The sequence below is a fragment of the Pantoea sp. ANP04 genome, from assembly GCF_041982285.1.
GTDB classification, from domain to species: domain Bacteria; phylum Pseudomonadota; class Gammaproteobacteria; order Enterobacterales; family Enterobacteriaceae; genus Pantoea; species Pantoea eucalypti.
Genome location: NZ_JAUTYS010000012.1, coordinates 111,074 through 159,096, shown reverse-complemented (window position 1 = coordinate 159,096; position 48,023 = coordinate 111,074). Strand labels below are relative to the sequence as shown.

Sequence of the window (48,023 nt, the reverse complement as noted above, 5' to 3'; positions counted from 1 at the left end):
CGTGCCAGCGCGACCCGGAGGGCGAGCCACAGGAACGTGGCGAGTGAATCGAACCTTCGATAACGCGGTTCGCTCTACAAACGCAAAAACCCGCCAGAGGCGGGTTCTTTGAATTTTGGTGCCCGAACCCGGACAAAAATGCCGGGAGCATTTTTGCATCGCGTGCCAGCGCGACCCGGAGGGCGAGCCACAGGAACGTGGCGAGTGAATCGAACCTTCGATAACGCGGTTCGCTCTATAAACGCAAAAACCCGCCAGAGGCGGGTTCTTTAAAGATGGTGCCCGAACCCGGAATCGAACCAGGGACACGGGGATTTTCAATCCCCTGCTCTACCGACTGAGCTATTCGGGCAACGGGCCGCATTAAACCAAAGCGGCCCGGCAGCGTCAAACGCTTTTCACCGAAACTCACTCGATTGACCGCTTTTCCATCAACTCAATGACTGGTTTTGAGCCGCCGCAAAAACCTCACGGCAAGCCGTATAAATTTCACTCAGCGGAGCGAGTTAAGGCTGCATTGTGCCGCGATTTTGCCGATATAGGATGCGAGACCAACACTAATAATAAGGATCGCTATGTTTTCCACCATTACATCAGGCATCGCTTCGCGCCATAGCTGGCAGAAGCGCTCACACTCAGTTGCCACGCTGAGCTCTCTCAACGGCTCCATCGCCATGATTGAGTTCTCTCCCGATGGCACCATTCTCAGCGCCAACGCGCTGTTTCTGGCGCGCATGGGCTACACGCTGGCTGAGATTGAAGGCCAGCACCACAGCCTGTTTTGCACTCCGGAACAGCTGCAGTCGCGGGAGTATCAGGATTTCTGGCTGCGACTGAACCGGGGCGAAAGCTTCAGCAATAAGTTTCTGCGTATGGCAAAAAACAGCCGCCCAATCTGGCTGGAAGCCAATTATGTGCCGGTACAGAACCGTCATGGCCGGGTGATCAAAATCGTCAAACTGGCGACCGACATCACCGGTCATATTAACGATGCGCATGAGCAGCGCGCCATCACCACCGCCATTGAACGGTCAATGGCAGTCATCGCCTTTAACCTTAAAGGTGAAGTGCTGAAAGCCAATGACAACTTCCTGAAAACCATGGGATACCGTCGTGAAGAGGTGGAAGGCATTCATCACAGTCGCTTCTGTTCGCAGGCCCTGCGTGAGAGCCGCGAATACAGTGAATTATGGCAGCAGCTGAACCGGGGAGAATTTGTCTCGGGTCAGTTTCCCCGCGTGAATAAACGCGGTGAAACGGTCTGGTTGCGCGCCACCTACAATCCGGTATTTGACGAACAGGGCAGGCTCTACAAGATCGTGAAATTCGCCACCGATGTCACCGCGCAGGTGGAAAAAAACCAGCAGGAGCATGACGCGGCACAGCGGGCTTATCACACTGCGCTGCAAACCGATCAGAGCACAAAGCTGGGGGCGGATGTTATCGCCAGCAGTGTGCAGACCATGAACGCCCTGGCCGGTGAACTGCAGGGGATCTCGGGTGATATCACTGGCCTGAGTGAATCCTCCGATCGTATCGGCGCGATTGTGGAAGGTATCCGCCGGATAGCCGATCAGACTAACCTGCTGGCGCTGAATGCCGCAATCGAAGCCGCGCGTGCCGGAGCTCATGGCCGCAGCTTTGCGGTGGTCGCTAACGAAGTCCGCACGCTGGCGGCGAACATCAATCGCGCCACCAGCGACATTGAAAATCGGGTACAGCAAAACCACCTGCTGGCGAACCGGGCGCTGAAAGGGATTGAATCGAACCTGAAACGCGCCGATCAAGGCGTGCAGCTGGCCCAGGAGGCGGGCGGCGTGATTGCGGAAATCCGTGAAGGCGCAACCGACGTCGTGCGCGCCATCAGTCAGGTGACTAAAACACTTAAAGCCTGACACGTTGAGGGGGCAATCGCCCCCTTTTTACGGTGCAGGCTGAGCAGGTGCTTCGGGTGCTGAAGGAATAAAGATGTGATCCAGAATCGCCCGCATTACGGGTGCCGCAACAATCCCTTCATTACCGCCATTCTCCAGAATCAACGCCACCGCCACTTTCGGGTCATTAAACGGCGCAAAAGCGGTGTAGAAGATATGGTCACGCAGCCGCACCGGGATCATCTTCGCGTTATAAGTCTGGTTCTGGCGCAGGCTGAACACCTGCGATGTCCCACTCTTTGCAGCGATGCCATAAGGTGCCGTATGGAAATATTTATAACCTGTGCCATTTGGCGCGTTAGCCATGCCAAACATCGCGTGTCGAACCAGCGACCAGTAGGGTGAATGCGGATCGCCAATCTGCGCCTCGCGCTGCGCGGGATGGTAGTTCTCAACCAGCGTGCCGCGCTGGGTTTTTTCCAGCAGATGCGGTGCAATGACCCGACCATTATTAATCAGCGCCACCATCGCCTTCACCATCTGAATCGGCGTCGCAACCCAGTAGCCCTGCCCGATACCCACAGACACCGTATCGCCCTGATACCAGGTCTTTTTATGGACCTTCTGCTTCCATTCACGGCTCGGCAGTAAGCCGCTGTACTCTTCATTGAGGTCGATGCCGGTCGACTTGCCATAGCCAAACTGGCTCAGCATGGTGTGAATCCGGTCGATGCCCATCATGAATGCCACCTGATAGAAGAAGGTATCGGCAGACTCTTCAATCGCCCGGGTAACATCCAGCATGCCGTGCCCGCTCTTTTTCCAGTCGCGATAGTGCCGGTCGGTGCCTGGCAGCGTCCAGGTCGGCGCGCCAAAGAACTGCGTTTGTGGCGTAATAACATGGGTCAGCAGCGCCGACATCGCCATATAGGGTTTCACCGTGGAGGCAGGCGGATAAAGGCCCTGCGTGACGCGGTTAATCAGCGGCAGGTCTTTATCCTGCAGCAGCTTTTTGTAGGCCTGATAGCTGATGCCTTTTACAAAGGGGTTGGGGTCGTAACTGGGGCTGGAAACCATCGCCAGCACTGAGCCGTCGTGCGGATCTTCAACCAGCAGCGCCGCACGCTGTCCCGCCAGCAGACTCTCTATATATTGTTGCAGATGCAGGTCCAGCGTCAGCGTCAGGTTTTTACCCGCCACTGGCGGCACCTCTTTCAGCACCCGCACAATGCGGCCGTGGTTATCCACCTCCACTTCCTGATAACCCGGCTTGCCGTGCAGCAGCGATTCGTAATAGCCCTCAATCCCCTGCTTACCAATATTGTGGTCAGCGGCATAGTTTTCGGCGATGCCTTCTGCGTTCAGCCGTTTGTAGTCGCTGTCGTTGATTTTCGACACATAACCGAGCACGTGTGCCAGATCGGCGCCATAGGGATACTGGCGATCCTGATAGGTTTCCAGACTGGCACCGGTAAAGCGAAACTGATTAACTGCAAAGCGCGCGACCTGCTCTTCATTCAGCTCCTCTTTCAGCACCACCGGCTTGTAACGACTGGTCTGTTTCAGGGCACGGCGGAACGTATCAATCTCATCGGGCGTCAGATTAATTAAAGGTGTCAGCGCCCGCAGTGTGGCGTCCATATCGGTGATTTTGTATGGGGTCAGCGTAATGGCGTACCAGCTGACGTTGCGCACCAGCGGAATACCGTTGCGGTCATAAATCAGCCCACGTGTCGGGGCGATGGGGATCATCTTGATGTCGTTCTGGTTGGATCGCGTCTGGTAGTAGCTATGATCGCGCACCTGCAGGCGATAAAGGTTTACGCCAAGAATGGTGAAACAGATACAGACCAGAGCAAAGGCTATTGCGGCACGACGGGCAAACAGCTTCTCTTCAGCATCAAAGTTACGAAAGTTCATCAGGAGGCATATCAGGCGATTAATTTTTATCTGTTATTGCGCACTATGATAAGGCCCGGATGCAGAGGTGCCAGCGCGAAGATGCACAAGCCTCAGCAAAAGTGTGTCATTTGATGTGAATGTTACCGGGACGGCGAGGCGGGAAAATCAGATCCTCCCGCAAAGGAGGATCTGAACAGGGGATCGGATAGCGGGCGGGAACGATTACCCGCCGCGCGGATTAATCACCCAGCAGGACAGACTCCAGCGCAATCTTAATCATGTCGTTGAAGGTGGTCTGACGCTCAGCAGCAGTGGTCTGCTCGCCGGAACGGATGTGGTCGGATACAGTACAGATGGTCAGCGCTTTTGCACCGAACTCAGCGGCCACACCATAGATACCTGCAGCTTCCATCTCTACGCCGAGGATGCCATATTTTTCCATCACGTCGAACATCTGCGGATCCGGGGTGTAGAAGAGATCGGCAGAGAAGATGTTACCCACGCGCGCTTCAACGCCCAGGTTTTTCGCCGCATCAACCGCGTTACGCACCATGTCGAAGTCAGCAATCGCAGCGAAGTCGTGATCTTTAAAACGCATACGGTTTACTTTGGAATCGGTGCAGGCACCCATACCAATCACGATATCACGCAGTTTTACGTCGGCACGTACGGCACCACAGGAGCCCACACGGATGATCTTTTTAACGCCGAAGTCCGTGATCAGCTCTTTGGTGTAGATGGAACAGGAAGGGATACCCATTCCGTGACCCATTACAGAGACTTTGCGGCCTTTGTAGGTGCCGGTGTAGCCCAGCATGCCGCGCACGTTGTTCACTTCAACCGCGTTTTCCAGGAAGGTCTCTGCGATGTGTTTTGCACGCAGCGGATCGCCAGGCATCAGTACGACGTCAGCGAAATCGCCCATTTCAGCATTAATATGTGGGGTTGCCATTGTTTAATCCTTATTAAAGTGCTGATTTACAGCATGTTCTTGCCATAGTCCATCTCGGACAGGCCAAAGTAGTGTGCAATTGTCTGACCAATATCGGCGAACGTTTCACGGTATCCCAGTGAACCCGGCTCCACTTTCGGTCCGTAGATCAGAATCGGAATGTGCTCACGCGTGTGTTCGGTGCCGTGCCAGGTCGGGTCACAGCCATGGTCAGCCGTCAGGATCAGAATGTCATCTTCGCCAACCAGCGCCATCAGCTCAGGCAGACGGCGGTCAAACAGCTCCAGACCACCTGCATAACCGGCTACATCGCGACGATGTCCCCAGGTTGAGTCGAAATCAACGAAGTTGGTGAAGACTATCGACTGATCCGGCGCGATTTTCATCTCCTGAATCGTCGCATCAAACAGCGCATCCAGACCGGTCGCTTTGACCTTTTTGGTGATGCCCTGCTCGGCATAGATATCCGCGATTTTACCCACGGAGATCACATGGCCGCCCTTCTCGTCCACCAGCTTTTTCAGCATAGTGGCAGATGGCGGCTCGACGGCCAGGTCGTGACGGTTGCCGGTACGCTCGAACTGACCCGCTTTGTCACCCACAAACGGACGGGCGATAACGCGGCCAATGTTGTAGCCACCTTCAGTCAGCTCTTCACGGGCAATTTCGCACAGCGCATAGAGACGATCCAGACCAAAGGTCTCTTCGTGACAGGCGATCTGGAACACCGAGTCGGCAGAAGTATAGAAAATCGGCTTGCCGGTTTTCATGTGCTCTTCGCCCAGCTGGTCGAGAATCACTGTACCGGAAGAGTGGCAGTTACCGAGATAGCCCGGCAGGTCTGCACGCTCAACCAGCTTATCCAGCAGGTCCTGCGGGAAGCTGTTCTCTTTGTCGCTGAAGTAGCCCCAGTCAAACAGCACGGGCACGCCAGCGATCTCCCAGTGGCCTGACGGTGTATCTTTACCTGACGAAAGCTCGCTGGCGTACGCGTACGCGCCAGTGATCTTCGCTTCAGGATCCAGGCCTGGCGGGAAGCGGCCGGTAGACAGCTCTGCGGCTTTGCCCAGACCCAGCGCGGTGAGATTAGGCAGATGCAATGGACCTTTACGCCCCTTGTCTGCTTCACCGTTAAAACAGGCTTCGGCGATATGACCTAAGGTATCTGAACCCACGTCACCGAATTTATCGGCATCTTTACTGGAGCCAATTCCAAAGGAATCGAGCACCATAATAAAAGCACGTTTCATGCAAGTCTCCTGCGCTATGGCGCGTGACAAGTCAAAAAAAAGCGATCAGATCAGTATACCCGAATGCATCACGGCTGGCACCGGTTACTGGTCAGTTAGCTGATATCGCTCACACGGCGATAGACAACCGGCGTCTCAGCTGGCGCGGAATCCCCGAGTACCAGTGCGGCTTTAACCGCAGCGGCAGCCTGCTGCCATTTGTCTTCGCTGCTGGCGTGAATCATCGCCAGCGGACGCTGCGCATCGGCACGCTCGCCCAGGGTGATCATCTCACTGAAGCCAACGCTGTAATCGATGCTGTCGCTGGCACGCTGACGTCCGCCGCCCATCGCCACAACCGCCAGGCCCAGCGCACGAGTATCCATGCTGCTGACGATGCCTGGCTGGTCGGCGTAGACCGGTTTACTCAGCATCGCCTGGGGCAGATAAGTGTCATAGCGTTCAATGAAATCAGTCGGTCCCTGCTGGGCAGCCACCATGCGCCCAAACACCTCGGCGGCTTTGCCGTTATCCAGCACCGTCATCAGCTTCTGACGTGCTTCGGCATCGCTGGCAGCCAGTTTGCCGGAGATCAGCATTTCACTGCAGAGCGCCAGCGTCACTTCCAGCAGGCGCGGATTGCGCTGCTCGCCGGTGAGGAAACGAACCGCTTCACGCACTTCAAGTGCGTTACCGGCTGAGGAGGCAAGAACCTGATTCATGTCTGTCAGCAGCGCGGTGGTCTGGCAGCCGGCACCATTGGCGACGCCCACAATCGACTGCGCCAGACTCTCTGATGCTTCATAGGTGGGCATAAACGCGCCGGAACCCACTTTGACATCCATCACCAGCGCATCCAGCCCTTCTGCCAGCTTCTTCGCCAGAATCGAAGCGGTGATCAGCGGAATGGAATCGACGGTAGCGGTGATGTCACGCGTGGCGTAGAAGCGCTTGTCCGCCGGTGCCAGCGAGCTGGTCTGGCCGATAATCGCCACACCGACCTGCTTAATGATTTCGCGGAAGCGGTCATCGCTGGGGAAGATATCGAAGCCCGGAATCGCTTCCAGTTTATCCAGCGTGCCGCCAGTATGGCCGAGGCCGCGACCGGAGATCATCGGCACATATCCGCCGCAGGCGGCGACCATCGGACCTAACATCAGCGACGTTACATCGCCGACGCCGCCGGTCGAGTGCTTATCCACCACTGGCCCGTTAAGGTTGAGTGATTTCCAGTTAAGCACCGTACCGGAATCACGCATTGCCATCGTCAGCGCGACCCGTTCTGGCAGCGTCATATCGTGGAAGTAGATGGTCATCGCCAGCGCGGCGATCTGACCTTCCGAGACGGTGTTATCACGCACGCCATTAATGAAGAAGCGAATCTCCTCTTCAGTCAGCGCATGGCCGTCACGTTTTTTGCGAATAATTTCTTGTGGCAGGAACAAGGTAGCCCCCTGGTCAGGGAAAACAGGATGGGGAACAGGCGGTCACCGACCGCCTGAGGGATCAGTAACCCGCTTTGCTGGTGTCGCTGTCGTGACCCAGCGTGTTAAGCAGGCTCGCCAGCAGGCTTGATGCACCAAAGCGGAAATGGCGCGCATCGGCCCAGTCGGCACCCAGCGTATCTTCTGCCATTTGCAGATAGATCGCGGCATCTTCAGCGGTACGTACGCCGCCCGCAGGTTTAAAGCCAACCTGCTTACTGACGCCTTTGTCACGGATCACATTCATCATGATCTGCGCCACTTCTGGCGTAGCGTTAACCGGCACTTTACCGGTGGAGGTTTTGATGAAATCAGCGCCGGCATCAATGGCAATTTCGGAGGCCTGACGGATCAGCGATTCCTGCTTCAGCTCACCGGTTTCGATGATCACTTTCAGCAGCACGTCCGCTTCAGCACAAGCGGTTTTACAGGCTTTCACCAGATCGAAACCGACCTGACTGTTACCGGCGATCAGTGCGCGGTACGGGAACACCACGTCCACTTCATCGGCACCGTAAGCGATAGCGGCGCGGGTTTCGGCCAGTGCAATGTCGATGTCGTCATTGCCGTGTGGGAAGTTGGTCACCGTGGCGATGCGGATCTCCGGGGTGCCCTGCTCGCGCAGCGTTTTACGCGCGATCGGAATAAAGCGCGGATAGATACAGATTGCCGCAGTGTTGCCTGCCGGGGATTTAGCCTGATGACACAGGGCGATCACTTTTGCATCGGTGTCGTCGTCATTCAGGGTGGTCAAATCCATCAGTTTCAGGGCGCGCAGGGCAAGGTGTTTGATATCGGTCATGAGGCTCTCCAAAGGATTGGGGTGCAACCCACCGGCTTGCCGGCGGAATGTTATAATAATAACACTCTGAAGCGGCCTGATATGTGCCAGCAGTCACATTGGAATAAGAAAATGGTGCAATCCTGCCACATGAAACGTGACTGAAATCGCAAATTACACTACCTGAGGACGATTATACGCCAGCAGGTACATTGTTACTATTATCACATTTTAGCGCAAGGGGTCGCGTTCAGGCGAAAGGCGGACAGTCAGTTACGCAGCGCCGGGAAAGCGGGATCGAGCTGAAACAGCTGCTGGCTGTTGTGCCACAGCGCATCGGCAATCTCTTCAGGTGACTCATTGCGCAGGCTGCAGAGCACTTGCCACACCTGACGCGCCCGTTCCGGACGGTTTGGCTGGCCCTGGAAACCCTGCAGCGGCATATCGGGTGCATCGGTTTCCAGCAAAAGCGAAGAGAGCGGCAGTTGCGCCACGGTCTGACGGGTCTTGCTGGCGCGTTCATAGGTAATGGTTCCGCCAACGCCAATCGCATAACCCAGCTTAATAAAGGCCTGCGCCTGTTGCAGGCTGCCAGCGAAACCGTGCACCACGCCACGGCGTGGCAGATCGTGACGACGCAGAATCTGTGCCAGCTTGTCATGGGTCCGGCGCGAATGCAGGATCACCGGCAACGCATAACGCTTTGCCAGCTTAAGCTGTGATTCAAGAAAGCGCTGCTGCTTATCAAACTGCGGATCGTCGCGATAGAGATCCAGCCCGATCTCACCGATCGCCACCAGTTTACGCGGCCGCTGTTGCAGTAAGGTTTCCAGCTGATCGAGATGGGCGTTCTGATGATGTTCGATGACAATCGGATGCAGGCCCAGCGCCGCGTACAGCGGCGGATGTGCTGCGGCCAGCGCACAGACCCGTTCAAAACGGCTGGCATCAATCGCCGGGATGATGATCTTCTCCACGCCCGCCTCAGCGGCGCGCGCCAGACTGGCGGCGATATCCCCTTCGAACGGTGGAAAGTCGAAGTGACAGTGCGTGTCGATAAACCTCATGCCAGCGATCCTTTGTCGTAATCCGCATCATTGTCCGCCAGCGGAGGTGTGATGATCAACCGGGTATCGGGCGCATTGGCGACCGGCGCAGGCGGCGTAACGACCCGCGCTGAGACCATCGGTTCTGCATCACTCAGCCACTGGCCCAGCGTAGCGAGGAAATAGCGACCACAGCGCCGTCCCAGATGGTAATCCTGATTCAGTGCCGCGATGCTGCTGCCCAGCGCACTGCTGGCCAGTACGTGGGGCGGGAAAATTTCAATGATGCGCAAATCATCGGGGGGATTCTCAATAAACTGCTGAATTTCCCGATAGCTCTGCTCATGCTTATTCAGGACGTTAATCATCGGCTGCAGCGCACCGGTGCTGAGCCAGCGCTCCATGCGCTTAAACCATTTCGGGGTATAGAACATCTGCGACGGCACGGTGCGGATCACCACAATCGTATCGGCCCCGCGTCGCGCAGCTTCACGCACCGGAATGGCATCGCTGATGCCGCCATCGTGATAACTGATCCCTTCCAGATTGACGCCCAGCCGGTAAAAACCGGGAATGGCGCTGGAGGCTTTAATCAGATCCAGCCAGTTATCCGCGGTAGGATTGAAATAACCGGGCGTATAGTCATCGCTGCGGCAGGCGCACATATAGAACTCGCGGCCGCTGGAGAACAACGGTTCCGCACTGCTCATCGCCAGCGGGAATTCACTGCGGGTGATATCGATCAGCCAGTCGAGATCGATCAGATTGCCCCCACGCACAAAGCGCAGCGGATCAAAAAAGAGTTTACTGGTTGTGTAGCGGGTAATGACACGACGGGCATAGCCATGCTGGCCACAGACAAACGCTGAGAGATTTTGCGCACCGGCAGAGGTACCGAGCATCAGATGAAAGGGATTAAATCGGGCGCGCTGGAATTCGTCTAAAACGCCTGCGGTGAAAATGCCGCGCTGACCGCCGCCTTCACACACCAACGCAATTTTCTGAGATTTAAAGGGTGTCAGGGCCAGAGGTTCAATGGTGCCGAGTGTAACAGGAATGCGTATACCCACTGTGCGAACCTCAAAAAGGGTTCCGGGTATGCTGGAGGATCGATCCGTTTATGACGGCAGCATGCCGGAGAACCAGTCAACTATTCCTTTAACCGGCAGGCCAGCGGTGCTGGCTTACCTTGCAGCGATGTGAAAGTGTCCCTCTCTTCACGTCAGTCGCTACAGATGACTGGTCTCCGCTCTATGCTTTGCGTTGCATTAGACTGCAGAACTCATCGGCTAAAGCTTTTTACGGCCGGTAAACAGGCTGATGAGGAACAGGATAATACCAACGACGAAGACAACTTTAGCTGCCCATGCTGCTGTGCCCGCTAAACCGCCAAAACCTAATGCTGCAGCGATCAGTGCGATCACCAGAAAAATAATGCCCCAACGAAACATAAGCCTCTCCTTACCCTATTTAAAAATCGAACTGCTTAGTTTATCCCCGGATGGGTATCTTTTATTCGTGTGGCCACCTGAGCGGCCACACGTTAGCTATTAAGATTTAACCGTCAGGTCATTCTTAACGCTTTTCACGCCTTCAATGGCTTTAGCGATGCTTTCTGCACGATCTGACTGTGCCTGATTAGCAACATGCCCTGAAAGCTGAACAACACCGTCGGTAGTCTCAACTTTTACGTTGCGCGACGGAACAATGTCATCTGCTAATAGCTTAGCTTTAATTTCGCTGGTCGTTGCGGCATCACCGGCATAACCTTTCACTGAAGATGATTTGCTGTCTCTGACGTGTAGTTTGTCGCTGACGGATTTAACACCTTCGATTTTCTGCACCACAGCGACCGCTTTTTCAGCCTGGTCCTGTGAGGTGACGAAACCGCTTAATGTCACGACGCCGCTATGCGTTTTTACCGAGATATCCGTGCTTTTAATTGCGTCGTCATCTACCAGCGCTGCTTTAGCTTTGGCAGTGATGCCGCTGTCATCCATATAACCATCGACTTTTTTCATAGAACTATCGATTTTCGAACCCGCGTTGTCGGCTGTCTGTGACGCTTTCTGCGACATTGATTCGTCAGCCAGTGCGCTGCCGCTGATCAGTGCTGAGCCAATCATGGCGGCCATCAGGGTTTTAGCAATCTTAGTCTTGTTCATCGATATCTTCCTTCTATCAGTTAACTCACCCAAAACTGTGGGCGAAACAGAGGCAACAAAGGCCGCTGCGTAACAGGACGTAAGGACAAGAGAAGTCTCTTCCGCCGTCCGATAGAGTAATCATAGACGGCATTTTGCAATTTGCCTGGCTAACTGGTTGATCACACGTCAAAACAGAAGAAAAACAGGGTTTTTAGGAGGAGTCTGGAAGGGTGAAAACAGGGCCATTCCCAGCTGGAATGGCCCGGAAACAGGCGATTAGTGCTCGCGCGTTTTGCGGAAACGGACGTCAGGATAACGTTCCTGAGTAATATTAAGATTAACCATGGTTGGTGCGATATAAGTCAAATTATCACCGCCATCAAGCGCCAGGTTAACTTCATTCTTACGCTGGAAATCATCAAACTTTTTAGCATCGTCGCATTCAACCCAGCGCGCCGTTGAGACGTTAATCGCTTCGTAAATGGCTTCAACGTTATATTCGCTTTTCAGACGTGCCACTACCACATCGAACTGCAGTACCCCGACCGCGCCAACGATCAGATCGTTGTTATGCACCGGACGGAAGACCTGCACGGCACCCTCTTCGGACAGCTGAACCAGCCCTTTCAGCAGCTGTTTCTGCTTCAGCGGATCGCGCAGACGAATACGACGGAACAGTTCTGGCGCGAAGTTCGGAATACCGGTGAACTTCATGTTCTCACCCTGCGTGAAGGTGTCGCCAATCTGAATCGTGCCGTGGTTGTGCAGACCAATGATATCGCCGGGATAGGCTTCCTCAACGTGTGAACGGTCGCCCGCCATAAAGGTCAGGGCGTCTGAGATCACCACATCTTTGCCGGTACGCACCTGACGCAGCTTCATCCCTTTTTCATATTTACCGGAGACCACACGCATAAAGGCCACACGGTCGCGGTGTTTCGGGTCCATATTGGCCTGGATCTTAAACACGAAGCCGCTGAACTTCTCTTCTTTCGCTTCTACCGTGCGGGTGTCGGTGTCACGCGGCATAGGACGTGGCGCCCACTCAACCAGTCCGTCCAGCATATGGTCAACGCCAAAGTTACCCAGCGCGGTGCCGAAGAAGACAGGTGAGAGTTTGCCGCTCAGGAAAGCTTCCTGCTCAAATTCGTGCGAGGCGCCCTGCACCAGCTCCAGCTCTTCACGCAGCTGTGCGGCCAGCTCTTCACCGACGGCAGTGTCGAGATCCGGATTATCCAGCCCCTTCACGATGCGGACATCCTGAATGGTGTGGCCTTTACCGGTCTGGTAGAGATAGGTCTCATCTTTGTAGAGGTGATAAACCCCTTTGAACAGCTTGCCGCAGCCGATAGGCCAGGTGATCGGTGCGCAGGCAATTTTCAGCTCGCTTTCCACCTCATCCAGCACTTCCATTGGATCGCGGATATCACGGTCAAGTTTGTTCATAAAGGTCAGGATCGGCGTATCGCGCAGACGGGTGACTTCCATCAGCTTACGGGTACGATCCTCGACGCCTTTCGCGGCATCAATCACCATCAGACAGCAGTCAACGGCGGTCAGCGTACGATAGGTATCTTCCGAGAAGTCTTCGTGACCTGGGGTATCCAGCAGGTTTACCAGGCTATCACGGTAAGGGAACTGCATCACCGAGGTGGTAATGGAGATACCACGCTGTTTCTCCATCTCCATCCAGTCCGACTTGGCGTGCTGGTTAGAGCCACGGCCTTTTACGGTACCGGCGGTCTGGATAGCCTGTCCGAACAGCAACACTTTTTCGGTAATGGTGGTTTTACCGGCATCCGGGTGCGAAATGATCGCGAAGGTGCGGCGGCGTGCCACCTCTTCTAAAAAGGGATTAGACATGGAATTCTTCTCAATAGGCAGCGCAACGTACTGGCGCTGCTGATAAATCACGGTGGCCGGCAGAACCTTACCGGCGGGTAAACGGTGCCAAAAACGATCTTTTATCGTTGGCGGGTCAGCGCGACGTTACATTGGCGTGAAGTCCGGTTACCTGGTCAGCTTTAAGGCGGCATAGCATACAATATTTTGCGCGCGGCGGCGAACAGCGGCGGAGGAAATTGTTGCCTGCCTGCGCGCAAAGGTCAAAACAGATGACAACCCGGCACACACTGTGCAGGATAAGGTTTTTCATTTTCAGGGAATCCCCCATGAGCGCCAAACCGGTCCCCCTCGAGGGCCGTATTCGACAATACTGGGATGAGCTTTCCCTTCACGAACAACGGCTGGCGGAGGTGCTGCTCGCGGCTCCCGGCCAGCTGGCGATGAATACAGCCACAGAACTGGCGCAGAGCGCAGGTGTCTCCAAAGCCACCGCTACCCGTTTTTTTCGTCATCTCGGCTATGAAAGCTACGAGGCGGCGCGTCGTCAGGCGCGCGAGATGCAGAACAGCGGATCGCCACTTTATCTGCACTCCGGCGTCAGCGCTTCCCCACTCGACAGCCTGATGCAGCAGCATCTTGAAAAAGAGATTGCCAATCTGGTCAATACCTTCCGCTCGCTGGATGGGGAAACACTACAGGCGTGCGTTGAGGCGATAGCGCAGGCGCGCCGCATCGTGGTGCTGGGCTGGCGTCACAGTCAGACTATTGCTGCCCTGATTTATCGCAATCTGCTGCACGTTCATCCCGGCGTTACGCTACTACCACGCGCGGGCGATTCTCTGGCCGAACAGCTTGCGACGCTCGGCCCGCAGGATATGGCAATCTGCGTCGGTCTCCGCCGCCGTATGCCCGCGCTGGATACGGCAATGGCAGCACTCAGCGTGCAGCAGGTTCCCATGCTCTATCTCTCCGATGCGCTGGCGGGAAAACCTGCACGCCACGCGCGCTGGACACTGCGCTGCCATACCGATAGCACTCTGATTTTCGACAGCACGGTGGCGCTCTCCGGCGTCTGTAATCTGCTTTGCTCGCTGGTAGCACGCCATTCAGGTAAGGCCGGTAGCGAACGCCTTGCCGCAATTGAGGTGTTGCACCAGCAACTCGACGAGCTGGAATAGTGCGCTACGCTGACGCATTTTTGTTCATCTGACGCCCTGTAAAGGTGCGCCGCTGTCCGGCGTGCCAGCCCTCTTAACCTCCTCACAGAAACAAAAGAAAAATAAATATCATTATATGAAACTCATGTTTCTCACTGATTCTGTTTACAAAAGCAGGTAGCGCATCAGCCATCTGCTTCATCACTGTTACAACGTGGCACAAAAACTGCTCAGGTACAGGTGACCTTCACCCATACCAGGGACCACCATAATGAAAAAAATCGCACTGCTCATCGCCGCACTGCTTGCCGTCAGTGCGGCGCAGGCTGATACGCTAACGGACATTAAAAGTGCCGGCAAAATCACGGTCGGCATCGACCCGACCTTCCCGCCCTATGAATACACCAGTGATAATGGCGAGGTCACCGGTTACAGCGTGGCCATCATGCGATCGTTTGCCGACGATCTCGGCGTGAAACTGGTGTTTCAGAAAACCGCCTTCAGCGGCATTCTTCCCGGTCTGATCTCAGGATCTTTTAACGCGGAAGGATCATCACTCAACGTCACCGCAGAGCGCGCGAAGAAAGTGCTGTTTACCGTGCCCTACAGCAAAACCGTTAACGGTGTCCTGATGCGTAAAAGCGACGCCGAAAAGATCAGCAAATCCGGACTCTCTCCTGAGCGCCTGTCAGGACTGCGTGGCGCAGTGAAGAGCGCCAGCGTGCCGGAGCAGTTGCTGAAAAGCTTCAATGAGGCGCTGAAGAAAGCAGGTAAACCGCCCATTACCATCATCAGTGTCGATACCCTGGATCAAACCGTCAGTACGCTGATGACAAAACGCGCTGACTTTGTGCTGGATGATATTGCGGTGCTGGCACCGATCGTGAAGAAGTATCCCGACAAATTAGTACAGGCCGGAGAAGTAGGCCCTTCGCAGTGGATGGCCTGGGCCACGCGTAAAGAGGATCTCAGCCTGAACAAGGCAATCAGTGATCATATTCTGGCCATGCAGCAGAGCGGTAAACTTGCCGCACTGCAGAAGCACTATCTCGGCACCACTTTTACCGTGCCCGCCACCAACTTCATTCCCGCGGAGTAAGCGATGAGCCCTCTCTCTTTCACCATACCCGCCGGGCACGGCCGCACTTTTCTGGTTCGTAAAGGCCAGCTGATTACCATCATCGACAGCGAGGGCCAGCAGGCTGCCGATTTCGTTGCGGTGAATGCAGCGAATCATGATGAGAAACTCTCGCCGGTGCATACCCGCCAGCATCTTCGCTCGCTTTTCTTCAGACCGGGGGATTCACTCTGGTCCAGCGAAAATCGGCCGCTGCTGCGCATCGTCTCCGACACCATTGGTATTCACGATGCCAACGTCCCAGCCTGCGATCGCACCCGTTTTAGTGTCGATTTCGGTGTGGAAGGCCATCGCAACTGCGTCGATAACCTGCTGGAAGGGATGAAGGCGCACGGCATCACCTATTACGCCTTGCCGGAACCCTTCAACCTGTTTCAGAACGGCCCGGTGACGGCCGATGGCCGCATGGAAGTTACCGATCCCCACAGTCAGGCCGGTGACAGGATCGTCTTCGAGGCGCTGTGCGATCTCATCTGCGCCGTCTCATCCTGTCCTCAGGACATCATTCCCGGTAATGGCCTGCAGGTCACGCCGATCGCCATTGAGATCCATGACAGCGAACCTGCGGAGGTCACCCATGCTGCTTATGCGTGAAGGTTTTACAGAAGATGCACCGCGTTCGGTTGCCGCCCCGCTCACCGTCGCGGCGGGCAGTGTGGGTTCGATTCAGGTTCTGCGGGGCCAGCTGCTGCGCATCAGCGCGCTGGCACCGGGCGCTGTGGCATCGCTGTTCGGGTTCAGCCTTGTGGATCCGGCGGTATGGCTCTCTGTTCATCACACCCGCGTATTCAGCAACAGTTATCTGCTCGGCTCCGGCATGCGCCTGGTAAACAATCGCCGCCGCCCGATGATGGTGCTGGGCAAAGATAGCGTAAAGCGCCATGACCTGCTGCTGCCCGCCTCAACGCGCGACTTCCTGGCCTCGCGGGGGTATCAGGATGAGGGGTGTGTGGAGGCAGTCAGTCGCGAGCTGTCGCGTCTCGGCATCCGGGCACCGAAGCTGCCAGACCCCATCAATCTCTTCATGCACGTCAGACTAACGCAGGCGGGAGAGATACTGCCCGAACCCAACCTGACCCGGGCTGGCGACGCGATTACCTGCCGCGTCACCATGGATATGCAGTTTGTCGTTTCTGCCTGCAATACCGGTATTGAGGGTAATGACCAGCCTGCGCCGCTTCGCCTTGCCGTTGCGGAAAATCTTTTCGATTTTAACGAGGATTAGTGGGTTATGGGGCTGAATGAACAGGTGGTCAGCGCCCTGCCCGAACTGGGACATGGTCTGCTGATGACGCTCTCACTCACGCTGCTGGCGGCGCTGCTTAGCCTTGTGATGGGCCAGCTTGGCTGTTTTCTTCAGCTGCGCCGCTTCTGGTTGTGGCGCTGCGCAGGCCGCCTCTATATCAGCCTGATGCGCGGCACTCCCGCCATCGTGCAGCTGTTTGTGGTCTTTTTTACCCTGCCACGTCTTGGTCTTGGTGGACATCCCATGCTGGCGGCGGTGATCGCCATTGGATTCAATAGTGGCGCTTACGTGGCAGAGATTCTGCGCGTGAATCAGAGCCTGGTGACGCGCGGTCAGCGCGAAGCGGCACGCACACTGGGACTGAGCCGGTGGCTGACCTGGTGGTATGTAATCAACCCGCAGGTCGTGCGATCAAGCCTGCCGATGCTGGTGAGCGAATTTACTATTCTGCTCAAGACCACGCCACTGGCGTCGGTAGTGGCGCTTACCGAACTGACCTACGCCGGACAGATTGTGATCGCACGTACCTATGAGGCAACCCAGGTATTACTGCTGGTCGCGGCGGGCTATCTGTTAATCGCGCTGCCGCTGATGCGCATTGCCCGCCGGCTGGAACTCAGAGGGAAACGCCTATGATGGACTGGCAGGCGATTCTTACAGCACTGCCCTCACTGGGCGAGGGGATGGCGGTGACGCTGCAACTCTGCGCCGTCGCTGCATTATGCTCGTTATTGTGGGGCATCATTATGGCGATCGGTATGCTGCGCGCTCCCCATTTCTGGCGAAAGCTGTTGCGTTTATACAGTGCGCTAACCCAGGCGCTGCCGTTGCTGGTGGTGATCTATCTGCTCTATTTCGTGTTGCCAGACTATAACATCACCCTCAGCTCGCCGCAGGCAGGCGTGCTGGCGCTGACGCTCTACTACGCCCCTTACGTTGCCCAGGTTATACGCAGTGCGATTGAGACGCTGCCGCGCGGTCAGTGGGAGGCGTGTCGCGTGCTCGGGCTGAGCCGGATGGAGCAGTTGCGTGATGTGGCACTTCCGCAGACGCTGCCACAGATGCTCTCCCCGCTGGTCGGGTTGCTCATCGGTCTGATCAAGGATTCCGCGCTGCTCTCCATCGTCTCAGTACAGGAGTTTATGTACGCAGCTAAGGAAGCGATCTCCGAGACCTATGCTCCGCTGGAGATCTACCTCACCGTAGCGCTCAGCTACTGGACACTCAATAGCCTGCTCGACGGGCTGATCCGCCGCATTGAATTTCGCATGACGCGCTACCGGCGCACCTTGCCACATTAGTCAGGAGAATCTTATGTCAGCTGAATATCCGCAGCGCGATACGCTGCTTATTCCCGCGCGTTACGGTAAAGCCGTTTTACTGCGCAAAGGCGAAGCGGTGCAGGTCATTAATCTGCACGGCACACAGGTCGTGGATTGCTGGGCGTATAACGCAAACGACCTGACTGAATATATGTCGATGGAGGCGACACGCGTCTGGAACCAACGCCTCAATCCTCACGTTGGTGACAGTTTTATCACCAGCCAGCGCCATCCTATCCTGACGCTGGTTGCGGATACCTCGCCGGGCGTACACGACACCTTTATGGCAGCATGCGATGCACGCCGTTATGAGCTTCTGGGGTGTACCGAACCGCACCGAAACTGCCATGACAATCTGTTTGAGAGTATGGCGGCGCTGGGCGTAAAGCTGCCGCACGGCAATCTGGCGTCGTTTAATATCTTTATGAATATTCAGGTGCAGTCAGACGGCATGACGCTAAAAACGCTGCCGGTTGTGACGCGTCCGGGGGACTACATCATCCTTCGCGCCGAGATGGATTGCTATGTCGCCTTTTCCGCCTGCCCGCAGGATATCGTCAGCATTCAGGGGGCGGGCGACAATACCCCACGTGATGCGGAACTGCGTATTCTCACAGGAGGATTTCCGCAACCCCAACTGGCCGGACCGTGGGTGCCAGCCTGACAGAATGATGTTGCCCGCCGCAAGGAGACGGGCAACGTTAATCTCTATCCCAGCACCTTTCTGACACAGGCTTTAAAGATCTGCACGCCAATTTCCAGTGAGCTGAGATCAAAACGCATATCAGGATGATGCAGTCCTGGCGTCAGGTTGGTACCCAGCCCCCAGAAGCCCGCTTTCACACCCGGACGCTTCACCGGATAGTAGAAAAAGTCCTCGCTGCCCGGCGTGGTGCGGGTCGACAATGCGCCCTCTTCGCCCAGCACCTCGACGATGGCGGCGCGGATCACCGCCGTCGCCTCATCATCAATCTCGGCGGCGGGCATCTCTTTCAGCACGCGGACCTCCGCGGTGGCACCCAGTGCCGCCACGCTGTGAGTGATGGCACGCGTAACCTGCTCTTTCAGCAGCGTCATCGGCCCGTTCTCCTGCGAACGCAGATCCCAGACTACGCGCGCTTCATCCGGCACCGAGTTGGTGACACCCGCATCGCACAGGAAGCGAGTCGCTTTGACGCTCCAGGTCAGGCCGGGCGAAAGATGGATAGCGTTAACCGCCTGCACTGCCTGTACGGCCGCATCCAGCGCATTCACACCCAGATGCGGACGCGCCGCATGGGCGGGCTGGCCTTTGATGGTGGCTTCGAGCGTGCTGCAGGCGGAGTACAGTACCGCAGGCACCGCCTGGCCGACGACACACTCCTCCAGCGGACGCAGGTGGAAGCCAAGAATCATCTCCACATCATCCAGAGCGCCACCTTCGATCATTGCCAGCGCCCCGGCACCCAGCTCCTCGGCGGGCTGGAACAGGATCTTCAGCCGGCCACGTTTCACCGTGCCCTCCTGCAGCAGCGCCGTCGCCGCCGTCAGCACGACCGATGAGTGACCGTCGTGACCGCAGGTGTGACGCGCGCACGGCACGCCATCAATGATGTGACCCAGTGCATCCATATCCGCGCGCAGTGCCAGCACCGGACCCGGAACACCGCTGTCGATCTCCGCCACAATACCGGTGGTGTTATTGATGTTACGCGTTACCTTCAGGCCCGCTTTCTCCAGCTGGTCCGCGATATAAGCCGAGGTTTTCACCTCCTGAAAACCCAGCTCCGGAATTTCATGCAAATAGTGGTAATGCTCTAAAACCTCAGACACAGCGTTACTCCTGAATAAACAGACGCATAACAGACATTGCGATCAGCGCGTTAATGATGCTCACCAGCATCAGCAGCGGCCAGTATTTTTTGGGCACATCAGCCACGCCCAGCAGCCGCCCCATATATTGCAGCTGCGATCCCATCAGGAAAATTGCCGGGGCCAGAATCGTAATATCCGCACCGGTCAGCAGCCCTTTGGTCAGCAGGCTGACCGCGACACCCGTGCCTGCCGACGATGAGAGCCACGCGGTGAGCAGCACAGTAATCGCCTCACCCGGCAGACCAAACAGCCCCATCACCGGCGCAAAAACATGCCCGAGAAACTGCATGATGCCGAGCAGATTCAGCACCTCAGCCAGCACATACGCCATCACCACATTCGGCATGAGATTATGAATGGCGATGTGAAAGCCTTTACGCGCGCCGGTTACAAACACATCAAAGGGATTACTGCTGGTTGCGATTTTATTTTCCATCAGCGAAATCCTTTTTATAAACACTGTTTAACACAGCGCGCGTTATCGCCGCACCGACAAATTTAAGAACAAACATTAATAACAGCGGAATAATAATCGGCAGTGTCATGGAGGCGAACAGCGCTGAACCGATGGCGAAGTAATTATTGATTAACCCGGCACCGGAATATTGCCAGGCACTCATGACGACCACCTCTTTTTTGCTGATCTGCTTTTGATCAGCCATCTCTTTGGTTAATGCCGCGCCCGCATCAGTGCTTTGCAGGTCGGTGATTAACGCCAGACCGCAATGGCCAGGTAATCCCATCAGCGGTTTAAGCAAAGGTGTCAGCAACCGGTGCGCTGCGCGAATCGCGCCATAGTGGGTGAAGATTTCCAGCACGCCCAGCGCCAGCATCACCGTGGGCGTCAGCGACAGCGCAAACAGGAAACCCGCTTTGGCGCTGAGTCCGCCTGCGCCCAGAAAGGTGTTACTGGCGGGATCTTTCATGGTACCAAAGCTGCCGCCCAGAGTGGTGAAGTCGAACGCACCTAACCATGAAAGGCCCTCGACGTGATAAAACAGCCCTGAAAAAAACAGAATGGCAAAAATTAACGACACATAACTGCCTTTGGTCGCCGTCAGTTTCACCGGATTAACCACACTCTCGTCTGACATTTCTTTCTCCTGATAACTGCCTTGCCGCAAATTCCCTGGCATTGCAAATTTCAACGTTGGGAAGTGAGTTTCAAGCAGGATTTATGCCAGAGCAGTTGTAAACATGATTATTACTGTCTCGTCTGTCGCGATGGGACGTTTTATTCATGCCGGCTATATACTTTTCTCCGGAATAACGTTGCCATACCGCAACGTTATATTTTCGGGTCGTCATCAGAATGCGGTTATTTGACCTGTCGCTGCAGCGCCTGCACCAGCATGAACACCCCCGGTCGCACTATCATGGTGCTGATTACCCTGAATTAATTGGCCGGCAAAGTATGATGCAGGATGAGAATTGGTCGCATTCAATTTCCGAAATAATTCTATTTAAATCAATCAGATAAAATAGCTTATTTTGCCGAAAAGGCTTCACATTACGCACATGTTTGATGCATAATTCACCGACTTTACATCTGTATTTAACATCTTCTTAAAAGGACTCGGCCATGCTGACTGCTGAAATGACTGGGCGTTTAAACGACCAGCTGAACCTGGAATTTTTCTCTGCCAATCTTTATCTGCAAATGAGCGCCTGGTGCAGCGACAAAGGCTTTGAGGGTGCCGCTTCCTTCCTGAAGATGCATTCACGCGAAGAGATGCAGCACATGCAGCGTCTGTTTGACTACCTGAGCGATACTGGCGGCATGCCGGTGCTGGGCACCATTGCCGCACCACCCGTCGCCTTTACCTCGCTGAATGAAATTCTGCAGCAGGCGCTGGAGCATGAGCAGCTGATCACCAGCAAAATCAATGAGCTGGCCCACGCTGCTATGACTTCACAGGACTACTCTACTTTCAATTTCCTGCAGTGGTATGTGGCTGAGCAGCACGAAGAAGAGAAGCTGTTCAAAACTGTGCTGGATAAACTGGCGCTGGTCAGCAACAGCGGCAACGGTCTGTTCCTGGTCGATAAAGATCTGGGCCGCATGAGCACCGAGAATCACGCAGAATAATATTTATCGGCCCCTTTTCGGGGCCGATCTTATTTCCGTCTTGCTGACACTACTGCACCGCTATTCCAGCCGGTAACTTGCCGCTTTATCGCCATTCACCCACAGCTCACGATGTTCGCCTTCAGGCAATAACAGCGCGATCTCGCGCCAGGCGGGCTGGTAATCGCCACGTTTTTCCACCGTCAGGTCGATTCGGCTAGCGCTGCTGCACAATGTCCAGCTCAGCCACAGTGCATTGCCCTGCTGCCAGCCATGGCTCTCGCCATCATCATCAAACATTTCGCCCTGAGTCGTTATGCCTTCTGGTGCTGGCCACAGTTGCCACTGCCGTACCGTGTCGCGGCGGGCATCCGTCGTGGTTTCACATTCGCCCAGTGGGATGATCGCACCAGCCCGCACCAGCAATGGCAGCCGATCCAGCGGTGCATCCAGCGTGATGGTTTCGCCGCCCGCAAACACTTTACCGCTGTGCCAGTCATACCAGCCCCCACGGTTACGCGGCAAATAGACATCGCGGCTGCGCGCGCCCTGCTCTACGACGCTGGCAACCAGCAGATCGCGACCCAGCATAAAGTCATCACACTCCTGATAAGTCTGCGGGTCCTGTTCATGATCGAGGAAGGTCGGACGCAGCATTGGCTCATCTTCTTCGCTCGCCTGCCACGCCAGATTGTAAAGGTAAGGCATCAGCCGATAGCGCAGGCGGATCGCCTCGCGGATCATCGGTGTCACTTCCGGATACATCCACGGCTCGTTCACCGTGTGATCGTCATTCCATGAATGGATGGTAAAACGCGGATGCATCACGCCATTCTGAACCCAGCGCACAAACAGCTCGGCATCAGGCTTATCGCCAGAGAAGCCGCCGACATCGTGTCCGACGTTAAACAGCCCGGACAGGCTCATGCCCAGCCCCATGCGGATGTTGTAGCGCAAAGTCTGCCAGCTGGTGCGATTATCGCCGCTCCAGGTCTGCACATAGCGTTGCATTCCGGCACAGCCGGAACGGGAGATCAGATAAGGGCGTTTGTCTGGCGCAAACTGCTGCTGGGCTTCCATCGAGGCGCGCATCATCAGCAGCGGCATTACCGGACGGATATGCTTGATAGCAATCGGCTGACCGAAACCGTGACAACGCGCTTCGCCATCCCACACCTCATATTCGTTGTTGTCGTTCCAGGTGGAATCGATGCCCTTTTCCAGCAGCTGTTGAGTCACATTCTCCTGCCACCAGCGCACCGCCTGCGGATGGGTGAAATCAAGGTGCGATCCCTCGTCATCCCAGAACACCGATCGCTCCGGGCGATCCTGCTCAGAGTCACGAATAAACAGCCCCTGTGATGCGACTTCCTGATAGCGAGGATGATCCTGCAGCAGACAGGGCTTGATGTTGGCCGCCAGCTTCATGCCGGCACGATGAAACGCGTCGCTCAGCGCATTGGGATTCGGGACTTTGTCGTAGTTCCAGTTGAAGACGTAGCGCTTGTTATTAATCGAGGTATAACCGGATGAGAGCTGGAACGAGTCGCAGGGAATCTCATGCTCGCGACACAGACGGATAAAGGATTGCAGCTGCTGCTGTGCGTCCGGCGCGTCGGTGTAATGCATGGTAGAACCGCTGTAACCCAGGCTCCACTTCGGCTGAAACAGCGTGCGTCCGGTGAGACGCACAAAAGCTTTGGTCACGTCGAGCAGCGTCGGGCCGAGCATCATGTAGTAATCGAGATCACCTGCCTCGGCGCGGTAACGGCGATAAGGCAGATGGTAGTTATCCAGCTCATTCCCCAGATCGAGCCAGCTGCTGCTGAGGTTGTCATAGAACAGGCCGAAGCTGACGCCATCGCGCTGCGTCAGGGTAAACGGAATATGTTTGTAGAGCGGGTCGGTGCTGGCGGCGTTGTAGCCCATGGCGTCGAGATTACGCATCTCAAAACGACGGTTAACGCGGTTCAGGTCGCCACTCTTCTCACCCAGACCATACACCCGATCCTGCGGCTGACGACGCTGATAGTGCTCGACACCGTCGCCGTGCGCATTCAACAGATAGGCACCGGTGTGGCGATCGGCGGTCAGCGGCTGCCAGCTCTCCCCATCAAACTGCTCCCAGCTCAGGCAGAGCGGCTGATGCACGGTGACGCGCAACTGTTGCGTGCTGAGACGCAGTTGCTGCGCATCGTGCTCCACCTGAAACGTTGGTAACGTAAAACCATCCAGCGCCTCGCGGTCACGTCCCTCCCAGGGCACATCCTGACCGGGCGCAATACTCCAGGTGCGGTTCAGCGCCAGCTCACCGTCGCGTTTCAGCAGCACGCGCATCAGCTTTTCTTCCAGCACATAAAGCCGCAGGAAATGACGTTGTTCGACCTTGAGCTCAACAAAGTGATCGGCCTGCTGATGCAGCGTCCAGTTCTTCAGGGTTTTCATCGCGATATCCTTATGGGTTAGCAGGGCGCTGGCGGCGTTCGGCGATCAGCATCACCAGGAAAACGGCACCAATCAGGTCAAAAAAGCCCATCGCCACAAACAGCGGATTGAAGCCGATGGTATCGGCGGTGACACCGATAATCAGCGAGAAGATAAAGCTGGCGATCCAGGCGCAGGAGCCGCGCATGCCGTTGACAGTGGCCATCTGGCGGCGATCGAAACGCTCGACCACCAGCGCACTCAGCATGCAGGAGATCACCTGATGGCCAAAGCCACCAACGGAAATCAGGGCAATTGCCAGCCAGGGATCTTTCACCAGCGTCATCAGCGCCAGCGAGACCATCAGCAGGGCGCCGGTCACCGAACTGGCGACGATCGAGTTGACGCGGGTCATGCCAAACCAGCGCACATAGATTTTGGTCAGATAACCGCTGGCGACGCTGCCGAGGTCGGCAGCCAGGAATGGCAGCCAGGCGAACATCACGATCTGCTTGAGATCCATGCCGCGCTCATTGGCCAGATAGAGTGGCACCCAGAAGCTCAGCACCGCCCAGGCCGGTTCGGCCAGAAACGCAGGAATCGCAATGCCGTAGAATTTCTTCTCTTTACCAATCACTTTCAGCGCGGTGAAGAACGGCAGTTTTTCACCGATGGCTTCATTATCCTGATTAATGAAGGCACGTTCCTCATCTGAAAGACGAGGATGGCTCTCCGGCGAGTGATAGCCCCACCACCAGAGTCCCACCCACAGCAGGCCCAGGCCGCCGGTCAGCAGAAATGCGCCCTGCCAGCCAAAAGTAATATGGGCGACATAGATAATCGGGGGAGCCAGCATGGCACCAATCGAAAAGCCGACGCCCGCCCAGCCCGCCGCAACCGGACGCTCCTTTTTGGGAAACCAGTCACCAATCGCTTTGGCATTAGCCGGTGTGGCCGCCGCTTCCGACGCACCCATGACGAAACGCAGCAGCGCCAGATGCAGCCAGCTTCCCGCACCGGCGTGCAGCAGACAGGTCACCGACCAGATAAGCGCACAAATCAGGAACCCCATCTTCAGTCCGATCACATCGATCAGCCAGCCGCAAACAGGCTGAAACAGGGTGTAAGCCAGCTGAAACGCAGCGACCACCCAGGAGTACTGCTCGGTACTCATATGCAGACTGTTTTTCAGTTCCGGTGCCAGAATGCCGAGCGAGTTGCGGGTGATGTAGTTGACGGTCACACCCAGCAGGAACATTCCCAGCATCCACCAGCGTAAATTTTTAATCACGCGCACCGTGCGTGACGCACTGATGGGTTTCGTTGTTGATTCGAGGCTCATTGTGCCACTCCTGATTACCATTGATGACGCACACCGCCAGCTGGCGTACCGCGTGTCCTTTTCACGAACTTAGAAAAGTGCGAAACGTGGGTACAGCCACTTTTTTGCAACGATTTTCATGGCAGGCTTTAACCCGACAGAAATGGGCACTGAAACGCTTATCTGACGCGATTCAGCAGACTATGAAAAATTTTTCATTAGCAGATTTGAAGGCGATCACAGAATGAAACAAAGGCTGAAAGTGGGTGAAATTGCGGCACTGAGCGGCGTCTCGATCAGCACGGTGTCGCGCGTACTGGCGGGTAAAGCCAATACCCGGCCCGCCACCCGCGATAAAGTGCTGGCCGTGGCGCAGCAGCAGGGCGTGCTGACCAATCTGCATAGCGGTCGCCTGCTGCTGAATAACCTGATGGTCTTTGCCCCGCCCCGCGCCTTCGATGTACGCAGTGATATTTTTTATTACAAGGTCATTCAGGGGATCAGTCAGGCGGTGGAGCCGCATGAAGTGCGGCTGCGCTACTGCCCCCTGGAAGAGGTGGAAAGTGATGCGGCATTGTTTATCGATAAGATGCAGCAGACCGAAGCGGCGCTGCTGATTGGCATTGATGATGAGCATATTCATCAGCTGGCGGCAGAGATGAACAAACCCTGCGTGCTGATTAACGCCCGAGATCGTCGTATGCGCCTGCCCTCGGTCTCGCCGCATCATCAGCTGATCGGAGAGTTTTCAGCGCGTTATCTGTTTGAGCAGGGACACCGGCAAATTCTCTCGCTGCACTGCCTGCGCCGCTACACCATGGAGCAGCGACTTCAGGGCGTCCGGGACGCCTGGCACGCCATGAACCTGCGCTTTGACAGTCGTCAGCATCTGCTGACCCTCAACAGTTTCAGCAGCAATGAGGCAGCGGAACGGCTGGGTGAATATCTGCGCCATTGCCCTGATGCGCTGCGCCCTACGGCGATTCTCGCCAGCGGCGATTACATTGCAGCAGGTGCCGTCACGGCCCTGGAGCAGGCTGGTTTACGGGTACCGCAGGATATTTCGGTGATGAGCATGGATGGGTTTAACCTGGCCGCTATCCACGATATTCCGCTGACCTCGGTGCAGGTGCCGCGTGATGAGCTGGGTGCGGCGGCAGTGAGAATGCTGCAGGAGATGCGGCTGAATCCCGGAACGCCGACCGGCAGTCTGCTACTGAATGGCAGGCTGGTGGTGCGTGAGTCGGTGCGACGCATCCGCGATAATCTCAGCCATGCGCCGGTCCAGCAGCATGGCCTTTATGATTGATCCAGCATTGATTATCCCAGCGTCGACTCATTCCGCGCGGGTTAACCCAGCGTTTTCAGCCGCAGTTCCGATGGCTGAGGCCGTCCAAACAGGAAGCCCTGGAACAGCGTACAGCCTTCGTCGCGCAGCTTAGCAAACTGCTCATCGCTCTCTACCCCTTCGGCGGTGATCTGGATATCCAGACTGCGGCTCATGCCGGTGATGGCGCGGATAATCGCCAGCGCCTCGCGGCTGTCGCCCATATCGTTGATAAACGATTTGTCGATTTTAATTTTGTCGAACGGGAAAGAGCGCAGATAGCTCAGCGACGAATAGCCGGTGCCGAAATCATCCAGTGCAATCTGTACGCCCAGCGCTTTGAGATTTTGCAGCGTCCGGATGTTTCCCAGTGAGTCATCCAGCAGCACCGATTCGGTAATCTCGACTTCCAGCCGCGCCGGATCAAGACCCGACTCCTTCAGCGCACCTTCCACCACCGGCACCAGCGAGCTGTTTTTAAACTGCAGCGGAGAGAGGTTGACCGAAACCGACTGCTCCCCTTCCCAGCTCGCCGCTTCACGACAGGCTTCATAGAGTGCAAACGCCCCCAGCATATGAATCAGGCCGGTCTCTTCCGCAATCGGGATGAAGTCATTAGGCATGATCAAGCCACGAATCGGATGATGCCAGCGCATCAGCGCCTCGTAGCCAATAATGGTGTGATGATCGCCGTTGGTGATGGGCTGATAGTAGAGCCGAAGGTGTCCGCCGCTGATCGCATCACGCAGATCGTTTTCAATCAGGCGCCGACTGCGCGCCACATCATCCATCTCCAGCGTAAAGTGTTCATAACGATTGCGGCCATTGCGCTTGGCTTCATACAGCGCCATGTCAGCACAGCGCAGCAGCTGCTCCGGCGTATTAGTGATGGTGGTGCTAAGCGCAATGCCCACGCTCAGCCCCACCGACAGATTATGGCCTTCAATGTTAACCGGTGGACGAATCGCCTCGATCAGGCGCTGAGCTACTGCGCTCGCCTCATCATTACCGGCGACGTGAGGCAGCACGATGGCGAACTCATCGCCACCAATACGCGCCAGCGTATCCTGATCACGCAGCGCGTTGCGCAGACGCTTAGCCACGCTGCGCAACAGCTCATCGCCAATCTGGTGACCCAGCGCATCGTTCACATTTTTAAAGTTATCAAGGTCAAGGCAGAGCGCAGCAGTCTGGCGTTGCATCTGTCCAGCGGTGCGTAAGGCTTCGCTCAGACGCTGGCGGAACAAAATGCGGTTAGGCAGGCTGGTCAGGTTGTCATGATGCGCCATATGGTGAATTCGGGCATCGGCTGCGCGCTGGTCGGTGACATCTTCCACTAGCAGCATTAAGTAGTTACGACGTGCATCCTGACCATTAATCGCGGTCGCGCGGGTATGCAGGATACGCTCGCCGCTGGCGGTCATCAGCAGTTGCTCACGCTCATGCATGCCCTCACTGCGCAGCGCAACATCGGCCAGATTATTGAAGTAGTCACTGAGTTCAGGGGACATGCATTCGTGCGGGCGCTTGTTGACGATCAGTGATTTCGACAGGCCGAACAGCTGCTGAGTGCGGTCGTTAACCAGCAGAATTTCACGTGTGATCGCATCTTCCACAATCACGCAGGAGGGAATGTTCGCGATGATGTTATCGAGAAATTTGGACAGCGCGGTTTTCTGAGTGCTCTGAGCTTCAGCCAGATCGCGGGCGCGCAGAATCTGCTGCTCCTGCTCACGGCGTTCGGTGCGATCACGCGTGATTTTGGCGAAACCGACCAGCTTACCGTCATCATCGTGGATGGCGTCGATCACCACATGCGCCCAGAAAGCGCTGCCATCTTTGCGGTAACGCCAGCCCTCATCTTCAAAGCGGCCAGTTTTGAGCGCGATACCGAGGTTAGCTTCCGGCGTCCGGTTCAGCCGCTCATGGGAACTGTAGAACAGTGAGAAGTGCTGACCGACCACTTCTTCTGCCTTATATCCTTTGGCGCGCTCGGCACCGGCATTCCAGTTCACCACCACGCCGTCGACGTCGAGCATATAGATGGCGTAATCAGTGACGCCCTCTACCAGCAGACGGAAACGCTGCTCCTGCTCCCGCTGCTCACTGCGAATGCGCTGCTGTTCGGTGCAGTCACGGGTGATTTTGGCGTAGCCCAGCAATTGGCCCTGATCGCCGCGGATCGTGTCGATCACGACATGCGCCCAGAAGGCGCTGCCATCTTTGCGATAACGCCAGCCCTCATCTTCAAAACGGCCGGTGCGATACGCGGTTTGCAGGTTCTGCTCCGGGACATGGTTCAGCCGATCCTGCGCGCTGTAAAAGCGGGAGAAATGCTGACCGACGATCTCTTCTGCCACATAGCCTTTGGCCCGCTGTGCACCCGCGTTCCAGTTCACCACGTTGCCGTCATGATCGAGCATGTAGATGGCGTAATCGGTGACGCCTTCCACCAGCAGACGGAAGCGCGACTCCTGCTCCCGCTCTTTGTGTTGCTGCTCCTGCTGCCGGGTACAGTCACGGCAGATAGCGGCGAATCCGACCAGCCGGGCCACTTCATTGCGGATCGGATAGATCACCACATGCGCCCAGAAGGTGCTGCCATCTTTACGACAGCGCCAGCCTTCGGTTTCAAACCGTCCGGCGTTCGCCGCAATATCGAGTTCACGCTGCAGCTGACCGCGACGACGATCCTCTTCGTTGTAAAACAGGGTGGCGTGCTGACCAATAATTTCGTCTGGCCTGTAACCCAGGACGTGCAGGCCTCCGCCGTTCCAGCTGGCGACGGTTCCGTCCGGTTTAAGCATGGTGATCGCATAATCGATCACGCTTTGTACCAGCATGCGATAGATGACATCAGAGTTATTATCCATTGTTATTTGCCTGCTGCTCGATAGCCGGGTAGTGGCTTAGGAATGTTCTTAATAAACTGGCCGAGACTAAAGCGGAAAAGGTCTGCAAACACAAGCGCATTAAGAAGAATAACTAATATTAGCAGGTGATATATCGGCAGCGGCGGACAAATATTCAATGGAATGACAACAGGATTAGGCCCATGGCATTAACGTTTAAAAGAGATTTCAGGCCAGAAAAGCAAAGCGCGAGCCGTGCTCGCGCTTAACCATTTCACGACGGACGCAGGTCTCTACAGGTCCATCTGTTGCTGTAAATGCATGGCGGCAATCGGCTGCCAGATCTCCGTCAATGCGCCCTCTTTACCGGTGAAAGGGTCCTGCGTCGGCAGTGGCACTTTTTTTACCTGTTCCTGGGCCATTTTCAGCTTAGCCGGTTCATCACGCAGCGTCTCCGGCGACATGCCGTGCGGATAGGCACCAATCACCATGAAGTCGTCGCTGGCGCTGACCTGACGATGGCCGACGCCTGCCGGAATCAGCACCGCATCACCGGCGCGCAGCGTCACCATCCGGCCACTGTCGCCGCCAAACAGTACTTCTGCCCAGCCCTCCGCCACGCCCAGCAATTCATGGGTGTTGGGATGAAAGTGGGTGTAGGGAAAAATCGGATAGCGCCAGGCGGGTGGCCAGCCGTTCTCTTCAAACGTTTTCTCAAACCACGTCGCGATTTCCTCATCTTCCGGCACCACGCGCGGCCAGATAATCAGAGGTAACGGGTTATTCGGGACGCCACCCGACGGGATGCCAAGCATAAGATGCTGAGGATTATCAGAAGCCCCGGCCGAGAAAGTGCCTGCGGCAAAGGACATCATTAACATCAGGCTGGAGGATGAGGCACACATACAGGTTCTCCGGTTTTTTATTAAGTGTGGCAAACCCGCGGCACAATGCAATGTGCGCCAGACAACACATTTTGGATAATTGACTGATATTGCTGCCTAAAGCCAAATGTATCGTTAACAATAGGGCAAGAGTGTGCATGGGTGGCAGAGGGTAGCGGTTTTTACTGCGGCAAAGTGTTGCAAAATGTCAGGTGGGAGGATGGCCAACAACTGTTTTATCAACTGTTATATAAAAAATGCACGAATCTGTTTCTGATATGCTTGACTGTTATCTGTTGTAATAGCTAACAGATGACAGTGAGGTAACAAATGGACGCTATTAAACAAATCCTGATTGACGAGATCGCTACGCTTAATCGCGAAGAACGTCGCGACAATTTGCCGCGCTTTAGCCTCTCGTTTCTGAAAAAACACCCCGGCCTCTGGGCAGTCATGTATCTCTGCTACGGCCTGTGCGTGGCGCTGATTTTCTCTACCGAGATGCTCGGCTGGCCCGCCTTCTGGTTTGCCACCGCATTTGTGCTGGTCATGAGTGTTCTGATGCTGCTGGATATCAATCCGAAATATCGCTTTGAAGATATTGATGCACTCGATCTGCGCGTCTGCTACAACGGCGAGTGGTATTACATTCAGCCCGTGCGCGAGCAGGCTATCTCTCGCATTCTGTCGCTGCCTGAAGCACCGGAACGGGTGAAGACAGGCATCCAGCGTCTGCTGACGCAAAAAGGGGAAGTGGACTTCTATGATGTCTACTACCTGACCTGGGGTCACCAGGAAGCGGCGCAGGTTTAATCTGCCAGCGGCTTCGCCATCAACTGACCCAGCGTTTCTATTGCCGCCTCGGCCCGGCTATCCCACGGCCAGGCGGTATTCAGCCGAAAACAGTGGCTGAACTGCTCTCCTGCCGAAAATAACTGCCCCGGTGCAATGCTGATCCCCTTCGCCAGCGCCTGCTGATAGAGCCGGGTCGTATTAATATGGTCCGGCAGTGTCACCCAAAGAAAATAGCCCCCGCGCCCTTCACTGACCGTTGACTGCGGTGGCAGTACTTTCAGTAATGCCTGGCGCACCATTTGCTGTCGTTTCGCCAGAATCTGTCGCAGCCGCTTAAGATGGGTGTCGTAACGCCGCGTAGCGAGGAAATCGGCCAGCGCCAGCTGCATTGGCGCGCTGGTAGAAAGCGTGCTCATCAGCTGAAGCCGCTGAATGCGCTGCGCATGTTGCCCTGCCGCAACCCAGCCAACGCGAAATCCTGCCACCAGCGACTTTGAAAACGAGCCGCAATGCAGCACGTTCCCCTGACGATCCCAGGCTTTAGCCGGCAGCGGCGCAACATCACCCGCCCAGAGTTCGGCATAGACATCATCTTCAATCATCGGCACCTGATAACGCGCCAGTAGTTCGACCAGCTCTTGTTTACGCTCCGGGGTTAAGGTCACGCTCAGCGGATTTTGTAGCGTCGTCATCAGCCAGCAGGCTTTCACCGGCCAGCGCTGCAGGGCCTCCTCCAACTGGGCAAGGTCGATGCCCTGCTTTGCATCGACCGGAATTGCCAGCGCCTTGAGTTTGAGCCGTTCAATCGCCTGCAGCGCACCATAAAAACCCGGATGCTCAATTATCACGTAATCGCCCGGCTCGGTCAGGGACTGCAGGCTGAGATTGAGTGCCTCCAGTGCCCCGCTGGTGATGACAATTTCATCCGGCGACAGCGTAATGCCCTGGCGCGCATAGCGCTGGGCCAGCAGCTGTCGCAGCGTGGCGTTGCCAGGCGGCAGATTGTGCAGCGCATCCGTTGGGGTGAGATGATGAGAGACGTTTGCCAGCGAGCGCATGAGCTGGCGCTGCGGAAACAGAGCGGGATCAGGGAAAGCAGAACCAAACGGCACGATGGCGGGATCGCGCGTGGCCTGCAATACATCAAACACAAAGTCGTTGATATCAACCTGTTCGCTGATCGCCACGCTCAGCGGTGCGGGCGCCAGGGCACGCGGTGCCACGTAGTAACCTGACTGAGGACGAGAAACGATCCAGCCCTGGCTTTCCAGCAACTCATAGGCATGCAACACGGTCATCAGGCTGACACCCTGCTGCGCAACCTGCTGACGCAACGAAGGTAAACGGGTGCCTGGCAGCCAGATGCCGGCCTCTATTTGCTGCTGAATCTCATCCATCAATCGCTGGTATTTCGCCACGGGTCGCCTCTCCCTGTTTTACCGTGAATAATCTGGCCGCGAGACTTTACCACGGCAGGCGATCAATGACAGGCGGTGCGAATCGCTTATCGTCTCAATTCACGCGGATGCTACGCTGTGTCAGGTGTGTCAGATCGCAGCAACCTGCGGTGTCAGCAGCGGTTCAGCTTCACTCATCTGGCGGATATCCGTAACGACCTCTTCGTCTTCTGCTACCACAAAGTTAGCCAGCTCCGGCACCTGTTCCGCGGGAACCGGCCTGCCCAGCAGGAAGCCCTGCAGCGTATTGCAACCCAGGCCGGTCAGAAAGGCCTGCTGTTCAGCGGTTTCAACGCCCTCGGCCACCACTTTCAATTGCAGTGACTGCGCCAGTGCCACAATCGCCGACACGATGGTGGCATCTTCCGGCTGATGCTGGAGTTCATTCACAAAGGCCCGATCGATCTTAAGTTCGCTGGCCGGTAGCCTTTTCAGGTAGAGCAGGCTGGAGTAGCCGGTGCCAAAGTCATCAATCGAGGCTTTCACCCCAAGCTGAGTCAGCTGGGTGAGAATACGCACACTCTCATCGGGATCGCGCATCGCAGTGGTTTCCGTCACCTCCAGCGTCAACAGTTCGGCCGGAATCTGATGTTTTGCCAGCGCATCTACCACTGTCTCTACCAGATTCGATTGCTCAAACTGCAGCGCCGACAGGTTCACCGCCACTGACCAGTCCGTATGGCCCTGCAAATGCCACTGGCGCAACTGGCGACACGCTTCATTAATCACCCAATTGCCGATGTTGACAATCATCCCGGTTTTTTCCGCCATTGGCAGAAATTTGTCAGGCGATAACAGACCCCGCTTTGGATGTTCCCAGCGCAGCAGCGCTTCGAAACCAAGAAGCGGGCCGCGTGGCGCGCAATATTTTGGCTGATAGAACAGGCGCAGCTCATTGTTATCCAGCGCCTGCCAGAGATCATTGTTCAGCTGAAGCTGGCTCTGCGCCTGAATGTTCATTGAGGGCTGAAAAAAGGTGTAACCATTGCGGCCATTATTTTTGGTGTGATACATCGCCGCATCGGCGTTGAACATCAGTTCACGCTCATCCTCGCCATCGCCAGGATAGACAGCGATGCCGAGGCTCAGCGAGACCACCAGCTCATAGCGTGAGATATCAAACGGACGGTCCACCGCTTTCACCAGTTTATCGGCAATGGCCGCCGCATCGTTGGGATCGTCGATCTCCACCAGCAGTACAAACTCATCACCGCCGAGTCGCGCCAGCGTGTAATAGCCAGCCATCTGCTGGCTCATCCGCTCGGTCACACCCACCAGCAGACGGTCGCCAATGTGATGCCCGAACGCGTCGTTAACCGCCTTAAATCCGTCCAGATCCATAAACATCAGGGCAAACAGCGTCTGCTCACGATTGGCTTTGTTGATCGCCTGTTCCAGTCGATCTTCCAGCAGAATGCGGTTTGGCAGGCGAGTCAGATTGTCGTGCAGCGCCAGCTGTGCCAGCTCGCGGTTCGCTTCAGCCAGTGAGCTGGCGAGAATGGAGGTGCGCGCCTGCATCCGCGCATCCAGCATCGAGACCAGCAGAGTAATCCCCAGGATTGAGATAGTGACTACCGTGACCAGAATCGCCAGCCAGTTACTGTTAACGCCCTGCCCCATCGAATGGCTGTGAGCGGGAAACTCTGCCGCCATCATGCCGGTGTAGTGCATGCCCGCAATCGCACAGCCCATCACTACGGATGCGCCAATACGCAGCAGGGTCACCCGGCCAGTCTGACCTTCACGCAGGTTAAATGCCAGCCACAGCGCTGCGCCAGAAGCGGCGAGCGCGATCACCACCGAAAGGCCTATCCAGCCCCACCGCCAGACAATACCCGGCGAGAACATCAGGGCTGCCATCCCGGTATAGTGCATCGCCACGACGCCGCTGCCGAGAATCAGTGCGCCGCCCGCCAGGCGCGGCAGGGGCAAATCGCCACTGCAGACCAGCCACAGGGCAAATATCGATGCGCAGACCGCGATGGCAGCGGAGAAGGCGGTCAGCCCGGCGTTGTAGCTCATCACCATCTCCATGTTCATCGACAACATGCCAATGAAGTGCATCGCCCAGATGCCGATGCCCATGGAGAAACCGCCGCCAAACAGCCAGACCAGCGCGACTTTGCCCGTGGAGTGCACCACCCGTCCCGCCATATCTAAGGCGGTAAACGAAGCCAGCATCGCGACAAGAACGGAGACGATGACGATAAAAGAGTCGTATGAGGTTGCTAACATAGTGCGTTCCCGCGGAAAGCCGTGCTTGTGTTTAGGTAAGGGATTTTTAAAACTTCTTTTCTTAATTATCGGCACTGCCCGGCGGTTAATGAGCCGCGAACCCTGCATCTTTCCACTCACTCTGAGTGCTGAAATCTATCGTCAGTGTCAGCGTCAGCTTCAGCGTCAGACGGATGCTGATGCCAGAGGCGGTCGCAGTCCGGGAAAACGAAACGCCTCTATGCGATCCGCTGGCGTCGGCTTGCCCAGCAGATACCCCTGCAGCGCATCAAAACCCAGGCTGGTGAGCAGGTGCTGCTGCTCTTCTGTCTCAACCCCTTCCGCCACCATGCGCAGGTTAAGACTCTGCGCCAGGGTCAGCATGGCGCTGACCACGGTCGCATCTTCACTGCCGGGTCGCAGGCAGTTAATAAAGCTGCGATCGATTTTGAGTTCGCTGGCATCCAGATCTTTCAGATGCAACAGGTTGGCATAGCCGATGCCAAAATTATCAATGGCCACACTGACGCCCGCCTGCTGCAGTTCACGAATACGTTGCTGGCTGAAGAGGGGATCACGCATGGCAATCGCTTCCGTGATTTCCAGCATCAGTGCGCTGCCTGACAACTGGTAACGAGCCAGCGTCTGCATCAGCGTGTGGAGTAAATCACGCTGGTGAAACTGCAACGCGGAGAGATTGACCGAGACCGTCCAGTCGCTGTTGCCCTGGTTATGCCAGATTTTCAGCTGACGGCAGGCCTCATCAATCACCCAGTTGCCCAGTGCAACGATCTGGCCGGTTTTTTCGGCGCGCGGCAGAAACAGCTCAGGCGTCAGCAACCCGCGTTGCGGATGCTGCCAGCGCAGCAGTGCTTCAAATCCCATTAGCCGTGTGCCGCCGGAACGGAATTTGGGCTGATAAAAGAGTCGCATCTGTTGCCGATCGATCGCCTCCCACAGATCGTTTGCCAGCGCCAGCTGATGCTGCGTTGCATCACTCATCGCCGGTTCAAACAGGCACCAGCCGTTACGTCCGCTGTGTTTGGTGTGGTACATCGCCGAGTCGGCGTTGAATAACAGCTCCTGCCGGTTACGACCGTGCAGCGGGAATATCGCAATGCCCGCACTGAGGGAAACGTGTAACACATAGCGATCCAGTTCAAACGGCGTACTGATCACTTTGACCAGTTTTTGCGCCAGCTGACGGGCTGGAGTGACATCACATGTCTCCGCCATCAGCACAAATTCATCACCTCCCAGACGCACCAGCAGCATCGTGTTGCTGAGCTGGCTACGCAGCCGTTCCGACACGGCCACCAGCAACCGATCACCGACGTGGTGTCCCCAGGTGTCATTGACCGCTTTGAACCCATCAAGATCCATGTAGATCACGGCAAAGCGATTTTCGTTGAGCATAGCCTGTTTAATCGCCAGATCGAGCTGCTGCTCCAGCATGGCCCGATTGGGTAGCGCGGTCAGATTGTCATGCATCGCCAGCTGACGCAGTTCCTGGTTAGCGTGTCTGAGTCGGGTCGCCAGTCGCGCGGCACGCAGTTGGGCATCCAGCATGGAACTCAGCAGCGTAATGCCCAGAATAATCAGCGTAATGAGCGTTACCCAAACCGCCAGTCCTGAATTGCTCACCCCCCCCGGCTGCATCATACTGCTCTCGCTGAATCGGGCTGCCGACATGCCGACATAATGCATACCAGCAATGGCCATCCCCATCACCAGTGAGGCCAGTCCCCGCATCAGCAGCAGATGATGGTCGCCCTGGCGCAGATGAAACGCCAGCCACAGCGCCACGCCCGAAGCAACAAACGCAATGATCACGGAGAGCGCCACCCGCAGCACATTCCACTCAGGTCGCGGCTCAATCAGCAGCGCATACATGCCGAGGTAGTGCATCACGACAATCCCTGAACTCAGGATCAGTGTGCCGCGCAGTAACCGATAACGGGTGAGATGCAGGCCGCCTACTGTCTGGCCAAAAGCAAACATTGACGCCATGATCGCCACCAGCAGCGAGAGTATCGTCAGCCGCGTGTCATAGCGCATCGTCATCGGCATCATCATCGCCAGCATACCAATGAAATGCATTGCCCAGACGCCAATCCCCATCGCAGTACCGCCTGCCAGCAACCAGAATCGGGCGCTCCAGCCACGGGATACCGCCACCCTTCCGGCAGTATCCAGCGCTGTAAATGAGGCAATAAACGCGACGATCAGCGAAACGCAGATCAAAACGCTATCCCAGGTGACAAGCAACATGTGCAGCTCCTCACCACCCGCTGAGAAACGGGTGCTGTGTAAAGTCAGAAAGTGATTCAAAAAACACCCGTTGGGTGAAAGTCATTAAATTTCGGTTTTTTGTTATCCCGGAGGCCCGGTAAAGCGCGCCCCCAGACGCAGGGCATTTTAAACCTGCATCTTATTTCCCGCCTGCTGAGACAGCCGGTAAATCGTTATTATGTCTGATTGGTAAAGGAACATATCACCGAAGCGGAAAGCATGCCAGAGACCGAAAAAACAAAGAGTTTTCTTTTTCTTTCTTGCTTTTATGGCTTGCTGTTACTGGGTTATCGGCCACTTAGGCCATTTGATTAATGAAAAATAACTGGCAGGGCTTCGCGTAACGCTTTAACTGATCTATAGTAAGTAAAACTAATATAAATCATCATTCTTAAGTCTAAGATTTTCCTCAGGACAGTGGCACTAACCGCCTTGTAATTTTTATTTCATCATTTTGAGTTGAATCGTTAATAAACACCGGGTGAAAAAGCACTGACTCTCGATAATCCGTAAGGAAATATTATGAAACTCAAGCTTTTTCTGTGTGCCGCTGCAGGATTAACTGTCGCAATGACACCCTTAACCCAGGCGGCAACGACCTCGGGAACCATCAATGCCACGTTAACGCTGACCACGGGTTGCCTGGTTAACGGTCAGTCAGCTACGGCGGGCGTTAACTTCGGTACCCTGAATTTTGGTAGCAGTGCAGCGACCTTCGACACCCTGAACGCCACGCTGGTCGGTGCGGCGGGTAACGGTATTTTTGTCCGCTGTACCACGGGTCAGGACTATAACGTGGTGGTGACCAGCAGCAATACTGCGCCAGCGACCATTTATGGCACCGCCTCTGCATCACCACGTTATCTGGTTCTGGGATCGGATAATGCACAGGGCATCGCCTATACCCTCTACAGTGACGCCTCTTTTACCACGGCTATCGCCAACAATACGCCAATCGCCGCCAGTGGAACCACGGACCCAACACTGGGCACCAACTACGCCATTTATGGCCGGGTTATTGGCGGCGGTTTTAATCCCCTGATTCCTGCCGGAACTTATACCGATACGATTAACGTTGCCGTGAACTATTAACGACTGTCGCAGGTAGATAAGGGTGGTTCTCTGGCGATCCAGCCTGATGATCGCATGCGGTCTGCCTCTGCTGATAAGGTGTTTCAGCGCCTGGGGCCTGCCCACCAGCACCTTTCAGGTCACGGCTTCTGTCGTGGCAGGCTGCGTAATATCCGGAACCAATACCGGTGTTTTCGGCACACTTAACTTTGGCACACAGTCTGGCGTGGCGGCCACTCCCGCCAGCGCCAGCTTTGTGCAGAGTACCTCGATAAATCTTGCCTGCACGCCGGGCACCACGCTGAGCATGAGCATTAATCAGGGCGCCAATTTCACGACCACCCGCAACCTGAAACTGCCCAACTTCAGCAATACCGTTCCCTATACGCTCTTTAGTAATGCCAGCCGCACCACGGTGATCCCGGTCAATCAGGCGGTGCCGCTGAGCTATAGCAATGCCAATAACATTACGCTGCCGATCTATGGCCAGCTGCAACTGCCCGGCACTGCGCGCGCCGGCGTTTATACCGATACGCTGACCGTCACCCTGAGCTGGTGAGGTGATAGAAAACAAGGATACGATCATGAAGCCACTGCGCGCCCTGCTGTTGCTGTTAAGTTCTCCCCTATTCCATGCAGCCTTTGCTGCTAACTCTGTGATGATATGGCCTATCGATCCCGCCATTAATCCTGAAGAGAAAGCCAGCGAACTCTGGCTGGAGAATCGCGGTAACACGACCACGATGATGCAGATCCGTGTTTTCAGCTGGCAGCAAATCAATGGACAGGAACAGTACCAGACCCAGCAGCGGGTGGTCGCCAGCCCGCCAATGGTGCGAATGGAGCCAGGACAAAAACAGCTGGTCAGACTGATTAAACAGACGCCGCCTGCGGCCGGTAAAGAGCAGGCTTATCGGGTGGTGCTGGATGAGATTCCCACGCCGCGCAATCCTGGCGAGAATCAGGCCGGACTGACCTTTCAGATGCGCTACTCAGTGCCGTTGTTCGTGTATGGCACCGGGCTCTCCACCGACAGTGCCCGTCCGGCTCTGCGCTGGCAACAGATTAGCGAGGGAGGCAAGCGCTGGCTGCAGCTGACCAACAGCGGCAATGGCCATGCCCGACTGAGCAATGTGACTATCGGCGGTCGCAAACTGGGCGACGGTTTATATGGCTATGTGCTCGCGGACAGCACATATCGCTGGCCACTCACCACGCCGGTCAGCGGCGAACTCACTGCAGAGGTCAACAAGAGCCCGTGGCGCAGCGCTGCCCAGAAATAAGCGCTGAATGAGACCTTTTTCCCTGCATCCCTGCGCGCTGACGGTAGCCAGCGTCATTTACGCCTTAACGCCGGATCCTGTGCTGGCGGAGACCTATTCATCCCTGCCTCCACCGCACAGCCTGCAGACCAGCAGCAGCGGTCAGCAATATATGCTGGAGCTGGTGATTAACCAGCAGGAAAACGGCAACATTGTGCCAGTCGAGCAGCGCAACGACCATTTCTGGCTGCGTAGCGGCGATCTGCAGCGTGCCGGTCTGCCACTGGATAAGCTGGGTGAGCAGGCGCAGATCGATGTCAGCAGCCTGCAATCCGTCAGTGTGGAATATGACGCCGCCCGTCAGCGGCTGCTGCTCACCGTACCACCGGAATGGCTTCCCGGTCAGGTGATTGGCGAGGCGAAGAACGGACCGCGCTATCCGGGGCGCACCAGCGCCGGCGCGCTGATTAACTACGATCTCTACGCCAGCCGTACCGATACCACCGGCACCCGGCTTTCTGCCTGGAACGAACTGCGCCTGTTCGGTGATGCCGGACACGTCTCTACCAACGGCGTCTGGCAGCAGCAGCTGGAAGGCAGCCCCGGTTATCAGGACAACGGTTATATCCGTTACGACAGCTGGTGGAGCAATGAAGATGAGAACGCGGTGATGAGCTGGCGGGTCGGGGATCTGGTGACTGACTCGCTTGCCTGGAGCAGCAGCATCCGACTCGGCGGCATCAGTGTGGGTCGCGACTTCAGCGTCCGTCCTGACCTGGTGACCTATCCGCTACCCGCCTTCTCTGGCCAGGCTGCAGTCCCCTCCACCGTCGATCTCTTTATCAATGGCTATCGCTCCGGTCAGGCAAATGTGCAGCCTGGCCCCTGGTCATTAACCAATGTGCCATTCGTCAATGGTGCGGGTGACGCGGTGATCACCACCACAGATGCGGTCGGCCGACGCGTCACCACCACCATGCCGTTTTATGTCTCCAGCAATCTGCTGAAATCGGGGCTGGCTGACTACGCTATCTCCGCCGGGGCGATTCGCGAAAATTACGGCATTAAAAACTTCGATTACGGTGCGGCTGCCGCCAGTGGCTCATATCGCTACGGCATGACCGACTGGCTGACGCTGGAGAGTCACGCCGAGGGCAGCGAAAATCTGGCGATGGGCGGGCTGGGAGGTCAGCTTCGGGTTGGCAGCTGGGGCGTGGTTAACGGCGCGGTGGCACAAAGTCATCTTGATGGCGACAGCGGCAGGCAATATAGCTGGGGCTATCAGTACAACAATCGCTGGTTCAACATCGGCACGCAGCAGACCCAGCGCAGCAGCGACTTTGGCAATCTGGCCCTGGTCGGCAGCCGTGCCGGTAGTCAGGCGGATAGCCGTTACACGCTATCGCGCCGCACTGCCCAATACAGCGCCAGCATCTCACTGAGCCGCTTTGGCAGCGTCGGCGCCGCCTTCATCGATATCACCGACGGCCAGGGCGATCGCACCCGCCTGTGGAACCTCTCATGGAGTAAGAATCTGTGGGGAAACAGCAGCCTCTATGTCTCCGCCAGCCGCGATCAGGAGGAGAAGAGCTGGACCGGTGCTCTCTCGCTGGTGATCCCGTTTGGCGAGCAGGGCAGCGCGGCGATCAGCACCGAGCGCGATCAACGCGGTCGCGATAGCCAGCGTCTCTATGCCTCCAGTGCCATGCCCAGCGACGGTGGATTCGCCTGGGATGCCTCATGGGCGAATCAGAGTGGCGACAGTGGCGACTACCGGCAGGGCAGTCTGCGCTACCGCAATAACCATATCGACACCTCGGGGGGCTTCTACGGTGATAATGACAATCTGACTCAGTGGGCCGATGTCGCCGGTGCACTGGTATTAATGGACAACAGCGTCTTTGCCGCCAACGCCATCAACGACGCTTTTGTGCTGGTGAAAACGGGCTATCCCGACGTTAATGTTCGCTATGAAAATCAGTCGATGGGACGCACTAACCAACAGGGCTATCTGCTGGTCCCCGCCATCAGCAGCTACTACCCGGCCAAATATGATATCGACACCCTCGACCTGCCCGCCGATATGACCACGCCCCATGTTGAGCAGCGTTTTGCGGTGAAACGTCAGAGCGGCTACCTGCTTAACTTCCCGGTGGAAAAACTGCGCTCTGCCAGCGTGATCCTGGTTGATGCACAGGGCCAGCCGCTGCCGGTCTCAAGCCTGGTACAGCGTGCGGATCATGCCACTGAGTATGTCGGCTGGGATGGCATCGTCTGGATGGAAAATCTCACTGCCAGAAACCCGATGGAGGTGGTGACGCCCGATGGCCGCCGCTGTGAAACCGAACTGCGCATCGCCAGCGGTCAGCCGCAGGCGCTGAAAACCTATGGCCCTCTGACCTGCGCGCTGCCCGCGCCCGCCGCAGGCAGCGCCGCCTCTCCCGCTGAATCTTTCACGTCCGGAACCCAACCATGATCAAATCTCTGTTATTGGCTGCCCTGCTGCTGACACTGCCGTCGCTGAGCTACGCCGCCTGCGGTCTGCCCGCGTCGACCGCCAGCTTCGGCTCGGTCACGACGTTTGTGGCGAATACCACCGTCAGCTCGGTGACCACTAACGCCAACGTCAACTGTGGCGCAGGCTCGGCGTTGTCACTGCTTGGCAATAACCAGATAACGTTTCAGCTGACCGGCGCGACCAATATCAGCGGCACACGGGGCGTCCTGAAACGCAGTGGTGACACCGGCAGCGATAATGTGCCAGTACGGCTCTGCACCGACAGCGCCTGCGCCAGCGAACTGACGATTGGCAGCACGCCGTTTGTTTACAGCTCACAAACCCTGATAAATCTGGCAGGTTTGCTGGGCAGTCTTAACTTTGCCCTTCCCGTCTATCTGCGCACTGTTCCCGGTCAGGTGGTTGCAGCGGGAACCTATTCCGTTACGCTAAATATGGCTGTGACTTACCGCATCTGCACCAGTATTGGCGTGGGTAATCTCTGTTTAAGCGAGCAGCAAGGCAGCGGCGTGATTCCGATTAACGTTACCGCTGTCCTCACCAACGATTGCACGACGATCACCGCACCCAACATCAGCTTTGGCAGTGCGCCGCTGGTGAGTAGCTTCTCCGCTGTATCGCAGACCATTAACGTGCTGTGCAGTAAAGGCAGTACCTATACCGTCGGGCTGAACAATGGCAGTTATCCGGCGGGCAGCGTCAGGAACATGGCGAGCGGAGCGAACCGTCTGAGTTATGAGATTTATAAAAGTGCCACCAGCAATCGCTGGGGAGCGGCAGGCACTGAACGCTGGAGCAGTACCACCTCGACAGCGGTATCAGCGGATGGACTGACGCGCGGCTTTAACTACACCGCGCGCATCCTGACCACTCAGAACACGCCGCCTGCGGGAAATTACAGCGACAGCGTGGTCGTCGATTTATCGTTTTAAAGTGACGCGCTGACCGTCGTTGTGGCGCTGTGACGCCGCTGATACTGCTTCACCATCCGGCCAATCAACAGCGTACCGATCAGCCCGCAGACCGCCGCAAAGGTGAGCCAGACGCCAGGCATCGCTTTGTCACCGGTGGCGTGAATCAGATAGCTGGAGATGGCAGGTGTAAAGCCGCCAAATAGCGCCGTTGCCAGACTGTAAGCCATGGAGAAACCGGCAGCGCGCACTTCAGCAGGCATAATTTCTGCCAGATAAACCACCATCGCACCGTTATAGCTGGCATAGAGAAACGACAGCCACAGCTCAGCTTCCAGCAGGTGAGCGAAGCTGGCCGATCCCACCATCCAGTGAAGCACCGGCCAGGTGGTGGCAATCATCAGCAGGGTAAAAATAATCAGCAGCGGACGTCGTCCCACGCGGTCCGACAGCGTACCCATCAGCGGGAGCCAGAAGAGGTTGGAAACACCCACACAGAGCGTCACCAGAAACGCCTGCTTGTCGCTCATCATCAATACAGTTTTGCCAAAGGTCGGTGTAAAAGCGGTGATCATGTAGAACATCACCGTGGTGGTGACCACCATCAGCATGCCCGCCAGCACCAGCGCCCAGTTGCTGGCGACCGACCGCATGATTTCCGTCATGCTCGGGTGATGTTTACGTTTACTGAACGCTTCAGTCTCTTCCAGCATCCGGCGGATATAGAACAGGAACGGCACAATCAGACAGCCAACCACAAACGGGATACGCCAGCCCCACTCCGTTACCGCTTCTTTCGCCAGCAGATGATTCAGCATCAGGCCCAGCAGGGCAGCAAAGATCACCGCAATCTGCTGACTGCCCGACTGCCAGCTCACGAAGAAGCCTTTGCGTCCTTTGGGTGCAACTTCGGCCAGATAGACCGATACGCCACCCAGCTCAACCCCCGCCGAGAAGCCCTGCAACAGACGCCCCAGCAGAATCAGAATCGGTGCTGCCACGCCTAAGGTAGCGTAACCCGGTACCACCGCAATGGTCAGGGTACCAATCGCCATTAAGCCCAGCGTCAGCAACAGGCCTTTACGGCGCCCATGATGGTCGATGTAGGCACCTAAAATGATCGCCCCCAGCGGGCGCATCAGGAAGCCGGCACCAAAGGTCATCAGGGTCAGCATCAGGGAAGCAAACGGGTCATCACCCGGGAAGAAGGTTTTTGAAATGGCGGTTGCGTAGTAGCCAAACACCATGAAGTCGTACATCTCCAGGAAGTTACCACTGGTGACGTTGAAGATAGTTCGGGCAGCACTTTTCGGCGGCTTTTGTAAAGACGGGGTGTGACTCATAACGGCTTCCTATTGTTTTTTAGCCGTTTTAGCCTGACTGAAGCGGGATTAATGTGACGTGAGTCACCATTGCAATTTACAAATCTATGTACATAAGTAACAACCAATTAACAATCCGAATCAGGCAGCATAAGTGATCGGCTTGAGCACTGCTTGACCCGATTTTATGTGGTCAGAGAGCCAGCATAAAAAAAGGCGACCTCAATAGTCGCCTTCTAAGGATGCCCGATAATTCGCTATTCCTTCACGGTTTCCATGCCCATCAGCCCGATTTTCAGATAGCCCGCCGTGCGCAGTTTATCCATGACGCTCATCAGGGTTTCATAATCCACCGACTTGTCCGCCTGGAAGAAAATCGTCGTCTCTTTGTTGCCCTGCGTCTGGCTGGTCAGCACGTTCACCAGCGAGTCAGGCGTAACCTGATCGTTACCGACGTAGAGCTGCTTATCCGCTTTAATCGACAAATAAACTGGCTTCTCCGGGCGCGGCTGCGGCGCGCTGGTTGAGGCGGGCAGATTGACGCGCACGTCGACCGTCGCCAGTGGCGCGGCTACCATAAAGATGATCAGCAGAACCAGCATGACGTCGATAAACGGCGTCACGTTAATCTCATGCATTTCACCGTCGGTTTGCAGATCGTCGTTTAATCGCATGGCCATAACAGCTTACCCTAAGCGCAGTTTCTGGGCGGTCGCGGGACGTGGAACCTCTTTGGCCACAGTGCCCAGGTCGATGTCACGACTCTGCAACAGCATCACCTGAGCGGCAACATCACCCAGCGAGGCTTTGTAGTTAGCGATCATGCGGGCAAAGACGTTGTAGATCACCACCGCCGGAATCGCAGCGACCAGACCCACCGCCGTTGCCAGCAGCGCTTCGGCGATACCGGGAGCCACCACCGCAAGGTTCGTCGTCTGGGTTTTCGCAATACCGATAAAGCTGTTCATGATGCCCCAGACAGTGCCGAACAGACCAATAAACGGGGCGACAGAGCCGATGGTTGCCAGGAAGCCATTGCCCCGGCCTGCATGGCGGCTGAAAGCAGCCACGCGGCGCTCAAGGCGGAAACTGGTGCGATCTTTAATGCCGTTGGTATCTTCCACACCTGCCGACAATTCGAGTTCATTCTGCGCATCGTTCAGCAGCACGACGCTGTGGCTGTGACCGGTAAACGACTGAGCAATGCGGGCGGCGTCATTAAGACTACGGGCTTCGCCCAGCGCTAGTTGCTCACGCTTCAGGCGGCGCTTAGCGGCGCTGAGTTCAGCATATTTGCCGAAAAAGATTGCCCATGTCACGACCGATGCCAACAACAGGCCAATCATGACGACCTTTACCACGATATCGGCATGTTGATACATGCCCCAAACGGAGAGGTCCGTTTGCATCAAATCACTGGCTACCACGCTGCTTCTCCAACTTCTGATTCAGGGATGCGAAACAAGCGCGAATAATAGCAAAATGGCGGCGAATTGATAGTAGTTCTCATTAGTATTTACAAACCCAACTCTGGTCACAGACCTCGCTTTGACCAGCTTTACACACTTTCCGTCAGGGACGTTTCGAAAATGTGAAGCTGCATGAAAATTTATTAAAACAACGTTTCAAAATGTGACGCCATTCATTCAATCAACATTACTGCATTTTACTCAGACGCATTTTCACTATGCTGGCTCCACACGGCACTCTGCGGTTAGCCCAGACTCCAGGCCGTCCTACCTCTGCGGGAGACAAAATAATGAGACTGACAAAAACATGCCTGGCCAGTGCCCTGGCGGCAATCATGATAAGTTCCACCGCCACGGCACAGGTGATTAAAGTCGCTGAAGTGCAGCCAGCCGGCTATCCCACTGTGGTTGCCCTGCAACACATGGGCGACAAACTCAAACAGGCCACTGATGGACGGCTGGAGATGAAGATCTACGCCGGTGGCGTGCTGGGTGATGAAGACCAGACGCTGCAACAGGTGCAACTGGGCGCCATCGATATGATCCGCGTCTCACTGGCTCCGGTCACGTCTATCGCCCCGGAAACCAGCGTGCTCACCCTGCCCTACATTTTTCGCGACGTCGACCACATGCATAAAGTGCTGGATGGTGAGATAGGCAGCGAGATTGCCAGCAAGTTTGATAAGGATCCCAACGCCCGCATGGTCTTCCTGGGCTGGACGGATGCCGGTGAGCGCAACATGATCACCAAGAAGCCGCTGGCAAAACCCGACGATCTCAAAGGTATGAAGATCCGGGTGCAGAACAGCGCCATTTCACTGGCGACACTGAAAGCGATGGGCGCAAATCCGGTGGCAATGGGCGTCAGCGAAGTCTTTAGTGCGATGCAGACCGGCGTGGTCGATGGCACCGAGAACAACCCACCTACCTTTGTGGCCCATAACTACATGCCGGTCGCGAAGTACTACACCCTCACCGGCCACTTTATTCAGCCAGAGATGATTCTGTTTTCGAAACGCGCCTGGGATCGCCTGAAACCCGACGATCAGACACTGCTGAAAAAGCTCGGCAAAGAGGCACAGGATGAAGAGCGTCAGCTCTGGGCGACCTACACCGAACAGTCGATCGCCAAAATGAAGGCCGGCGGCGTGACCTTCCAGCAGACCGACCGCGACTACTTCGTTAAGGCTACCCAGCCGGTGCGCGATCAATTCGGCGGCAAATATCAGGATCTGATGACCCTAATCGCCGACGTGAAATAACCCTTCCCGCGCCACACTGCCGTGTGGCGTGCTTAATCAGGTATTAATTATGTCTGCTTATACGCGTCTGATGGATGGGCTTTATCTGCTGTGCATGCTGGTGGCCGCCGTGGCGCTGTTGATCATGGTGACGGTCATTCCTGTTGGCATCTTCGCCCGTTACGTGATGAACGGCGCACTCTCCTGGCCAGAACCGGTCGCCATTATCTGCATGATCATATTCACTTTTATCGGCGCGCCGGTCGGCTTTCGTGCCGGAACACATATCTGCGTGTCAATGGTCACCGATCGTCTGTCACCTGCCCGCCAGCGCCTGATGCTGCGGGTCTGCGATCTGCTGATGATCCTCACCTGCCTGGTGATCTTCCAGGCCAGTTACAGCCTGTGTGAAGCGATGTGGGTGCAGACGCTCGCCTCACTGCCGACGGTGACCTACGGCGAAATGTATCTGCCGATCCCGATTGGCGCGATCTTCACCCTGCTGTTTGTTGTTGAGCGATTGCTGACCGGCGATCAAAGTCAGCGACCCATTGTCACACTGGGCGGCACCCACTAATCCGGAGCAGAAGATGGATGCATTAATCTTGATAGGCAGTT

42 protein-coding genes and 1 tRNA gene (1 of these 43 cut by a window edge) are annotated in these 48,023 nt (G+C 56.2%); 19 read left to right on the top strand and 24 right to left on the bottom strand.

The genetic code is table 11. From position 1 onward, the window contains the following. Window positions 1-276: 276 nt before the first annotated feature. Window positions 277-352, bottom strand: a tRNA-Phe gene (locus tag Q7C21_RS16975). Window positions 353-575: 223 nt separating this feature from the next. Here Q7C21_RS16975 and Q7C21_RS16970 point away from each other — a divergent pair. After that, the gene (locus tag Q7C21_RS16970; RefSeq protein ID WP_105099901.1) at window positions 576-1,895 is read left to right on the top strand and encodes a PAS domain-containing methyl-accepting chemotaxis protein; all 1,320 of its coding nucleotides are present in this window, start codon (window positions 576-578) and stop codon (window positions 1,893-1,895) included. Window positions 1,896-1,922: 27 nt separating this feature from the next. On the opposite strand, the gene mrdA is transcribed toward Q7C21_RS16970, so the two are convergent. From mrdA to prfC, 10 genes are all read right to left on the bottom strand, one after another. Then, window positions 1,923-3,794: a penicillin-binding protein 2 gene (gene mrdA / locus Q7C21_RS16965; protein ID WP_008925702.1), complete on the bottom strand. Its 1,872-nt coding sequence runs from the start codon at window positions 3,792-3,794 to the stop codon at window positions 1,923-1,925. Between the two features lie 220 nt (window positions 3,795-4,014). Beyond that, window positions 4,015-4,728: a purine-nucleoside phosphorylase gene (gene deoD, locus Q7C21_RS16960; protein ID WP_003848553.1), complete on the bottom strand. Its 714-nt coding sequence runs from the start codon at window positions 4,726-4,728 to the stop codon at window positions 4,015-4,017. A 26-nt stretch (window positions 4,729-4,754) separates the two neighbouring features. After that, window positions 4,755-5,978: a phosphopentomutase gene (gene deoB / locus Q7C21_RS16955; protein WP_039659340.1), complete on the bottom strand. Its 1,224-nt coding sequence runs from the start codon at window positions 5,976-5,978 to the stop codon at window positions 4,755-4,757. 95 nt (window positions 5,979-6,073) lie between these two features. Continuing rightward, a complete protein-coding gene (gene deoA / locus Q7C21_RS16950; protein ID WP_008925704.1) occupies window positions 6,074-7,402 on the bottom strand; it encodes a thymidine phosphorylase in 1,329 nt (442 codons plus the stop codon). A gap of 61 nt (window positions 7,403-7,463) precedes the next feature. Continuing rightward, window positions 7,464-8,243: a deoxyribose-phosphate aldolase gene (gene deoC, locus Q7C21_RS16945; RefSeq protein ID WP_008925705.1), complete on the bottom strand. Its 780-nt coding sequence runs from the start codon at window positions 8,241-8,243 to the stop codon at window positions 7,464-7,466. Window positions 8,244-8,491: 248 nt separating this feature from the next. Continuing rightward, window positions 8,492-9,289, bottom strand: a complete 798-nt coding sequence (locus Q7C21_RS16940) for a TatD family hydrolase (protein ID WP_039659343.1) — start codon at window positions 9,287-9,289, stop codon at window positions 8,492-8,494. Then, window positions 9,286-10,338, bottom strand: a complete 1,053-nt coding sequence (locus tag Q7C21_RS16935) for a patatin family protein (protein WP_375150945.1) — start codon at window positions 10,336-10,338, stop codon at window positions 9,286-9,288. Before Q7C21_RS16935 ends, Q7C21_RS16940 begins: the two co-directional genes overlap by 4 nt. A gap of 219 nt (window positions 10,339-10,557) precedes the next feature. Further along, window positions 10,558-10,719: a DUF1328 domain-containing protein gene (locus Q7C21_RS16930; RefSeq protein ID WP_003848537.1), complete on the bottom strand. Its 162-nt coding sequence runs from the start codon at window positions 10,717-10,719 to the stop codon at window positions 10,558-10,560. A gap of 99 nt (window positions 10,720-10,818) precedes the next feature. Then, on the bottom strand, window positions 10,819-11,433 hold the full coding sequence (gene osmY, locus Q7C21_RS16925; RefSeq protein WP_039659344.1) for a molecular chaperone OsmY: 615 nt from the start codon (window positions 11,431-11,433) through the stop codon (window positions 10,819-10,821). Between the two features lie 258 nt (window positions 11,434-11,691). Beyond that, the gene (gene prfC / locus Q7C21_RS16920; protein ID WP_008925708.1) at window positions 11,692-13,278 is read right to left on the bottom strand and encodes a peptide chain release factor 3; all 1,587 of its coding nucleotides are present in this window, start codon (window positions 13,276-13,278) and stop codon (window positions 11,692-11,694) included. Between the two features lie 308 nt (window positions 13,279-13,586). Between prfC and Q7C21_RS16915 the strand changes: the two genes are divergently transcribed. The 7 genes from Q7C21_RS16915 to Q7C21_RS16885 all read left to right on the top strand — a co-directional run bounded on the left by Q7C21_RS16915 (window position 13,587) and on the right by Q7C21_RS16885 (window position 18,787). Further along, complete coding sequence (locus Q7C21_RS16915) at window positions 13,587-14,438, top strand: MurR/RpiR family transcriptional regulator (protein ID WP_375150944.1); 852 nt, start codon at window positions 13,587-13,589, stop codon at window positions 14,436-14,438. 250 nt (window positions 14,439-14,688) lie between these two features. Then, window positions 14,689-15,516 carry a transporter substrate-binding domain-containing protein gene (locus tag Q7C21_RS16910; RefSeq protein WP_008925710.1) on the top strand — a complete coding sequence of 276 codons (828 nt, stop codon included), beginning with the start codon at window positions 14,689-14,691 and terminating at the stop codon, window positions 15,514-15,516. 3 nt (window positions 15,517-15,519) lie between these two features. Next, a complete protein-coding gene (locus tag Q7C21_RS16905; RefSeq protein WP_033761428.1) occupies window positions 15,520-16,149 on the top strand; it encodes a DUF1989 domain-containing protein in 630 nt (209 codons plus the stop codon). Beyond that, window positions 16,133-16,780, top strand: coding sequence for an urea carboxylase-associated family protein (locus Q7C21_RS16900; RefSeq protein WP_008925712.1), 648 nt, complete (start codon window positions 16,133-16,135; stop codon window positions 16,778-16,780). Before Q7C21_RS16905 ends, Q7C21_RS16900 begins: the two co-directional genes overlap by 17 nt. A 6-nt stretch (window positions 16,781-16,786) precedes the next feature. After that, window positions 16,787-17,437: an amino acid ABC transporter permease gene (locus Q7C21_RS16895; protein WP_003848526.1), complete on the top strand. Its 651-nt coding sequence runs from the start codon at window positions 16,787-16,789 to the stop codon at window positions 17,435-17,437. Further along, complete coding sequence (locus Q7C21_RS16890) at window positions 17,437-18,102, top strand: amino acid ABC transporter permease (protein ID WP_110411762.1); 666 nt, start codon at window positions 17,437-17,439, stop codon at window positions 18,100-18,102. The genes Q7C21_RS16895 and Q7C21_RS16890 overlap by 1 nt, the downstream gene beginning before the upstream one ends. A gap of 13 nt (window positions 18,103-18,115) precedes the next feature. After that, entirely contained in the window at window positions 18,116-18,787 is a 672-nt protein-coding gene (locus Q7C21_RS16885; RefSeq protein WP_110411011.1) for a DUF1989 domain-containing protein, read from the top strand. Between the two features lie 44 nt (window positions 18,788-18,831). Here Q7C21_RS16885 and Q7C21_RS16880 read toward each other — a convergent pair whose 3' ends face one another. The 3 genes from Q7C21_RS16880 to Q7C21_RS16870 are packed head-to-tail and all read right to left on the bottom strand — an operon-like array spanning window position 18,832 to window position 21,071. Then, entirely contained in the window at window positions 18,832-19,935 is a 1,104-nt protein-coding gene (locus Q7C21_RS16880; protein WP_008925715.1) for a M20 peptidase aminoacylase family protein, read from the bottom strand. 4 nt (window positions 19,936-19,939) lie between these two features. Beyond that, window positions 19,940-20,413: a YjiG family protein gene (locus Q7C21_RS16875; RefSeq protein ID WP_003848518.1), complete on the bottom strand. Its 474-nt coding sequence runs from the start codon at window positions 20,411-20,413 to the stop codon at window positions 19,940-19,942. After that, window positions 20,403-21,071, bottom strand: coding sequence for a nucleoside recognition domain-containing protein (locus tag Q7C21_RS16870; protein WP_078804972.1), 669 nt, complete (start codon window positions 21,069-21,071; stop codon window positions 20,403-20,405). Before Q7C21_RS16870 ends, Q7C21_RS16875 begins: the two co-directional genes overlap by 11 nt. Before the next feature lie 488 nt (window positions 21,072-21,559). Between Q7C21_RS16870 and ftnA the strand changes: the two genes are divergently transcribed. Continuing rightward, on the top strand, window positions 21,560-22,066 hold the full coding sequence (gene ftnA, locus Q7C21_RS16865; RefSeq protein WP_003848509.1) for a non-heme ferritin: 507 nt from the start codon (window positions 21,560-21,562) through the stop codon (window positions 22,064-22,066). Between the two features lie 60 nt (window positions 22,067-22,126). Here the strand turns inward: ftnA and Q7C21_RS16860 are convergent, their stop codons facing one another. Together Q7C21_RS16860 and Q7C21_RS16855 are read right to left on the bottom strand one after the other, a co-directional pair. After that, complete coding sequence (locus Q7C21_RS16860; protein ID WP_078804973.1) at window positions 22,127-24,490, bottom strand: TIM-barrel domain-containing protein; 2,364 nt, start codon at window positions 24,488-24,490, stop codon at window positions 22,127-22,129. Window positions 24,491-24,500: 10 nt separating this feature from the next. After that, a complete protein-coding gene (locus Q7C21_RS16855; protein WP_003848505.1) occupies window positions 24,501-25,811 on the bottom strand; it encodes an MFS transporter in 1,311 nt (436 codons plus the stop codon). Window positions 25,812-26,034: 223 nt separating this feature from the next. Here Q7C21_RS16855 and Q7C21_RS16850 point away from each other — a divergent pair, with 223 nt between their 5' ends. Beyond that, on the top strand, window positions 26,035-27,099 hold the full coding sequence (locus Q7C21_RS16850; protein ID WP_003848500.1) for a LacI family DNA-binding transcriptional regulator: 1,065 nt from the start codon (window positions 26,035-26,037) through the stop codon (window positions 27,097-27,099). 41 nt (window positions 27,100-27,140) lie between these two features. Here Q7C21_RS16850 and Q7C21_RS16845 read toward each other — a convergent pair whose 3' ends face one another. Then, window positions 27,141-29,990, bottom strand: coding sequence for a bifunctional diguanylate cyclase/phosphodiesterase (locus Q7C21_RS16845; protein ID WP_078804974.1), 2,850 nt, complete (start codon window positions 29,988-29,990; stop codon window positions 27,141-27,143). A 272-nt stretch (window positions 29,991-30,262) separates the two neighbouring features. Then, a complete protein-coding gene (locus Q7C21_RS16840; protein WP_003848496.1) occupies window positions 30,263-30,874 on the bottom strand; it encodes a cupin domain-containing protein in 612 nt (203 codons plus the stop codon). Window positions 30,875-31,183: 309 nt separating this feature from the next. Here Q7C21_RS16840 and Q7C21_RS16835 point away from each other — a divergent pair, with 309 nt between their 5' ends. Continuing rightward, window positions 31,184-31,666: a YlaC family protein gene (locus tag Q7C21_RS16835; RefSeq protein ID WP_003848494.1), complete on the top strand. Its 483-nt coding sequence runs from the start codon at window positions 31,184-31,186 to the stop codon at window positions 31,664-31,666. On the opposite strand, the gene Q7C21_RS16830 is transcribed toward Q7C21_RS16835, so the two are convergent. The 3 genes from Q7C21_RS16830 to Q7C21_RS16820 all read right to left on the bottom strand — a co-directional run bounded on the left by Q7C21_RS16830 (window position 31,663) and on the right by Q7C21_RS16820 (window position 37,590). After that, on the bottom strand, window positions 31,663-33,066 hold the full coding sequence (locus tag Q7C21_RS16830) for a PLP-dependent aminotransferase family protein (RefSeq protein WP_105099908.1): 1,404 nt from the start codon (window positions 33,064-33,066) through the stop codon (window positions 31,663-31,665). The two genes, Q7C21_RS16835 and Q7C21_RS16830, sit on opposite strands and share 4 nt — an antisense overlap. A 129-nt stretch (window positions 33,067-33,195) precedes the next feature. After that, window positions 33,196-35,340: a bifunctional diguanylate cyclase/phosphodiesterase gene (locus Q7C21_RS16825; RefSeq protein ID WP_182630111.1), complete on the bottom strand. Its 2,145-nt coding sequence runs from the start codon at window positions 35,338-35,340 to the stop codon at window positions 33,196-33,198. A gap of 165 nt (window positions 35,341-35,505) precedes the next feature. Further along, window positions 35,506-37,590: a putative bifunctional diguanylate cyclase/phosphodiesterase gene (locus Q7C21_RS16820; protein ID WP_375150943.1), complete on the bottom strand. Its 2,085-nt coding sequence runs from the start codon at window positions 37,588-37,590 to the stop codon at window positions 35,506-35,508. A gap of 543 nt (window positions 37,591-38,133) precedes the next feature. Between Q7C21_RS16820 and Q7C21_RS16815 the strand changes: the two genes are divergently transcribed. The 5 genes from Q7C21_RS16815 to Q7C21_RS16795 are packed head-to-tail and all read left to right on the top strand — an operon-like array spanning window position 38,134 to window position 43,394. Beyond that, a complete protein-coding gene (locus tag Q7C21_RS16815) occupies window positions 38,134-38,703 on the top strand; it encodes a spore coat protein U domain-containing protein (protein WP_033761412.1) in 570 nt (189 codons plus the stop codon). Between the two features lie 46 nt (window positions 38,704-38,749). Further along, the gene (locus Q7C21_RS16810; protein WP_008925723.1) at window positions 38,750-39,241 is read left to right on the top strand and encodes a spore coat U domain-containing protein; all 492 of its coding nucleotides are present in this window, start codon (window positions 38,750-38,752) and stop codon (window positions 39,239-39,241) included. A 25-nt stretch (window positions 39,242-39,266) separates the two neighbouring features. Further along, window positions 39,267-39,965, top strand: a complete 699-nt coding sequence (locus Q7C21_RS16805) for a molecular chaperone (protein WP_008925724.1) — start codon at window positions 39,267-39,269, stop codon at window positions 39,963-39,965. A gap of 7 nt (window positions 39,966-39,972) precedes the next feature. After that, on the top strand, window positions 39,973-42,420 hold the full coding sequence (locus Q7C21_RS16800) for a fimbria/pilus outer membrane usher protein (RefSeq protein ID WP_039659359.1): 2,448 nt from the start codon (window positions 39,973-39,975) through the stop codon (window positions 42,418-42,420). After that, on the top strand, window positions 42,417-43,394 hold the full coding sequence (locus tag Q7C21_RS16795; RefSeq protein WP_003848487.1) for a spore coat U domain-containing protein: 978 nt from the start codon (window positions 42,417-42,419) through the stop codon (window positions 43,392-43,394). Before Q7C21_RS16800 ends, Q7C21_RS16795 begins: the two co-directional genes overlap by 4 nt. Here the strand turns inward: Q7C21_RS16795 and Q7C21_RS16790 are convergent. From Q7C21_RS16790 to exbB, 3 genes are all read right to left on the bottom strand, one after another. Further along, window positions 43,391-44,716 carry an MFS transporter gene (locus Q7C21_RS16790; protein ID WP_003848486.1) on the bottom strand — a complete coding sequence of 442 codons (1,326 nt, stop codon included), beginning with the start codon at window positions 44,714-44,716 and terminating at the stop codon, window positions 43,391-43,393. The genes Q7C21_RS16795 and Q7C21_RS16790 overlap by 4 nt on opposite strands. A 236-nt stretch (window positions 44,717-44,952) precedes the next feature. Beyond that, window positions 44,953-45,375 carry a TonB system transport protein ExbD gene (gene exbD, locus Q7C21_RS16785; protein WP_039659362.1) on the bottom strand — a complete coding sequence of 141 codons (423 nt, stop codon included), beginning with the start codon at window positions 45,373-45,375 and terminating at the stop codon, window positions 44,953-44,955. Window positions 45,376-45,381: 6 nt separating this feature from the next. Next, window positions 45,382-46,104, bottom strand: coding sequence for a tol-pal system-associated acyl-CoA thioesterase (gene exbB / locus Q7C21_RS16780; protein WP_181162245.1), 723 nt, complete (start codon window positions 46,102-46,104; stop codon window positions 45,382-45,384). Window positions 46,105-46,454: 350 nt separating this feature from the next. Here exbB and Q7C21_RS16775 point away from each other — a divergent pair, with 350 nt between their 5' ends. The 3 genes in view from Q7C21_RS16775 to Q7C21_RS16765 are tightly spaced (at most 49 nt apart) and all read left to right on the top strand, a layout consistent with a single transcriptional unit that may run on beyond the window. Then, window positions 46,455-47,426, top strand: coding sequence for a TRAP transporter substrate-binding protein (locus Q7C21_RS16775; protein WP_003848480.1), 972 nt, complete (start codon window positions 46,455-46,457; stop codon window positions 47,424-47,426). 49 nt (window positions 47,427-47,475) lie between these two features. Next, a complete protein-coding gene (locus Q7C21_RS16770) occupies window positions 47,476-47,982 on the top strand; it encodes a TRAP transporter small permease (protein WP_003848478.1) in 507 nt (168 codons plus the stop codon). A gap of 13 nt (window positions 47,983-47,995) precedes the next feature. Next, on the top strand, window positions 47,996-48,023 hold the beginning of the coding sequence (locus Q7C21_RS16765; RefSeq protein ID WP_003848476.1) for a TRAP transporter large permease. The gene runs 1,259 nt beyond the window's last position; only the first 28 of its 1,287 coding nucleotides appear in the window; its start codon is at window positions 47,996-47,998; its stop codon lies off the right edge, out of view.

What these genes read in the sequence shown, in the direction of transcription:
- deoB (WP_039659340.1), bottom strand. Translation starts at nt 5,978, where the DNA reads ATGAAACGTGCTTTTATTATGGTGCTCGATTCCTTTGGAATTGGCTCC.
- Q7C21_RS16890 (WP_110411762.1), top strand. Translation starts at nt 17,437, where the DNA reads ATGGACTGGCAGGCGATTCTTACAGCACTGCCCTCACTGGGCGAGGGG.
- Q7C21_RS16900 (WP_008925712.1), top strand. Translation starts at nt 16,133, where the DNA reads ATGCTGCTTATGCGTGAAGGTTTTACAGAAGATGCACCGCGTTCGGTT.
- mrdA (WP_008925702.1), bottom strand. Translation starts at nt 3,794, where the DNA reads ATGAACTTTCGTAACTTTGATGCTGAAGAGAAGCTGTTTGCCCGTCGT.
- Q7C21_RS16875 (WP_003848518.1), bottom strand. Translation starts at nt 20,413, where the DNA reads ATGGAAAATAAAATCGCAACCAGCAGTAATCCCTTTGATGTGTTTGTA.
- exbD (WP_039659362.1), bottom strand. Translation starts at nt 45,375, where the DNA reads ATGGCCATGCGATTAAACGACGATCTGCAAACCGACGGTGAAATGCAT.
- Q7C21_RS16860 (WP_078804973.1), bottom strand. Translation starts at nt 24,490, where the DNA reads ATGAAAACCCTGAAGAACTGGACGCTGCATCAGCAGGCCGATCACTTT.
- Q7C21_RS16815 (WP_033761412.1), top strand. Translation starts at nt 38,134, where the DNA reads ATGAAACTCAAGCTTTTTCTGTGTGCCGCTGCAGGATTAACTGTCGCA.
- Q7C21_RS16770 (WP_003848478.1), top strand. Translation starts at nt 47,476, where the DNA reads ATGTCTGCTTATACGCGTCTGATGGATGGGCTTTATCTGCTGTGCATG.
- Q7C21_RS16825 (WP_182630111.1), bottom strand. Translation starts at nt 35,340, where the DNA reads ATGTTAGCAACCTCATACGACTCTTTTATCGTCATCGTCTCCGTTCTT.
- Q7C21_RS16800 (WP_039659359.1), top strand. Translation starts at nt 39,973, where the DNA reads ATGAGACCTTTTTCCCTGCATCCCTGCGCGCTGACGGTAGCCAGCGTC.
- prfC (WP_008925708.1), bottom strand. Translation starts at nt 13,278, where the DNA reads ATGTCTAATCCCTTTTTAGAAGAGGTGGCACGCCGCCGCACCTTCGCG.
- Q7C21_RS16895 (WP_003848526.1), top strand. Translation starts at nt 16,787, where the DNA reads ATGGGGCTGAATGAACAGGTGGTCAGCGCCCTGCCCGAACTGGGACAT.
- Q7C21_RS16840 (WP_003848496.1), bottom strand. Translation starts at nt 30,874, where the DNA reads ATGTGTGCCTCATCCTCCAGCCTGATGTTAATGATGTCCTTTGCCGCA.
- Q7C21_RS16905 (WP_033761428.1), top strand. Translation starts at nt 15,520, where the DNA reads ATGAGCCCTCTCTCTTTCACCATACCCGCCGGGCACGGCCGCACTTTT.
- Q7C21_RS16885 (WP_110411011.1), top strand. Translation starts at nt 18,116, where the DNA reads ATGTCAGCTGAATATCCGCAGCGCGATACGCTGCTTATTCCCGCGCGT.
- deoC (WP_008925705.1), bottom strand. Translation starts at nt 8,243, where the DNA reads ATGACCGATATCAAACACCTTGCCCTGCGCGCCCTGAAACTGATGGAT.
- Q7C21_RS16845 (WP_078804974.1), bottom strand. Translation starts at nt 29,990, where the DNA reads ATGGATAATAACTCTGATGTCATCTATCGCATGCTGGTACAAAGCGTG.
- Q7C21_RS16820 (WP_375150943.1), bottom strand. Translation starts at nt 37,590, where the DNA reads ATGTTGCTTGTCACCTGGGATAGCGTTTTGATCTGCGTTTCGCTGATC.
- Q7C21_RS16930 (WP_003848537.1), bottom strand. Translation starts at nt 10,719, where the DNA reads ATGTTTCGTTGGGGCATTATTTTTCTGGTGATCGCACTGATCGCTGCA.
- Q7C21_RS16835 (WP_003848494.1), top strand. Translation starts at nt 31,184, where the DNA reads ATGGACGCTATTAAACAAATCCTGATTGACGAGATCGCTACGCTTAAT.
- Q7C21_RS16810 (WP_008925723.1), top strand. Translation starts at nt 38,750, where the DNA reads ATGATCGCATGCGGTCTGCCTCTGCTGATAAGGTGTTTCAGCGCCTGG.
- Q7C21_RS16940 (WP_039659343.1), bottom strand. Translation starts at nt 9,289, where the DNA reads ATGAGGTTTATCGACACGCACTGTCACTTCGACTTTCCACCGTTCGAA.
- Q7C21_RS16855 (WP_003848505.1), bottom strand. Translation starts at nt 25,811, where the DNA reads ATGAGCCTCGAATCAACAACGAAACCCATCAGTGCGTCACGCACGGTG.
- osmY (WP_039659344.1), bottom strand. Translation starts at nt 11,433, where the DNA reads ATGAACAAGACTAAGATTGCTAAAACCCTGATGGCCGCCATGATTGGC.
- Q7C21_RS16805 (WP_008925724.1), top strand. Translation starts at nt 39,267, where the DNA reads ATGAAGCCACTGCGCGCCCTGCTGTTGCTGTTAAGTTCTCCCCTATTC.
- exbB (WP_181162245.1), bottom strand. Translation starts at nt 46,104, where the DNA reads ATGCAAACGGACCTCTCCGTTTGGGGCATGTATCAACATGCCGATATC.
- deoD (WP_003848553.1), bottom strand. Translation starts at nt 4,728, where the DNA reads ATGGCAACCCCACATATTAATGCTGAAATGGGCGATTTCGCTGACGTC.
- Q7C21_RS16775 (WP_003848480.1), top strand. Translation starts at nt 46,455, where the DNA reads ATGAGACTGACAAAAACATGCCTGGCCAGTGCCCTGGCGGCAATCATG.
- Q7C21_RS16910 (WP_008925710.1), top strand. Translation starts at nt 14,689, where the DNA reads ATGAAAAAAATCGCACTGCTCATCGCCGCACTGCTTGCCGTCAGTGCG.
- Q7C21_RS16795 (WP_003848487.1), top strand. Translation starts at nt 42,417, where the DNA reads ATGATCAAATCTCTGTTATTGGCTGCCCTGCTGCTGACACTGCCGTCG.
- Q7C21_RS16870 (WP_078804972.1), bottom strand. Translation starts at nt 21,071, where the DNA reads ATGTCAGACGAGAGTGTGGTTAATCCGGTGAAACTGACGGCGACCAAA.
- Q7C21_RS16850 (WP_003848500.1), top strand. Translation starts at nt 26,035, where the DNA reads ATGAAACAAAGGCTGAAAGTGGGTGAAATTGCGGCACTGAGCGGCGTC.
- Q7C21_RS16970 (WP_105099901.1), top strand. Translation starts at nt 576, where the DNA reads ATGTTTTCCACCATTACATCAGGCATCGCTTCGCGCCATAGCTGGCAG.
- Q7C21_RS16790 (WP_003848486.1), bottom strand. Translation starts at nt 44,716, where the DNA reads ATGAGTCACACCCCGTCTTTACAAAAGCCGCCGAAAAGTGCTGCCCGA.
- Q7C21_RS16915 (WP_375150944.1), top strand. Translation starts at nt 13,587, where the DNA reads ATGAGCGCCAAACCGGTCCCCCTCGAGGGCCGTATTCGACAATACTGG.
- ftnA (WP_003848509.1), top strand. Translation starts at nt 21,560, where the DNA reads ATGCTGACTGCTGAAATGACTGGGCGTTTAAACGACCAGCTGAACCTG.